This is a genomic window from Labilithrix sp., from assembly GCA_019637155.1.
Lineage (GTDB): Bacteria > Myxococcota_A > Polyangia > Polyangiales > Polyangiaceae > Labilithrix.
Genome location: JAHBWE010000019.1, coordinates 109,369 through 164,471, shown reverse-complemented (window position 1 = coordinate 164,471; position 55,103 = coordinate 109,369). Strand labels below are relative to the sequence as shown.

Sequence of the window (55,103 nt, the reverse complement as noted above, 5' to 3'; positions counted from 1 at the left end):
ACCTGCCCGTCGCCTTCAACGACTACGAGCCGAACCCGCGCGAGTACGTCCTCGCGTCGTGCACCACCACGATCGCGGTGCAGACGCGCATCTCGGACCTGTTCCGCAGCCCGTACGACCAGGTGAAGGAGCAGCTCACGCTCGCGATCGAGAAGATCAAAGAGCGGCAAGAGAGCGAGATGCTCTACAACAAGGACTACGGGCTCCTGAACAACGTCGATCCCGAGATGCGCATCGCGCCGCGGAAGGGGCCTCCGACGCCGGACGACCTCGACGAGCTCATCGCGACGGTCTGGAAAGAGCCCGCCTTCTTCGTCACCCACCCGCGCGCGATCGCGGCGTTCGGGCGCGAGTGCACGCGCCGGGGCGTCCCGCCGCCCACGATGTCGCTCTTCGGCTCGCCGTTCCTCACGTGGCGTGGGCTGCCGCTCATCCCGAGCGACAAGATCCGCATCCGTGACAACCGGACCGACGTCCTCCTCATGCGCGTCGGCGAGCGGAAGCGCGGCGTCGTCGGCCTCTTCCAGCCGGGCCTCCCCGGCGAGGTGAACCCGAGCCTCTCCGTCCGCATGATGGGGATCGATCAGGCGGGCACCGCGAAGTACCTCATCTCGCTCTACTGCTCCGTCGCCGTGCTCACGCACGACGCGCTCGGATGCCTGGAGGGCGTGGTGATCGACAACTACCATGAGTACGCCTGAGCCCAAGGGCGGTCCGCCCGTGGGACTTCCGCCCGTGGGCGAGGTCTCGCTGCTGACCGCGCACATGCCGCGGACGACGGAGACTCCCAATTATCCGGCCGCGATCATGACGTCGACGCCCGGGATCTCGCTCGCCGGAGCCGAGGTCCCCGGCGCGCCGACGACGCCCGAGCTCGATCCCATCTCGCTCACGCACGCGATCTCGCAGCTCGCGAATCACATGTACGCGGCGCCGCCTCCGCCCGCGGCGGGCGTCCCGCAACCGACGGACACGAGCGCGTACTCGTCCCCGCCGACCGCGGCGTTGACGCCGTCGCTGCCGAGCACGGCGGAGAAAAGCGCGTTCCCGGCGACGGACGCGGTCTTCCCGGCGACGGGCGCGCCGTTCGATGCGCCGCTGCGGTTCGATGCGCTCGAGGCGCCGATCGAGCCTGGGTATCGCGTTCCGCTCCATGACGCTCGGCCGGACGCGACGACGGCGCCGGCGTGGGGCTCGGAGCCTCGCTTCGCGCTCGACGCGTTCGAGATCGCGCCGGCGGCCGATCCGTCGGTCCGCACGCTCGGGCATCGGATCTTCGAGCCGAACGCGATCAAGAAGGAGTTTCCGATCCTGAGCGAGCCCGTGCGCGGCAAGCGCCTCGTGTGGCTCGACAACGCCGCCACGACGCAGAAGCCGCGCGCGGTCATCGATCGGCTCTCCTACTTCTACGAGCACGAGAACTCGAACATCCATCGCGCCGCGCACACGCTCGCGGCGAAGGCGACCGACGCCTACGAGGCGGCGCGCGACACCGTGCGCCGCTTCATCAACGCGCCGTCGCCGCGCGAGATCGTGTTCGTGCGCGGCACGACGGAGGGGATCAACCTCGTCGCGCAGAGCTGGGGACGGCGCAACGTGCGCGAGGGCGACGAGATCGTCATCACCTGGCTCGAGCATCACGCGAACATCGTCCCCTGGCAGCAGCTCTGCTCGGAGAAGGGCGCTCGCCTCAAGGTCGCGCCGGTCGACAGCCGCGGGCAGGTGATCCTCGAGGAGTACGAGAAGCTCCTCTCCCCGCGGACCAAGCTCGTCTCGTTCACGCAGGTGTCGAACGCGCTCGGCACGATCACGCCGGCGGCGGAGATGATCGACATGGCGCACCGCCACGGCGCGATCGTGCTGCTCGACGGCGCGCAGTCGGTCTCGCACATGCCAGTCGACGTGCAGAAGCTCGGCTGCGACTTCTTCGTGTTCTCCGGGCACAAGGTGTTCGCGCCGACCGGCATCGGCGCGGTGTTCGGGCGCGCGGAGCTGCTCGACGCGATGCCGCCGTGGCAAGGTGGCGGCAACATGATCCAGGACGTGACGTTCGAGCGCACGACCTATCAGCCCGCGCCCGCTCGCTTCGAGGCCGGCACCGGCAACATCGCCGACGCGGTCGGCCTCGGCGCCGCGCTCGACTGGCTCTCGCGCGTCGGCGTCCACAACGTCGAGCGCTACGAGCACGAGCTCCTCGAGTACGGCACGAGCGCGCTCGCGACCGTGCCGGGCCTCACCATGATCGGGACCGCGCGCGAGAAGGCGGGCGTGCTCTCGTTCGTGCTCGACGGGCAGAAGACGGAGGAGGTCGGCGGACTCCTCGATCAAGAGGGCATCGCCGTGCGCTCGGGGCATCACTGCGCGCAGCCCATCCTCCGGCGGTTCGGTCACGAAGCGACCGTGCGCGCCTCGCTCGCGCCGTACAACACGTGCGAGGACATCGACGCGCTCGTGCGCGCGCTGCACCGACTCCAGGCCGGCCGCTGACGCGGGCGAGCAGAGGAGCTTCTCGGCGCGGCGCGCTCGCGATATCAAGATCCGATGGTACGGACGGTCGCCCCGCGCGACGCGCAAGAGCTCATCGCGAAAGAGGAAATCGACGTCGTCGACGTGCGCGAGCCGCACGAGTGGGCGACCGGTCACCTCCCCGGCGCGCGCCTCGTGCCGCTCGGCCGGCTCCGCGAGGACCTCGCCGGCGCGCAGCTCGGGAAACGCGTGCTCTTCGTCTGCGAGCGCGGCGGCCGCAGCCGGCAGGCCGCCGAGCTCGCGCTGAAGAACGGGGCCGGCGAGGTGCTCAACCTCGACGGCGGAACCGCCGCGTGGCGGGAAGCGGGCCTCGCGATCGTCACGCCGGAGAAGCCAGGGAGCGCGGAGAAGCCAGGGAGCGCGGAGGCGGAGAAGGAGAAGACCGCGGTCGAAGAAGAAGCGACCCCGCTCGACGCGGTCGTCGGCGCGAACCTGAAGCGCCTCCGCACCGCGCGCGGCTGGAGCCTCGACGTCCTCGCCGGCCTCACCGGCGTCGGCCGGCAGACGCTCGGGCAGGTCGAGATCGGCCGCACCGTCCCGAGCCTCGGCGCGCTATGGAAGCTCGCGCGCGCGTTCGAGGTGCCGTTCTCGGCGCTCCTCGCGCAGCCGACCAACCTCGCGACGCGCATCTTCCGCCGCACGAGCGCGCGCCCGATCACCGACGCCGACGGGCGCTTCTCGTCCCGCGCGCTGTTCTCGCCCGACGACAAAGGCAGCTTCGAGTTCTACGAGCTGTTCCTCGCCGCCCGCGCGCGCGAGGACGCCGAGCCGCACGCGGCCGGCACGCGCGAGCACCTCCTCGTCACGCAGGGGCGCCTCGTCCTCGAGCTCGGCGCGGACACCTTCGACCTCGCGAAAGGCGACGCGATCGCGTTCACCGCCGACGTCCCACACGCCTACGTCAACCCGACGAGCGAGGAGTGCTGGATGAGCCTCGTCATGACGTACCCGCGGCCCTGACCACGGCCGCGCGGCGTCGCCTGGCTCGTCGATCAGGACGACGACCCCGACGGACAGTATTCGACCCGGCGCCGTCGGGCGACTCTCGATCTCCGCCTCATGGGTGCCTTCGATCGACGCAACGGCCACGTCATCGTGCGCGTGGTCTACGACGGGCCGTCCGGCTCGGGCAAGACCGCGAACCTCGCCGCGCTCGTCGAGACCTTCTCGGCGCAGCGGCGCGGAGAGCTCTCGTCGCCGCGACGGACCGAGACCGCCACCACCTACTTCGACTGGCTCACCTTCAACGGCGGCGTCGTCGGCGGGTATCCGCTGCGCGCCCAGCTCGTCACGACGCCGGGCCGCGGCGGTCTCTCGATCCGCCGCCTCCGGATCGCGCTCGAGGCCGACGTGATCGTGTTCGTCTGCGACAGCACGCGCGCCGGGGTCCGCGAGGCGAAGCCGGCGCTCGAGCTCCTCCTCGCGCGCCTCGCCGAACGCGCGGCCCCTCCCCCGATCATCGTCCAGGCGAACCAACAAGACCTCCCCGACGCGCTCACACCCGAGGCCGTCGCGGCGGCGCTCGCGATCCCGGCCGCGATCGAGGTCGTCCCCGCGAGCGTGACGAACGGGGCCGGCGTGCGCGAGACCGTCATGCGCGCGATCCGGAGCGCGGCGACGCTCGTCGAGCGGGACCTCGTGCAGATCGGCGCGGAGGCCATGCCGGCGGCCGAAGACGAGGCCACGCTCCTCGCGCGGCTCGACGGCTCGGCGCGCCTCGGCGCGGCGACGTGTCCGCCGCTGCCGGACGAGGACGCGCCGCGCGGCGACGTGTGGCCGGAGCCGGGCGGACGCCGCACGCTCCGCGCGCTCGCCCGCGCGATCGCGACGGGCGCCCTCGCGGTCGACGACACACACGGCGCCTTCACCCTGCGCGCCGGCGCGCTCTCGGCGCGCGCGATCCCGCACGCCGCCGCGGACGACGCGCGCGCCGCGCTTCACGCTCGCGCGCTCGAGCGCGTCCGCCTCGACGCGAAAAACGCGAAGAACGCGACCGCCACGACCGCCACGACCGCCGCGACCTTCGCGATCGCGGACACCTGGCTCTGGAGCATCGAGCCATGAGCCGCGACGAGAGCGCGCTCGCGCCAAACAGCAAAGGGCTCCTCGCCTGGCTCCGCCGCCTCGTCGCAGGCTCCGAGCTCGACGCGCTCCGCGCTCGTCTCGCCGACGCCGAGGCCGCGAGCGCGGCCGCCGCGGAGGCGCGCGCCGGTGAAGCGGACACGCGGGCGCGCCAGCTCCGCGCGCTGGAGGAGCGGCTCGCGGGCGTGGCCGCCGAGCGCGACGCGGCGCGGCGCGAGCTCGCGGCGCAGGCGCCCGCCCCGATCATCGACGAGGAGGCGCTCCTCGCGCCGCTCCGCCTCGAGCTCGAGCAACGCGTGCGCGAGCAGACGCGGCTCGAGCAGACGATCGCGCGCAAGGAGGCCGAGCGGCGCGACGCGGCCGCCCGCCTCGCGACCGCGCAGCAGGAGCACGGCGCGCACGAGAAGAAGCTCCGGTCGACGGAGTCCCTCCTCCGCGACACGCAGCGAGAGGTCCTCGAGCTGCGGAACGGGATAGCCCGCCTCGAGGCCCGGGTCCGCGAGCTCACGGAGTCGCGAGACGCGACGATCGACGCGCTGGAGCGCCGCCTCGTCGACGCGCTCGCGGCCTCACCGCTCGACGCCGCGTCGCTCGAGCGCGCGCTCCGCGACCGCGACGCGCTCGTCGAAGAGCTCACGCTCGCCCTCGAGTCGAAGCGGCGGGAGGCCTAGATCGCGCCGCGATCGAGCGCGCCGAAAGCGCCGGAGGAGAGCGCGCTCGTTGGTATCTTGGCGCTCGGCCCGCGCCCCGCGAAGCGGCGCGAGCATGGACGGCTGATCGCAAAGATGGGAGAGCCCAGCGCGAACGAGCAACTCATCGGCGTCGTCGATGCGGAGATGCGGCTCGTCAGCGCCGATCGCCGGCTCGCCCGGTGGCTCGACACGTCGCCGCCGCTCGAGGGCCGCCTCCTCCTCGATCTGCTCCCGCTCCCGGCGCGCCGGCTCGCCCTCCTCGCGGCGCATCGCCTGACGGGCCAGGTCACGCTCCCGCCCGCGATCGAAGGCCGGACCCTCGTCGCGCGCAGCGCCGCGGTCGGCGACGAGACGTGGCTCCTCCTCTTCGAGACCGCGGGGAAGCGCGGTCGCACCTCCCGCTCCATCCCCTACGTCGTGGGCCGCGTCGCGGAGCTCTCCCAGCTCGAGGACTACCTCGCCGACGGGAGCGACGACGTCCTCTACGTCCAGGGGCCGCTCGGCATCGGGAAGAGCGCCCTCCTCGCCGCCCTCGCCGCGCGCTGCGACGAGCTCGGCTGCCCGTGCGTCCGCATCGACGCGCGCCGCGTCCCGCCGACGCAAGAGGCGATCGCGCTCGAGATCACCGGCGGCCCGCCCGCGCGCTCGCCGCTCGAGCGGGTCGCGCGGGCGCGCGCGCTCGGGATGCGGGGGTGGGTCGTCATCATCGACAACTTCGATCACTGGCAGGACGCGCGCGACGACGGGGCCGAGAACCCGTGCTCGATCCTCCCCGCCGACTGCCGCGTGATCGTCGCGTCACGACGATCGCCCGATCCTCGCTCGTGGGGCGCGTCCCTCCGCAAGCCGCGCGTGATGGCGCTCGCCGTGCTCGGGGACGAGGAGATCGCCGAGCTCGCGACGAGCCTCGGGGTGCCGCCCGAGCACGTCGGCGATCTGGTCCGGCGCGCTTTCGGCCACCCGCTCTGCGTCGTCACCCTCGCCGGCACCATTCGCGGAGCAGCCGAGCTCGAGCTCGGGCTCGGCCTCGACGTCGCCGGCCGGCGCGAGCTCCTGGAGGCGGCCTCGATCCCCGCGCGGGTCACGGAGGAGATCCTCGCGCCGCTGCTCGATGACGACGTCGACCCCGCCGCCGCGTTCGACGTCCTCGCCACCGTCGCGGTCCCGGACGCGAGCGGCATCGGCTACCGCATGCCCCTCGTCGTGCGCGAGGCGCTCACGCGGCGCCTGCGCGCGCGGTCCCCCGTCCGCTACGCCGACCTGCAACGGCGGCTCGTCCATCACGTCGGGCTGCAGCTCGAGATGGAGACAGTGTCGATGCTCGTGCCGGTCCTCGACGACCTCCTCGACTCGCTCGACGACCGGCCGCTCGTCCGGCTCCTCGCCGGCTCGCGCGCGGACCGACTCCCTCTCGCCCGCATCGCGCGGCGGACCGAGCGCGCCGCGATCGACGTCGCGTCCGCCGCGTTCGGGGACGAGCGCGCGGCCGCGGCGCTCCTCCGGCGGTTGGATCGAGGCTACGCCGTCACGATCGTCGTCGAAGGGGCCGACGGGATCGAAGGGATCTGCCAGTACGTGACGATCACGCTCGCGAACGCGGCGCGGCTCGGCGAGATCCGCGACGACACCGAGCTCGCGTCCGCGCTCGAGCTGCTCCGGCAGCGCGCGACGCTCGCGGCCGACGAGCACGTGATCGCGGTCCTCTCGTGGATCGGCAAGGACGCGGCGGCGGGGGCCTGGGCCGCCACCTCGCAGTCGCTCTTCCGGCGCTTCTTCCCGATCGTGCTCGCGCGGCCGCACGCGGTCGGGGCGATCTTCACGCTCCCGAGCAACGAGCTCCCGATCGCGACGATGGACCTGCCCTTCTGCGACGCGCCGGAGATGGTGGGACCGCACTCTCAGATCTACAGCGACCTTCGAGGGATCTCGCCGCGCGCGGTGCTGACCGCCCTCCTCGAAGCGAGCGACGTCCGGGGGACCGTTCATCTGCCCACCGTCCCCATCTCCACGCCGCTCATATCGACCGCGACGGTGCGCGAGGCGCTCCTCCTCCTCGAGCGCCCCGAGCGGCTCGTCGACAGCCCGCTCCTCTCGCTCAGCGTCGTCGCGGCCGAGGCGAGCGCCGACGCGATCCCGGCCGACAAAGCGGTGGTGCTCGAGCGGCTGCTCCGGCAGATCGTCACCTCGCTCGGGAGCGGATACCGCGAGAAGAAGGAGCGGGAGGTGCTCGAGGCGGTGTACTTCGAGCGCGCGGGGAAACACGAGAAGATCGCCGCCGAAATGGCGATGCCGTACAGCACCTTTCGCCGCTGCCTCGCGCGCGGGCTCGAGCGCGTCGCAGAGCTCGTCCGCGATCGAGAGGAGCTCGCGCGGCGGAGCACGAGGACCCGAGCAGCTGGTGAGCAGCGCTGAGCAGCATTGAGCAGCGCTGAGCAGCGATGCGTCAGCGTTTTCCATGGAACGCACGACGACCGCGTGAATGATGTCTCGACGGGGAGAGACCGTAGGGGGAGAGGGAGCGAGCCGACGTGGTGAGCTGGCAAGCGGTCGCACTTCACTTCGCCAACCAAGGACAGGCATGCGCGCTGCTCGATCGCGACGGCTACGTTCGCATGTTCAGCACGTCCTTCGAGACCCTCCTCGGCTGGCAGCGCGAGGACATCGAAGGACGTCACTGGTCGGAGGCGATCGCACCCACGGCGCACGCCGTCGTCGCCCGCTCACGGATCGAACGGGCGCTCTCCGGGACGTTGCGCTCCTTCGATTGCGAGGCGAGCACGCCGCAGAACGCGCGCTTCGTCCTCAAGCTCCAGGCCGCGCTCGTCGGCCGAAACGACGAGCAAGGGCTCCTCCTCACCGTGTCGTCGGCGGAGCCGCTCGAAGCCCACACCCTCGCGTGCGAGGACGAGGTCGACTACGAGATCGCCTCCTCCGTCTCCGACTTCGGCCGGCTCATCAGCCTCACCACGCCGCGCGGCCCGCGGCTGAAGGTCCTGCCCGAGCGCTGCTACGCGGCGATCCACGGACACGGCACGCCGTGCAACGACTGCCCGGCGCTCCAGCACGAAGCGACGCGCTGGCCGCGCACGGCGGCGCGCTGGATCGGCGGACCGGAGAACATCTACGAGGTCGTCACCGCGGAGGCGCAGGACGACCGCATCCGCGTGCGGCTCCGCCGGATCTCGGAGCGGACACTCAACGCGATCCACGAGTCCAAGCTCCGCTCGCTCGCCGACGCGGCGCACCTCTCCGAGCGCGAGCGCGCGGTGCTGACCTACCTCCTGATGGGGCGCTCGCTCGCCGACATCGCGACGATCTTGGGGATCAGCATCCGGACGGTGAAGTTCCATCAAGCCAACGTCCTCGAGAAGCTCGGCGCGGACTCGCGCGCGGACCTCGTGCGCCTGATCACCTGACCGCGCGCCCGGCGCCGCGACTGTACTTCGAGCGAGTGGGCCCTGCCCCGCCGAGCGGTAGGCGCGCCGGCCTCGGTTTGCTGTCGTACGAGCTCGATGGACTGGAAAGCGCTCGCGGAGCTCCTCGCCGCTCGATGCGCGCCGGCGCTGGTGATCGATCGGACGCTCCAGGTGCGCCTCTTCGACGAGCGGCTCGCGGCGCTGCTCGAGCTCGAGCCGGGCGCGGAGCTCCTGGAGGGCTCGCGGATGGATCCGCTCTGGGAGCTCGCGCGGCGGGCCCTCGAGGGCATCCTCGGGCGCGACACGATCTGCACGATCGTCATGCCCGACGGCGTGGGCCGGGTCGAGCTCACGCTCCGCGGGGCGCTCATCGACTCCGGCGCGGTCCTCGTCGTCTGCGCCGCGGTCGAGCAGAAGCGCGCCGCGGAGGACTCGCCCGCGATCGAGTACGAGATCGAGATCGATCCCGCGACGTTCGGCCACCTCCGCCGCCTCACGATCGGCGCGGAGGTCCGTCACTACTTCCTGTCCGGCGGCCCGCGCTGCCACGAGGTGCTCCACCACTGCTCGGTTCCGTGCGCCGACTGCCCACTCCTCGCGCGGGAGCCGCGCGCGACGACGGTGCGCGAGCGCGCGCCCGAGCTGTACGAGGTCCTCGAGGCCGAGCGCCTGAGCGAGGACCACGTCCGCCTGAGCGTCCAGCGCGTGCGCGCGGAGGACGCGGCGACGGCGAACCGCGGGCTGCTCGAGGAGGCGGCCCTCGGCGCGCGGCTCTCCGCGCTCGATCGCGCGGTGCTGGCGGGCTTCGAGCAACCCGTCGCCGCGGCCGCGGCCACGCTCGGGACCTCGCCCGCGCACGTCCGCCGGCGCCGCGTGGCCGTGCTCCGGCGGCTCGGCAGGACCGGACGCGCCGCGCTGCTCCGCCTGCTCGTGTGACCCGCCTGCATCGGAAGACAGGGAGCGCGAACGATCGGACAGTATCGAACGCGCGCGATGGAACGGACACTCGGCGGTCCGATGCCGGAGCGTCCGCGCGAGCTCGCGAAGTTCAAGACCGAGCTCGCCTCGCTCACGGCGCGTGTGCTCGCGGTCGACATCCGCGCCTACGAGTCGATGCCGCCCGATCGCCTCGCCTCGGAGCTCGAGCCGATCGTGTCGGGGCTGCTCGCGTCCGCGAACGGGCTGATCGCCGAGGTGCGTGTCGCGTACGGCGCGGTCGCGTCGACGGAGGAGCGCGCCGAAGGCGACCCCCTCGCCGCGCCCTACGCCGGCTTCGAGCAGGCGATCGACGCCGCGATCGCGGCCCAGTCGTCGTCGTCGCTGCAGGCGGTCGGCGACATCGCGTTCCTCGCGCACCTCGAGCTGCGCCAGCGCGCCGAGCGCCTCGAGCGCGTGAAGGCCTGTCGCGACGCGATCGCGATCGTCGGCGAGTGCGACAGCGCGCTCCGCCGCGTGAGGAAGGCGCTCACGTCGATCGACCTCGCGTTCGCGCGCGCCGGCTACGGCGAGGCGGCGTTCGACTTCGCGTCCGAGCTCGAGGACTCGCTCCGCGTCCGCCGCGCGTGCGCGAGGCTCCGCGCGCGCGTCCTCGCCGCCGGCGAGCCGACGCCGGGGACGCTCCACGCCGCGCTCCGCGCCGCCGGCACCGCGATCGCGATGCTCGTCGGCTGGGACGTGTACCCGAGCCTCCGCGTCCGCGATCGACTCCAGCTCCGCGACGTGCAGCGGAGGATCCTCGACTGGCTCCGCCACGAGAAGGACCCCACCGCCGGGATGCGCCTCTGGCAGGACCTCGTCGCGTTCGTGCGCATGCTCGCGCAGGTGAACCGCCGCCAGGAGCTCCTCGAGCACGACGCGGTCATCGTCCACGCGGCCGCGGTGGAGCTCGAGTCGATCGCGGGCGCACCTCCCGCCGCCGTCCTCGCGCGCCTCGCGCCGCTCGAGGGGCTCGACGAGGAGCTCGACGCGCTCCTCGCGAGGCCCGAGCGCGCGGGCGCGGGCGCGTGGCACGGCGCGATCGCGCGGCTCGCGCGCGGCTATCGGCGAGGGGCGCGATGACGACCGATCCGCGCCCGTTCGAGACCCTGCGCGGGATCGCCCTCCGCGCCGGGACCGGCGAGTTCATCTGCGCCTCGCGGACGGCGGAGGTCCACGTCTACTTGCAGCGCGGCCGCCTCGCGTGGGCGACCGACTCGGAGCACCCGTTCGCGTTCACGCGCCACCTCCAGGAGACGGCGGAGATCGATCCCGACTCCTTCCGCGACATCCTCGAGTCGTGCCGCCGCGAGAAGCGGCCGCTCGGCGAGACGCTCGTGAGCTGGGGCGTCGCGAGCTGGGACGACGTGCGCGGCGCGCTCCGCCATCAGATCGAGCTCGCGCTCGACGTCCTCTGCCGCGGCGGCCCCGGCCAGACGGTGTTCCTCGACCGCACCGAGCAGTTCGCGCGCTACGAGTCGACGCTGACGTTCGACGTCGCCGAGCTCGACACGAGCGCCGACGACGCCGCGCCGCGCTCGGATCAGACGCCCGCTCCGGTCTCGCTCGCGCGCGACGACGAGGCGGCGCGGATCGTCGACGCCGTCGACGGCGTCGTCTGGGCGCAGCTCCTCGCGGGAGTGGAGGAGATCGACGTCGCGCCGAAGGGGGCGCGCGCGACGGTGGCGGGCGCGCTCGTCGAGGCGACGGTGCTGGACGGCGCCGAGCTCGTCGCGCTGCGCACGCCCGAAGGCACCCTCGCCGGCGCGGCGCTCCCGGCGCGGCGCTCGCTCTGGTGCCGGCTCGCGCCCGACGCGACGGTGGGCTCCGCGCTCGCGACGCTCTCGACCCTCGCGACGCACGAGCGCGCCCCCGAGCCCGCCGCGATCGAGCGGAGCGGCCGGCCCTGGACCGTCGGCGGCGACGCCTCGATCATCGACGCGCTCCGCGACTTCCTCGGCCACGCGCCGGAGACGCTCGCCGCGCTCGTGACCGACCTCGACGATCGAACGTGCTCGTGCGGCGCCGGCGGCGCGCTCGCGCCCGAGTACGTGCTCGACCTCGCCCACAAGCGATCGAGCGTCCTCGCCGTCGCGGCGCCGCTCGGCGACGACGCACCTCCGCGCGCGGACGACGTCGGGTTCCGCTTTCGCAGCATGGTCACGCGCGAGCGGACGGTGTGGTGCTTCGGCGCGGAGCTCCTGCCGCGGCGGCGGAGCGTCCTCTGGCTCGTCCTGAGCCGGCAGTGCTCGCAAGGGCTCGGCTGGGCCTACCTGACGTCGCTCGGCCGCCGCCTCATGCACACGGGAGGGCGCCTTCGTGCGTGAGCGCGCCGTCCTCCGCCTGCGCGGCTTCGGCCTCGCGTTCAACGGGACGCCCGTCCTCGCGCACGTCGACCTCGATCTGCCGGAGACCGGCCTCGTCGTCCTCGTCGGGCCGGCCGGCTCCGGGAAGTCGGCGCTCCTCCGCACCCTCGCCGGGGTGAACGACGCGCACCCGTCGCTCTCGACGTGGGGCGTCGCCGAGCTCGACGCGCGGGGCTCGCGGCGCGGGGTCGGCCTCGTGATGCAGCACTCGCGGTTCTTCATGAGCAGCGTGCGCGAGAACCTCGTCTCGGCGCTCCCGAACCGGGAGAAGCTCGAGCCCGCGGCGCAGACCGCGATCGCGCGCGATCTCCTCCGCGGGGTGGGCCTCCGCTCGCTCGTCGATCGGCTCGACGCCGACGTCGTCACGCTCCCGAAGCCGGAGCAGCGCCTCCTCGCGATCGTCCGCGCGACGGCGGGCGATCCGCTCGTGCTGCTCGCCGACGAGCCGACGAGCGGCCTCGACGACGAGGCCGCGATCGACGTCATCGCGCTCCTCCGCGCGCAGGCCGCGTTCCGCGCGGTGCTCTTCATCACGCACAACCAGCGGCACGCGCTCGCGGCGGGAGGGACGACCTGCCTCCTCGCCGGCGGCACGATCGTCGAGAGCGCGCCGACGGCGCAGTTCTTCCGCGCGCCCGCGACGGAGCTGGGGCGTCGCTTCGTCGCGACCGGGAGCTGCCCGGCGCCGAGCCCCGGCGCGCGCAGCGACGACCTCGACGAGGGCTCGCCGCAGCCGACGCCGCTCCCCGCCGGCGCGCTCGGAGCGCGGGCCGCCGGGCCGCGCGGGTTCTTCTGGATCGTCCCGGGGCGCCTCGGCGGCCTCCCCCGCCCCGGCATCGTCGCGGAGCTGGAGCACGACCTCGCGGGGCTCGCGGAGCTCGGCGTCGGCGTGCTCGTGACGCTCGAGGAGAGCGTCACCGTCGCGCCGGAGCGGCTCGCGGCGATCGGCGTCGCGCCGATCCACTTCCCGATCCCCGACATGGGCGCGCCGGACGTCGTGCCGGCGATCGCGCTGTGCGCGCGCGTCGCGGCGGAGATGGCGCGCGGCCGCGTCGTCGCGCTCCACTGCCGGGCCGGCCTCGGCCGCACCGGGACCCTCCTCGCGTCGCAGCTCGTGTGGAGCGGCGAGTCCGCCGTCCGCGCGATCGAACGCGTGCGCCAGATCAACCCGCGCTGCATCCAGTCCGACGCCCAGATCGCCTTTCTGCGCGCGTTCGAGGCCGCGGTGCGCCCAGCGAGCTCCCCGCCAACATCCAAGTCCACCGAACTCATCGAACCAAGGAGATCACCGAATGTCGCTTGATACCGCTCTCTCGAAGGCCCAGCAGAACGTCCCCGAGTGCGTCGCGGCCGGTTATGTCGATATGAGCACCGGGATGCTCCTCGGCGTGAAGACCGTCGACTCCCACCCGCAGGAGGTCCTCGACCTCGTCGCCGCCGCGACCGCCGACCTGTTCCAGGGCCAGAGCGTCACCGCGATCGAAAAGCTCTTTCGCCGCTCGCGCGGACAGGCGGAAGACGGCAATCACTACTTCAAAGAGATTATCGTGTTCAGCGAAAACCTGCTTCACGTCTTCCTGCGCTCGAAGAAGAAACGCGATCAGTCGGCCGTATTCGTCTGTCGCGGCTCCGCGAACATCGGAATGGTGATCGCCAAGACCCGCGCCGCGCTCCCCGAGATCGAAGGCGCGGCCTGAGGAGGGGATCATGACCAGCACGCAAGACATCTGCCGTTCGACGCTGGAGAAGGTGGACGACTGCCTCGCGGTCGGCGTCGTGGACCTGAACACGGGCATGCTCATGGGCGTGCACCACACCGTGCCGTATTTCACGCAGGCGTACCTCGACGCCGTCGCCGCGGCGGCGGTCGAGATGTTCCGCGGGAAGACGGTCCGCCGGATCGAGGAGCTGTTGAGCAGCCAGCGCGGCGAGCAGCTCAAGGACTCGTTCGAGGAGGTCTTCATCTCCTCGCCGAAGACCTTCCACTTCATGACCGTGATCAAGGACAAGGGCGCCGTCGTCGTCATGATCACGCGGAAATCGACGAACCAGGGCATGGGGTGGGCGGCGCTGCGGAGCAGCCTCGCGGCGGTCAAGCAGACGCTGCCCTGACCGTGGCGGACTGGTTCCCGCGCCCGCGCTCTCCCGCCGACGTCGAGCTCCTCGGTGCCCCCGGCGAGCTCGACGCCGAGGCCGTCTTCCTCCTCCTCACCGCCCGCGACGCGCGCGAGTGGCAGCACAAGGTAGGCGTGGCCGGCCGCGTCGATGGATCGGCGAAGCCGACGACGAGGCTGCTCGCGTCGCACGGGCTCGTGCTGAAGACGAACCTCGCGCTCCTCGCGCCGTCGTCCGCCGAGCTTCGGGAGCGCCTCTTCGCGTGCCGGCAGCGCGGGGCGCGCGCGGGGGTGTGGCATCCGAGCAAGCGCTGGGCGCTCTTGCGCACGGCGGAGGGCTGGCTGCCGCTCAGCGTCTGTCGCGAGCTCCGGACGCTGCGAACGCTCGACGCGATCGACGAGCGGCTGTGGAGCTGGAACGAGATGATCGCGCTCGCCCTCGAAGCGGAGCGGCGCTCCGGGCTCGGGCTCGATCTGAACCCCGCCAACTTCGCGCTCGAGGACGGGCGCGAGCGGCTCTACTACCTCGACGACGAGCTCTATTCGCAGCTCTCGCCGCGGCACGTCGCGTTCGCGATCGCGGCGCGGATCCCGGAGGAGCCGTCGATCGAGGCGGGCACCTGGCGCACGTGGGGCAGCATCCTGCGCGCGACGCTCGACGAGCACGACGTCACGAGCGACGAGCACGCCCGCATCGTCGAGGAGGTGCTCGGCTACCCCCTCGCCGAGGCCTTCGATCCGATGCGCGACGCGCTCGTGGCCGGGCTCGCGGCCGATCGCACCACCGTCCGGCTCGGGCGGCGCGCGTTCGGGCGGAGCGCGCGCGTCGCCGTCATCGCGGACGTCCACGCCAACCTGCCCGCGCTCGAGGCGGTGCTCCTGGCGGCGCGGGAGCGCGACGCGTCGACGTTCCTCTTCCTCGGCGACGCGATCGGCTACGGCCCGCACCCCGCCGCGTGCATCGCGCGCCTCGCGGAGCTGCCGGGCGTGTTCGTCCGCGGCAACCACGACCACGCGATCGTGACGGGGCGGCTCGATCGCGGGATGAACCGGCTCGCGCGCGCGTGCGCGGCGTGGACGCGGGGAGAGCTCGGCGGCGGCGAGCTCGCGTGGCTCGAGTCGCTGCCGCTCGAGCACCGCGACGAGGACTGGATGGCGGTGCACGGCGCGCCGCGCGATCCGAGCCGCCTCCTCGCCTACGTCTACGACCTGACCTACGAGGAGAACCTCGAGCACATCCGGCGGGAGGGGATCTCGCTCTGCTTCCACGGCCACACGCACGTCGCGGCCGCGCACGTCGATCTGCCGTCCGGCCGGAAGAAGCTCGCTGGCGCGGGCGAGCTCGCGCTTTTGCCGCGACGCGCGTGCCTCGTCAACCCCGGGTCCGTCGGCCAGCCGCGCGACGGCGACACGCGCGCCGCGTTCGCGATCTGGGACCGGGCCTCGGGGCGGATCTCGTTCGAGCGCGTCGCGTACGACCTCGAACGGACGCTCGCCGACATCGCGCGCGCGGGGCTCCCCGACGAGCTCCGGACGCGCCTGGAGAGAGGAGCCTAGCGTGCCGCACATCGATCGACACAGCGGCGAGATCGTCATTCGCATCGTCTACGACGGGATGCCGGAGGCCGGGAAGACGACGAACATCCACCAGCTCTTCGCGGCGGTGCCGCTCCAGCGGCGCGGCGATCTCGCGAGCCCGGACACGACCGGGCGGCGCACGGAGTTCTTCGACTGGCTCGACTTCGCGGGCGGCTTCGTCGACGGACGGCGCGTGCGCTGCCAGCTCGTGAGCGTGCCGGGGCAGCCGCAGCTCCTCCACCGGCGCAAGTACCTGCTCGCGACGGCGGACGTCGTCGTGTTCGTCGCGGACTCGCGGCCGGAGACGGTCGCCGAGAATCGTGAGAGCGTGACGACGCTCCTCGGCATGCTCCGCGACTTCCATCCGACCCTCTCCGCGCCGATCGTCATCCAGGCGAACAAGCAGGACCTCCCCGGCGCGATGCGCTCGCGCGTGCTCTCGGCGGAGCTCGACGTGCCGCTCGCGACGCCGGTCGTGCCCGCCGTCGCGCACGCGGGGCGCGGCGTGATGGACACCTTCGTGCTCGCGGCGCGGCTCGCGAGCGATCGGGTGCGCGCGCTCGTGGTCGGGGGAACGTCGCTCGAGGCGATAGCGGACGATCAGGTCTCCGCGCGCTCGCTCCACGGCGCCCTCCTCATGCTCGAGGAGCGAGCGGCTCCACGGCGCACGGTCACGCACTCGGAGGTGCGCTCGCTCGTGCGGAGCCGCGCGAACGACGTCGCGGCCGCGCGCGCGTGTGCGCTCCCGCGCCCGGAGTCGCTGCTCGCCGGTCATGTCTGGCCGCCGGTGAAGGGCCGCGCGGCGGTGGCGGCGGCGATGACGGGCGACGTCGAGATCCCGGAGCACGCCGCCGACTGGGCGCCGGAGGGCGCGGTGGAGATCGGGCTCGAGGGCTGGACGCTCCACTCGTGCGCGGGGTGGCTCCATCCGGACGAGGCCGGCGCGCGCTCGGCGCTCCTCGTCGCGGCGCGCGCGCTCCTCGCGGAGATCGACCTCGTGCCGGAGGGACGCGCGCTGCTCGTCGCGCCCGACGGCGACGCGTTCCGGCTGTGGATGCTCACGCCTCCGCTCGAGCCGCTCGCGTCACGGCTCCTCGCGTCGCTGGTCGATCGCGACGTCGCCGGCGCGGCGGGGGTGCTCGCGGACCTCGCGCGCGCGCGGGCGGCGATCGCGGACGTCCGCGGCGAGGCGGTGGTGCCGGCGGGCGCGTCGGGCGTCGCGATGCAGAGCGGTCGCGCGGTCGTGCTCGCGCTCGGCGCTGGGGGCGCGCGGCTCGACGAGCACGCCGTCACGCTCGCGGAGCAGGCGACGGCGGAGGACCCCGAAGCGCGAGCGGCCTTCGTCGCCGCGCGCGCTTCGCAAGGAGGGCGGCGATGACACGGAGGGAGATCGCGGTGGCGTCGTGGGGCGTGCTGGGCGTGCTCCTCGTCCTCGGCGAGTCGGTCGCGAGGCTCACGCGCGTCGCGGTGGCGCGGATCGCGGAGGGGCTGGCGCCGCACGAGTGGGCGGCGCTCGCGGCCGCGATGGTCGTGATGGGCTACGTCGAGGGGTACCGGACGTTCGCGCGCTCGTTCGGGCCCAGCGTCGTCGCGCGCGCGTTCGCGCTCGGGCGCGCGCCGGCGCCGCTCCACGTCCTCTGCGCGCCGCTCTACGCGATGTCGCTCGTGGGGGACACGCGCGCGCGCGTCGCGCGGAGCTGGGCCGTCGTCGCGGGCGTCGTCGCGGCGGTCCTCGTCGTACGCCGCCTGCCGCCGACGTGGCGCAGCATCGTCGACGCCTCGGTCGCGCTCTCGCTGACGTGGGGCATCGTCGTCATCGTCGTGCTCTGGGCGCGCCGCCTCTTTCGATGAACCCTTCGCGCGCCGGCTGGCTCTCACCGGCTGTGAGGGCACAGCCATGAAAATCGAGACGTTCTACGATCCGGTCACCTCCACGCTCACCTACGTCGTGTTCGATCCCCAGAGCCGCGACGCGGTCGTCATCGATCCGGTGCTCGACTACGACGTGCTCGCGTCGTCGACCGCGACGAGGTCCCTCGGCGAGGTCGAGGCCTTCCTGAAGAAGGAGCGGCTGCGGCTGCACTACGTGCTCGAGACGCACGCGCACGCCGACCATCTCAGCGGCAGCCAGCACCTGAAGCGTCGCTTCGACGCGAAGGTCGGCATCGGCGCGCGCATCCGCGACGTCCAGCAGGTCTTCAAGGACGTCTTCGACCTGCCGCCGTCGTTCGCGACCGACGGGAGCCAGTTCGATCGCCTCTTCGAGGACGGCGAGAGGATCGCGGCGGGGACGCTGACGGTCGAGGTCATCGCGACGCCGGGACATACGCCGGCGTGCGTCACGTACGGGATCGGCGACGCGGTCTTCACCGGCGACGCGCTGTTCATCGAGGACTACGGCACCGGCCGCTGCGACTTCCCACGCGGGAGCGCCGACGCGCTCTACACGTCGGTCCACGAGCGGCTCTACGCGTTGCCCGACGCGACGCGCGTGTTCGTCGGCCACGACTACCAGCCGAACGGCCGCGCGCTCCGGTACGAGACGACGATCGGCCGCTCGAAGGAGGCCAACGTGCAGCTCCGCGCGAGCACCACGCGCGACGACTTCGTGCGTCGGCGGAACGGTCGCGACGCGACACTCGCGGCGCCGCGGCTCCTCTACCCGAGCGTCCAGGTCAACATCGACGCGGGGCGCTTGCCCGCGCCGCACGCGAACGGCCGCCGCTACCTCATGATCCCGATCGACGGAGGCCACGATGACGACGCTGCATGAATCGGCCGCGCCGAACGCCGCCGGCTACCGCGACGTCACGCCGTCGCAGGTCTTCGCGAGGGCGCGCCACGTCCACGTCGTCGACGTGCGCGAGCCCCACGAGCTCGCCGGCGAGCTCGGTCGCATCGCGGACGCGGAGCACGTCCCACTCGCGACCGTCCTCGCCGCCGCGCCGGCGTGGCCGAAGGACGCCGAGCTGGTCCTCGTCTGCCGCTCAGGCGCCCGCTCCAGCCAAGCCGCCACCGCGCTCACGCAGCGCGGCTTCCGCCGCATCATGAACATGACCGGCGGAATGCTCGCCTGGAACGACGCAGGACTACCGATCGAGCGAGGATGAGCATCGGCGGCGGCGGACCGCTCCCGCGATGCCGCCCGCGCGCGCTCGTCTGCCCGTCTGCCCTTTGCCCGCGCTGGCGCGCCTTGACCGCGCTTCGGTCAAATGGCACTTTATTGAAAATGACTTTCAATATCATTCGACGGAGCCAATTCCGCGTGGCGGGACGAGGCAGCCCCGAGCGACCGCGCGAACGCGGACGCGACGCGATGCCAGACACCCGTGCGGAAGCTTCGTCGCGGTGGCAGGCGGCGATGTTGCGGTCGCGGCGGGGTGGGTGGGGGTGACCGTGGACGTCGCCGCGGTGCCCGTGATGCCTCCTCTCTCTCGGCGGCTTCGTCGCGAGACCAAGGTGATGCATCGGCTCGTCGAGAGCACGAGGCTCGCGCGCGCGTTCTTTCGAGGGACGCTCACGACGCAGGCGTACGCAGAAGGGCTCGCTCGGCTCTACCCCGTCTACGTGACGATGGAAGGCGCGCTCGAACGCGCGCTCCGCGACTCGCGCCTCCAGGCCTTTCACCTGCCGGCCGCGTATCGGTCGCGCGCCATGCTCGCCGACCTTCGGTTCTTCGGGGTGTCGCCGGAGCCGATCCGCGACGGCGCCAGCGCGCGGTACGTCGAGCGCGTCCGCTGCGTCGTCGACGAGACGCCCTCGCTCCTCGTCGCGCACGCGTACGTCCGCTTCATGGCCGACGTGTCGGGCGGCATCATCGCCGGCAAGGTCGCGCGGCGCGTCCTCGGGCTGCGATCGCAAGAGGGCCTCGCCTTCTTCGCCTTCCCCGACATCCCCGACCCTGCCGCCTTCCGCGAGGGCTTCCGCCGCCGCCTCGACGGGTTCCCTCGCGACGAAGAAGAGAGCCGCGCGATCGTCGCGGAGGCGAACGTCGCCTTCGAGCTGAACCGCGCGCTCGCAGACGAGCTCTGGACGGAGGTCTTCGATCGATGAACGACGCGACGAACGAACGAACCGTACGACTCGACGGCGTCCCCGAGACGATGCTCTGGACGCTCCACAACCGCGCCCACGAGGCGAAGCGGCGCGACGCCCGCCTCAAGGACCCCGAAGCGGTCCGCATCTACGACGCGATCGCGTACGACTACGAGCGCAGCTTCGGCCGGCCGGACGGATCGCATCCGATGCGCTCGCTCGTCTTCGACGACGCCCTCCGCCCGTGGCTCGCCGCGCACCCCGGCGGGACCGTCGTCGAGCTCGCGTGCGGGCTCGAGACGCAGTTCCAGCGCTGCGACGACGGAGAGGTCCGCTGGCTCTGTGTCGATCTCCCGGACGCGATCGACGTCCGCGAGCGGTTCCTCCGCGCGACGGAGCGATGCCGGCACGTGCGCCGGAGCGCGCTCGATCACGGCTGGATGGACGAGGTCGACGCCACGCGCGGCGTCTTCGTGACGGCGCAAGGCCTCTTCATGTACTTCCAGGAAGACGACGTCCGCCACCTCGTCCGCGCGATGTTCGAGCGCTTCCCCGGCATCGAGCTCATGTTCGACGCGATCCCGCGCTGGTTCTCGCGCAAGACGCTCGCCGGCTTCCACAAGACGAAGCACTACCGCGCGCCGCCGATGCCCTGGGGCGCCGACCGCGACGAGATCGAGCCGCTCCTCCGCCGCTGGAGCGATCGCGTCGCGAGCGTCGAGACGATCCCGTACGGCGCGATGCGCGGCGTCTCCGGGCTGTGCCTCCAGCTGTTCGGCCGCGTCCCGATCCTCCGGAACATGCCGCCGACGATCGTGCACGTCCGCACGCGCGGCGACGAGAAGAACGGGAAGGAGGACGCGCGATGACGGCGCTGGTCGCGACGAGCCTCGTCGATCGGCGGCGCATCTGGCAGATCGACGCCGGCATGCACTGCTCCGTGCTGGGCACGTGCCTGACGCTGAACGACCTCCACGCGATCGCGCGGCGCGCCCGCTACAAGATCGACCCCGAGACGGTGCCGTACAAGCTCCACTCCTGGTTCGTCGACATGATGCTCTACCCGAACGAGGTGTCGAAGCTCGTCGACAAGGAGCTCGAGAAGCGACACCAGGTCCCCGCCCGCATCCTGCGCCGCGCGCGCACGGAGGAGGAGCTCGAGGCGCGGTGGAAAGAGGTCTGCGCGCGCGGTCAGATCGCCGGCGCGTACTGGGGCGCGATGAGCCATCCGCTCTGCTCGAAGGAGCTCCAGTGGCGGCTCTTCGGCGAGATCCACATGCTCTCGCACCTCGTCGGCGCGTCGCGATCGTCCGACGTGGCGCGCGTCCACGACCTCGAGGTCACGTCCGCCACCCTCGACGGCAAGCTCGCGCAGCTGAAGCACGATCACCGGAGCCTCCTCAAGGACCGCAGGCGGCTCGAAGAGGAGATGGCCGCGCAGCGGAGCGAACGCGACGAGATGGAGCGGCGCCTCCGGCTCGCCCACGACCGCATCGCCGCGCTCGAGTCCACCTCGCTCGTGAGCGATCTCGCGGGACGCGTCGAGGCGATCGAGCGTGACCTCGCCGCCGCCCTCGCGCGCGCGACGGCCGCGGAGTCCGCGCTCGCGGAGGCGCGGACCACCGCCGAGCAGGCGTCGGAGCACGTCTCCGAGCTCGTCGCCGAGACCGAGGCGCTGGAGCACGAGCTCGAGCTCGCCACGCGGCCGCTCTGCCCCCTCGTCGACGGCCGCGCCGAGCTGACCGCGGGCCTCGACGGAAAGCGGATCCTCTGCGTCGGCGGACGGACCAACCTCGTGCAGCACTACCGCGCGCTCGTCGAGCGGCGCGGCGGCGAGCTCATTCATCACGACGGAGGGATCGAGGAGTCGCTCGACGCGGTGACGCGCGCGCTCGCGACGGTGGACGCGGTCGTCTGCCCGCTCGACTGCGTGAGCCACGCCGCGTACCTGAAGGTGAAGCGCGCGTGCAAGCACATGTCGAAGCGCTTCCTCCCGCTGCGGACGTCGGGGCTCTCGTCGTTCGCGCGCGGCGTCCAGTCGATCGCGGGCGCGTCGTGACCGCGCCGAAGCCGTTCGACGACGCCGAACGCTACATGGAGGAGATCCGGCTCCTCATCCCCGGCTACTACGCGCTCCACGCGATGGTGCCGGCGGTGCTGGGCGCGGCGGTCGCGCCGATCGAGCGCGTGCTCGCGGTCGGCTGCGGTCCCGCGCTCGAGGCCGTCGCGATCGCGCGCGCGTTCCCTGGCTGCGTCGTCGACGCGATCGATCCGTCTCCCGCGATGGCGGAGGCGGCGCGGAGGACCGTCGCCGCGGCCGCGATGGAGGAGGCCATCGTCGTCCACGCCGCGACGCTCGCGGAGCTCCGGATCGATCGCCCCTACGACGCGGCGATCGTCCTCCTCGTCGGCCACCTGATCCCCGACGACGGCGCGCGCGCGTCCTTCCTGCGCGACCTCGGCCGCGCGGTGCGTCCGCGCGGCGTCGTCGTGCTCGCGGAGCTCGAGGACGTGGGGCCGGCGCGCGCGCTCCTGACCGAGGCGCATCTGCGCTGCTCGCACGCGGCCGGCGTCCTCGACGAGCGCCTCGAGACGATGCGCGAGCGGCTCACGTCGGGGTTCCACGCGATCACGCGCGAGCGGCTCGTCACGTTGCTCGACGACGCGGGGCTCTCCGTGAAGGCCGAGCTCTTCCGCGCGTTCGGGATCGTCGGGCTCGTCCTCGAGCGAGGAGCGTGACGTCAGTCCTCGCCGAGCGTGACGGTGTCGAAGGCGACGCGTGACGGATCGCCGGCGCGGAGCCGCGCGCCGACGTACCAGCGCGGCGCGAGCTCCGCGCGCGCGTCGCCGAACGAGAGCGGCTCGCTCGTGAACACGGTGTCGCTGCCGGAGCGGAAGCGGATGTGGCCCTCGCCCGCGCCGTCGACGTAGACGTCGAAGCGCACGCTCGTGAACTCGCCGCGGCGCGGCCCGAGCTCCGTCGCCACCAGGCGCGGCGCGCCGCCGGCGATCCGCTCCTCGACGTACCACTTCCCGTCGGGCTCGACGCCGAGCTCGAGGTGGTAGTCGCCGTCATCGAGGCCGGCGAGGTCGAGCCGGCCGTGGCCCTCCGCGACGGCGACGAGGAAGAAGAGGTTGAACTTGTTCCCGCGCGCGGAGGAGAACGTGAGGCGGGCATCGGTCGCCTCCGCCGTCTGCGCGATCGTGACGACGTTCGGGGCGGAGGGCGCGCCGTCGCGAGGCCCCCGCGTGACGATCGCCGCGCTCCCTTCGATCGACTCGAAGCGCCCGGGGAGCTCGCCTTCGTCGAAGTCCTCACAGAAGGAGAGGCGCGGACGCGTCCGGCAGAACGGGTCGGTCCGCCCGTCGCCGGCGTCGGGCGCGGACGCGTCCGGCGAGGTGCCGGTGGTGCCGTCGGACCCGCAACCGAGGAGCATGGCAAGGACCGCCGCGAGGGAACCAGCTGTTTTCACGAGGCTTTCCTAGCACGCGAAGTTAATGTTGATAATCATTTTCATTAATGGCAGAGAGCCCCGCATGAAGAGGCCCGCGGTCTTCCTCGCATCCGGCGTCGAGATGACCGGCCGGACGACGTGAGGGCGCGCGACGTCGTCCTCGCCGCCGCCGTCCTCGGCGGGCCGGTCGCGATCGCCTGCCGGCGGGGCGACTCGGCCGAGGTGCGCTTCGAGCCCGGCACGCTCGTCTCCGACGCGGGCACGTTCACGCGCGCGGAGCTCCTCGCCGGCGAAGGCGCGTGCGCGCTCGACACGTATCGGCGCACGAAGGCGAAGGCCGACGTGCTCGCCGACGCGCTGCGCGCGTGGGACGCCGCGCCGAGCGACGCGACGAAGGCGGCCGCGCGCGCCGCGTTCGCGGAGACGATGACCGAATTCCAGCGCGCCGAGGCGATGCAGTTCGGCCCCTTCGCGCGCGCGATCGGCCCCGGCGGCGAAGGGATCCGCGATCAGGTCTACATGTTCCCCGATCCCGATCGCTGCCTCATGGACGACACGCTCGCGAACGAGAAGTACCTCGAGCCCGAGCTCCGCTCGGTGAAGACCCGCGCCGGCGCGCGCGGCCTCGCCACGATCGAGTACCTCCTCTTCTACGAAGGCGCCGCCAACGCGTGCCCGGCGACGGCCGCGATCAACACCGAGGGCACGTGGGCCGGCCTCGCCCCCGCCGAGCTCACGAAGCGGCGCGCCGCCTACGCGCGCGTCGTCGGCGAAGACGTCGCGGCGCGGCTCGGCGATCTCGTGCAGCGCTGGGAGCCGAGCGGCGGCAACTTCCTCGCCGAGCTCGAGACGGCGGGGAGCGGCAGCCGCGTGTTCGCCTCGCAGCAGGGCGCGATCAACGCGCTGACGGACGCGCTCTTTTACCTCGACAAGGAGCTCAAGGACGACAAGGTCGGCCGCGCGCTCGGCGAGCCGGAGCTCGTCGAAGCGCCGCACTCGCGCCTCGGGCACGCGTACGTCGCCGCCAACCTCGCCGGGTTCCGCGCGATATTCTTCGGATGTGGCGTAGACGGCGGAGGTCTCGGCTTCGACGATCTCCTCGAAGGTGTGGGCGCGGGCCGCGTCGCCGCGTCGGCCGCCGCCGCGTTCGCCGAGGTCGAGGCGACATTCGCCAAGATCCCCGCCGGCACGTTCGAGGACGCGCTCGCCGCCCGCAGCGCGGAGGCGCAAGCGTTCCACGCCGCGCTGAAGAAGCTCGCCGACATCCTCAAGACCGAGGTCGTCACCGTCCTCAACCTCGAGCTCCCCTCCCGCGTCGAAGGGGACAACGATTGACCCCGCTCGAGGAGCTCCTCGGCCCGCACCATCGCGTGTGGCTGCCGTTCATCGGGATGTCGCTCCTCCTCGCGGCGTTCGCGTGGTGGCGCGGGCTCTCGCGCACGCCGCTCCTCCGCTTCCTCTTCCCGCGCCGCCTCTTCCTCCATCGCTCGTCGCGCCTCGACGTGGTGTGGCTCGCGGTCCGCGGCGTGTGCCAGCCGCTCCTGCTCTGGCCGCTCCGCCTCTCCGTCCTCGGCGTCGCGCTCGTCATCTGCGGCGCGGTCCGCGACCGCGTCGGGGCGAGCCCGCTGTCGTGGAGCGGCGATCGCACGCCGGTGTTCGTCGCGTTCACGCTCGCGCTCTTCCTCGCCGACGACCTCACGCGCTACCTCGTCCACCGCGCGATGCACGTCGTCCCCGCGCTGTGGGAGCTCCACAAGGTGCATCACTCCGCCGAGGTGCTCACCCCGCTCACGCTCTATCGCGTGCACCCGCTCGAGAGCTCGCTCAACCAGCTCCGCGGCGGCCTCGCGGCCGGCCTCGTCACCGGCGTCTTCATGTGGCTCCTCCCCGGCACGCTGCGCTCGTTCGAGGTCCTCGGCGTCGACGTCCTCGGCTTCGTCTGGACCGCCGCCGGCGCGAACCTCCGCCACTCGCACGTCTGGCTCCGCTTCCCCGCCGCGATCGAGCGCTGGCTGATCAGCCCGGCGCAGCATCAGTTGCATCATGCACGCAGCGGCGCGCGCGGCAACTACGGCTCCGCCCTCGCGGTGTGGGACCGCCTCTTCGGGACGCTCCTCCTCTCGGAGGGCCGGCGCGCGCCTCGCGTCGGGCTCCCGCGCTCGCAGCGGAACCACGCGATGAACGCGGGGTCGGCGCTCGTGGCGCCCGTCCTCGCCGCGCTGGGGGTCAAGTGAACGGGAGTGGAGCGAGCCGCCCGCCGACCCGACGGCTCGCCGCGCTCGCGGCCGCGGGCGGCGCGCTCGCGACGTCGCAGGCGCTGATCGTCCGCGAGCTCGTGAGCGGCCTCTTCGGCGAGGAGATCGTGATCCTCCTCGTCAACGCGACGCTCTTCGCCGCGATCTCGCTCGGCTACTGGTGGGCGCCGCGCCTGACGCGCACGGCGGTGGGACCGAAGCTCTTCGTCGCCGGATGCCTGCTCCACCTGTCGCTGCCCGTGCTGCCGCGCTGGGGCTTCGCGCTCCTCGACACGACCTCGGCGGTCGTGCGCCTCCCCTTCGCGGTCGGCCTCGCCGCGTGCCTCCTCGCGCCGCTCGCCACGCTCCTGCCGCGCGCGGTGGCGGAGCAAGAGGACCGCGTCGCGGGCATGCGCTGGAGCTACAGCGCCGAGCTCGCCGGCTTCCTCGGCGGGCTCCTCGTCGTGCACGTGTCGTTCGGGCACCCCGTCGTCGTGCTGATGACGCTGCACTGGATCCTCCTCGGCGGCGTGCTCGCCCTCTCGATGGGACGCCGTCCCGCGCTCGCGTTCGCGGTGCCGGCGGCGCTGCTCCTGCCGTCGCTGCCCGCGCGCGCGCAAGCCGCGAGCACCGCCGTCTACCGCAACGTGCACGGGATGAAACACGCCGACGTCGTCTTCTCGATCGACTCGCCGTACCAGCGCGTGGAGGTCGTCGACGACGGGCCCGGGCGCCGCTCGCTCTACCTCGACGGCCTCGAGAACCTCAACGCGAGCGACCTCGCGCTCCTCAACGAGTACCTCGCCGTGATCCCGGCGCGACTGATGCGACCGCGCCGCGTGCTCCTCGTCGGCAACGGCACGCTCTCGCTCGTCGCGCCGCTCCTCGTGCTCGCGGAGGAGGTCGTCACGGTGGAGCTCGATCCGGTCGTCGTCGAGACCGGCCGTCGCTTCTTCAGCCCCGACGCGGGGCGGGGGCGCGCGGGCTGGTCGCTCGTCGAGACGGACGGCAAGGCGTACCTCGCGCGGTCCGGCGAGACGTTCGACCTCATCGTGTTCGACGTCCCGAGCCCGCTCGGCTTCCAGGAGGCCTTCCTCCACACGCGCGAGATCTACGAGCTCGCCCGCGCGCGCCTCGCGCCGCGCGGCGTCGTGGCCGTTCAGCTCAGCGGCAACCGGCTCGGAGAGCGCGGCCGCTCGCCGTCGCGCGTCGCCGCCTCGCTCGCGGCGGTGTTCGAGGAGGTCGCCGTCGTCGAGAGCGCGATCGCGGATCGAGCCTTCGCGTACGCGTCGCCTTCGCTGCCGTTCGACGTCGAGCGCGTGCGCGACGTCATGCCTCCGGCCGAGACGAAGCTCGTCGTTCATTCGCCGACCGCCGTTCGGCGCCGGATCGGAGACACGCGCCCGCTCGAGGTGGACTCGCTCGATCTCGTGCTGCGGCGCGGCCTCGAGCGCTTCTTCGCGCGCCAGTCGGCGGCGGGAAAGAGGCCGCGCGATGAGTGATCTCGCGAGCACGATGACGGGCGTGTACTTCGCGTCCCTCCAGGTCGGGACGCTGCTCGCGGTCCAGAGCGTGGGGTCCGCGGCGTGGCCGACCTACGCCGGGCTCACCGCGGCCTGGCTCGCGGGGACGCTCGTGGGCCTCTGGCTCCCGCTCCCCCGGCGCGCGGCGATCGCGGCCGGGCTCCTCGCCTTCGAGGCGATGATCGCGCTCACGCGGCTGTGGCCGTGGAGCCGGGCGCTCGTCCCCGTCGCCGCGCTCTCGATCGCGATCGGCGGGCTCTGGGCGGGTGGGTTCTTCACGAGCGCCGCCCGACGCGGTAAGGACCGCTCCGTCTTCTTCGACGAGAACAACGGCTTCTTGCTCGGACTCGTCGTCACGACCGTCGCGTTCGCGTTCGCCGGACGCGGCGGCCTCGCCGCCCTGACCCTCGTCACCGGCGGCGCGCTGTTTGGACTCGAAAGGACCACCTCATGAACGTACGGCTCTCCCTCGCCATCGCGACCTTCGCCTTCGCATCGACGGCGATCATCGCCTGCACGATCGACGATCGACCCGGCGTCGTCGTCATCGCACGTGACGCCGGGCCGACGGAGCCGGCGGCGCCGGGCCCGACCGCGAGCGGGGCGAAGTCCACCGACGCCGGGTCCACGAAGGACGCCGCCACGATCTCGGCGACGTGTCCGGGCCTGACGGTGGAGGGCGGCGCGAAGTACGCGGGCTGCTGCTTGCCGACGGGTCGCTGCGGAGTCTTCGCGTCGGCGCTCAACTCCTGCGTCGATCAGGTCCAGCTCGGCGAGACCTCCTCGACCGCCACGTGCACGTACACGGGCAGCGGGGACGACGATGAAGACGACGACAAGGATAAAGACAAGGACAAGGATAAAGACAAGGACAAGGACAAGGACAAAGACAAAGACAAAGACAAGGACTCCGACAGCGAGGACGAGGAGAACGATTGAGCTGGACGCGGCCGGCGTCGCTCGCCGTTGCGCTCGCGCTCGCAGCGCTGGCCGCGTGTTACACCGGGCCGCGCGGTCGGTCCGAGGACTTCGCGCCCGCGGAGGAGCCGCCGCGCGCGGGCGGCGAGCAGGTCGTACCGAGCGGGCTCCCTTGCGAGATCGCGACGCTGCTCGCGCAGCGCTGCACGCGGTGTCACGGCGACGTGCGCGAGGACGCGAAGACCCGCCTCCTCTCGCGCGACGACTTGCTTGCGGACTACAACGGACGCACGGCCGGCGCCGAGTCGGCGCTCCGGATGCGCGACGCGCTCGAGCCGATGCCGCCGGAGGGCCTCCTCGAGGTCGCGGAGATCGAGGTCTTCGAGCGATGGGTCGCGAGCGGGATGCCGGCCGGCGAGTGCGCGGAGCTCGCGACCCCCGCCGCCTTCGAGCTGACGTGCACGAGCGGCACGTGGTGGACGCGGGGCGACGACGGCAGCAAGCTGATGTCGCCGGGCCACGCGTGCATCGCGTGCCACGCGGGCAAGCCGCTCAAGCCGGTCGGCGGCGCCGAGGACGACGACGGCCCGCTCTTCTCGTTCGCGGGCACGGTGTACCCGGCGCCGCACGACGCCGACGACTGCAACGGCGTCTCCGATCCCGAGACGCGCGTGCTCCTCACCGGCGCCGACGGCAAGACGCTGACCTTGCCGGTCAACGCGGCGGGGAACTTCATGACGGAGCAGCGGCTCGCGTTCCCGGTCACCGCCGCCGTCGTCAACGCGCGAGGCCTCCTCGAGATGAAGGATCCGATCGCGACCGCCGCCGACGGCGACTGCAACGCGTGCCACACCGCGGAGTCGGCGTCGCCGGGCCGGGTCTTCAGCCGGTAGCCGCGCGGCTTCGGCTACTTTATCTATTTCACCTACTTCAGCGCGAACGCCTTTTCGACGAGGTAGTCGCCGGGCGCTCCGCTGTTGCCCTCTTCGAAGCCCTGCGCCTCGAGGAACGAGGACGTCTCGGCGAGCATCTCGGGGTTGCCGCAGAGCATGATCCGATCGGAGCGAGGGTCGAGCGGGGGCAGCCCGAGGTCCTCGAACGCGCGGCCGGTCGCGAGGAGATCGGTGATGCGTCCCTCCGTGCGGAAGGGCTCGCGGGTCACCGAGGGGTAGTAGGTGAGGCGCGGCTGCACGAGCTCACCGAGCGCGTCGTGGGAGGGGAGCTCGTGCTCGATGAAGCGCGCGTACGCGAGGTCTTCGACCTGACGGCAGGTGTGGGTGAGGATCACGCGCTCGAAGCGCTCGTACGTCTCGGGGTCCTTGATGACGCTGAGGAACGGCGCGAGCCCGGTTCCGGTCGCGAGGAGCCAGAGCCTCGCGCCGGGCCGGAGGTTCCCGATCGTGAGGGTCCCGGTCGGGCGCTTCCCGACGAGCACGGCGTCGCCGACGGCGACGTGTTGGAGGCGCGACGTGAGCGGGCCGTCTTCGACCTTGATCGAGAAGAACTCGAGCGTCTCCTCGTAGTTCGCGCTCGCCATCGAGTAGGCGCGCACGAGGGGGGCGCCGTCGACCTCGAGCCCGAGCATGACGAACTGCCCATTCGCGAACCGGAACCCGCTGCTGCGCGTGCACCGGATCGTGAAGAGCCGATTGGTCCAATGGTGGACTTCGACGACGCGCTCTATCGTGTATTTCGTGTACTTCGATGACGGCAGTGCTGCCGAGCTGGATGCGGCGTTCATCGTAGGCTCCGTGCTCGTTCCTCGTCCGTTATCCATTCGTGCTCATCCCGTGTTCGTCCCGAGCTCATTCCGCTCATGAAGCGCGCGCACGCAGAGCCACGCATCCATGGCGTGGGCGACGACGGGGGCGAGCGCCTCTGCGGACGACCCCGGCGAGTGCTCGACGATCTCGGCGAGCGCGTGCTTCAGGTTCTGAACCGCCCGCGCCCGCAACGCGAGCGGCAGCGCCCCATCCCGCGCCGCCGCGACGAGCCTCTCGAACGCCCGCTCGAGCCACGCGCGCGAAGCCGCGCCGTCTCCAGCCCGACGTTCCAGCTCGGCGAGGTTGTGACACGCAATCGTATAGAGCGCAGGCGCAAGAAAGCTGGCAACGGCGTCCCCCGCCCTCGCGAGCCTCCAGAGCCGCTCCGCCTCCGCGACCGCAAGCCCATACAACTCACGCGCCTCCCGCTCGTCCCCACGACGAAAGGCATCATTTCCCGCCGCCGAGAGCGCCTTCCACTCCCCCTCCACCTCACCCCCCATCACACGCCTTCCCTCCACCCCCTCACCACCGCCCGAGCGCAACACACGCTTCCCCTCGGCCTCACCGCCGACCGAGCGCGGCGCACGCTTCCCCTCGGCCTCACCGCCGACCGAGCGCGGTATACGCTTCCCCTCGGCCTCACCGCCGAGCGAGCGCGGTACACGTTTCCCCTCGGCCTCACCGCCGAGCGAGCGCGGCACGTGCTTCCCCTCAACGTCCTCACCGCCGAGCGAGCGTGCCTTCCTCTTCTCGTCCGACGAGTCGCCGGCGACGAGGCTCGGCACACGCTTCCCCTCGGCCTCACCGATGCCGGAGCGCGCCTTCCTCTTCTCGTCCGTGAAGCCCCCATGACGCTCGTGCATGGTGGGAATCTAGGCGATCTCCACCTTATTGAAAATGATTTTCATTTTCATAACTGAGCCGTAGCGAGCGCGCCCAGACGCTGCCCGACCCCGCCTGCTGTTCAAACATCACGAAGCCCATGCAGCGATGAGCGGCGCACGCCGCGCGGTCTTCCTCATCGGGCCTTGGCTTTCAGGCCGCAAACACATCGAGCGCGAGGTTCAGCTCGTCGTTCGTCGTTCGTCGCGAGAGCGAGAACGTCATCGAGTCGTTGATGCTCACGACCACTTCGAGTTGCTGCAGCAAGCCGTTCCGGCCTACTCACGTAGGCAATGGGGCAATCGAAGCTCGCTCCCGCGCAGATCCTCGACGTGCTGGACGCGCAGTGGGCCGTGGACTGGCCCGACTTCCGCAACGTCACGGCGACCGAGTACCACGCCATGCGCCTCGTGGTCGTACGCGCCGACGACGACTGGAGCCTCGTCTTCGACCAGCTTCAGGGCTCATGGATCGACGACGGCGACGGGATGTCGGCGGGCGTGCGCTCGAAGATCTACGGTCCGTCGATCCCTGACCACGCCATCGATGTTCCGGCCAAACGTGACGTCGGCCTCGAAGTAACACCGCACGAACCCAACGATCTCCGGCTCGACGGCGTCGAGCTCACCGGCCCTGCCGGAACGCTCCGCTATCACCCGTCGCTCGTCGGCCAACTCGCTCTGCGGCCCGGCAAGGTGGCGAACCTCGATCACGCCGCCGAGCGCCCCGCCGACGTCCTCCTGCTTCGCGCCTACCTCGCGACGTTCCCCGGCTCGCTGTTCGGACCGCTCGGCGAGAGACGCTGCGCACCATCGACGCGACCGAGGCCGACGTCCTCCTCGTCACCGACGCCTTCGAGCACGTCCTCTCCCGCTCGGAGCCCGGTGAAGATCCAGACCGTAGCTACGTGAAGAAGCCGAGCGAGTCGTCCGTCTTTCGCACGCTCGCTCGAGCCATCGCAGCGGGCGATCCCGCCCTGTTTCAGCGCGGCACGTCGAACCTCGACTGGCGCCTCTGGGCCACGTTCGACGACATCAACGCGCCGCGCTCGTAGCCCCACGCGCACGAAGGCCGCGTCCAATTCGTCCACGACTTCTTCGCCGAGCCGACGCATCACTCGGGATCGCCGCGGCGCGCGAATCGGACGAGCTCATCACGGAGTGACGCGTCATCGCTCGTGTGACGGTCGACGTGAGGTGGTGATGGTGGGATCACTGGCACGCGGCGACGCACTCGTCCTTCTTGGCGGCGCAGTCGGCCTCGGTGCGGCCCGCGACGTGAACGAAGTCGTCACACTCCTTCGCCTTCGGGTTGGAAGAGCTCTTCGCTGCGCAAGCGTCATGAAACGCTTCACACGACTCCGGCGTCGAGCCGTGGGCGTCGTGATCATGATCGTCGTGGTCGTGGTCGTCGTCGGAGCAAGCCGTCACTGCCCCGCTGGCGGCGAGGACGACGACAAACGCTGCGATCGACAGGAGAGAACTTTTCACGTTGGTGTGCTCCGCCGGACCGAGCGTCCATCGCCGGCGCGGCAGGCTCGGAATAGGCCACTCTCGAATCATAAGCAAGTTGATTGCATATACTAACGCACCGCGCTTGCATTTGGATGACCGGTGACCGGTCGTGGCCAGCGTCGTCGAGGACGCTCATCGAGACGCGCGTGGGCGGAGCGAGCGACGGGCGAGATCGCGGACGAACGCCGCGAGCAGCGCCTCCGCGCGTGCATCGTGGACCTCGTAGCGGACGACGTTGCCGCGGCGGACACGACGCACGAGCCGTACGATTCGCAGGACTCGCAGCTGCTGCGTCACGAGCGACTTGTGACGGCCGACGACCTCCGCGAGCTCCGCGGTCGTCATCGGGCGGTCGCGGAGCTGCATGAGCAACTGCAACCGCTCTGGATCGCCCACCGCCCCGAAGATCGTCGCCGCTGCGTCATACACTCGATCGGCGCGGAGCCCGCGCCAAACACGCCGCGCGTGAGCCTCCGGCTCGCAGGACTCCGACTCCGGCTCCGGCTCCGGCGCGGGCCGGTGTCGTTTCGTCATGGCGGCCCGACGCGATATCCGCCACGGCAACCAAACGCAATCGCATTGCATATCATTCATCAGACGCACAGTTCATCAACCGTGTTGCACCAACGAAGATCGCTTGCGTTTGACCATCCCACGCACCGCTTGGCGCGTTCCAATAGTTGCAATTGAATTGCAAACAATCGCACTAGCTCATACGGTCGCTGCATGTCCCTCTCCGAGAGCGCTCGGCTCGTGAAGACATCGAAAGTCGTGTCGTCGACCTCGGTCGACGTCTTGCGAGAGATCGCGGCGGCAGACACCGTCGCCGCCGTCTGGCAGCGGAGCGTCGACGAGCACGTCGCGCGTCAGGTCGCCGCTCGCCTTCCGAGGCACACCGTCGAGAGGGGACTGCTCCTCTGGGCGCACGATCATCACGCTCGCTCGCTGGCTCCGCTCGTCGCCGAGCTCGAACCGAGCGACGGGCGCGACGCGATCCTCGCGGACGCGAGGTTGCTCCTGAACCGCTGGTTCGAGATCGCGCTCGTGCCCCACGCCTACGTCTCGCTCGCGGTCGTCGCCGACAGCTCATGCCATCGGCTTCACGTCGATCGAGTCGGCCGGAGACTGTTGACGACGTATGTCGGCGCCGGCACGGAGTGGCTCGATCCCGACGCCGCGGAAGCGTGGCGTCGGGACCGCTGCTGCTGGAAGCCGAGCTCGATCGAGCGACTCGCGACCGGCTCCGTGATCATCATGAAGGGCTGCAACGAGAGCGACGACGACGGCCTCGTCCACCGTTCGCCACCGCTCGAGCCCGACGCAAGCCCACGCTTGCTCCTTCGAATCTGCGACGGCGAATACCACCTCGCCCGCGCCGGGCTAACGGCACGCGGGCGAGCGTGAGCGGGCGGCTGCGCCTGAGCGGCGTGCGTGAGCGTGAGCGGGGGCGACAAAACGGCGCGTGTGCGTGAGCCTGAGCGGCGTGCGTGAGCGGGCGCGACGTGAGCGTGAGCGGGCGCGACAAAGCGGCGCGTGAGCGTGAGCGGCGTGCGTGAGCGTGAGCGGGCGCGACTGAGCGTGAGCGGGCGCGACTGAGCGTGAGCGGGCGCGACTGAGCGTGAGCGGGCGCGACTGAGCGGTGCGTGAGCGTGAGCGGCGAGCGTGAGCGTGAGCGGGCGCGACTGAGCGGCGCGTGAGCGGGCGGTGAGCGGTGAGCGTGAGCGGCGGATCAGGTGCAGTCGTCGCAGATGCCCTTTAGTTGGATGGAGACTTTTTTTGCGGCGACTGATTTGGGGGGACGGCGGCCGGATAGCTTGACCGTGACGTCGGGGAGGCACGAGACCTGGCCGCAGTCGACGCAGACGAAATGCGGGTGTTGCTCGGCGTGCTCGCTCGCTCCGTCTCGTAGGAGCTCGAATCGCCATATGTGGTCGCCGAGATCGGTGCGCGAGAGGATCTTCGCGTCCGCGAGGTCCATGAGGATTCGGTAGATCGACGCGCGATCGAAGCCGCGGTCGTCGAGCGCCTCGAAGATGTCTGCGTGACTCTTGCGACCGCCATGCTCGTAGAAGTGCTCCAGCACAGCGATCCGCGAGACCGTGCTGCGTAGCCCCGCGCCACGGAGCAGAGCCTGGAGCTCGGGCACCGTCGGAACAGTGCGCACCTCGTCCTTCTTCGCGGCCGCGGCCTTCTTCGGTTTCGATTTCACGGACTCTCGCTTGCTCAATTGTAGGTTCCGTGAAGTGTACCGCTCCTGTATCCAAGTTGCACCTTTCCGAGATTCGCCGTGGCGACCGACATCGTGCGGAAGGCGCCAACACGAGGTGAACGCGAGCCGACGCTCTCCGTCTCGACGCAAACGCAGGGACGTTGCGGACGACGACAGGACGCCGCGGCCACGAAGCCACCTCGACAGAATAAGCAGACGACGACGCCGCGGCGACGCGACAAGCCGCTCCGACAGGACACACGGACGACGACGCCGCGACGTCGCGCATGGACGACGACGCCGCGGCGACATGGCGTGGTGGCGACGAAGCCACCTCGACAGGAACGCGCGGACGACGATGCCGTGACGGCGAGGACGACGACTCCGCTGCGACATGGCAGCTCGGCGACGACACCATGGCGGCGCGCGAGGACGACGACTCCGCTGCGACATGGCAGCTCGGCGACGACACCATGACGGCGCGCGCGGACGACGACTCCGCTGCGACATGGCAGCTCGGCGACGACACCATGGCGGCGCGCGAGGACGACGACAGGACGACGTGGCGTGGCGACAAAGCCACCTCGACGGGGACGCGGCGGACGACGACGTGGCGACGAAGCCACCTCGACGGGGACGCGCGGACGACGACATGGTGACGTGGCGACGAAGCCTCGACAGGAACGCGCGGACGACACCGCCATGGCGGCGCGCAGACGACGACAGGACGGCGTGGTGGCGAAGTCGCTTCGGCCGGAATGCTGGGACGACGACGCGACGTCGCGGTGACGAAGTCGCTTCGATGGGGCGGCGCGGGCGCGCTAGTCGGGTGTGGAGCGCGGGGTGGGGGCGCGGGATACGACGGTTTCGATACGGCAGACCGTCGTTAGCGAGGTCTCTGGGTGGCGGAGTGCGTGCTGGACCTCCGCCGCGACGGCGGCGACGACGGCGGAGAGCTCCTCGACGCGGGCGGCCAAGGCGTCGCGTTCGTGCAAGATGTCGATGCTCGTTCTGGCGCGGCGCGTGGAGCGCGGCGGGTGCTCGTTCATGAACGTCCTCCCCAACGGGCTCACTATGACCGATCGGCCGCGAACGACCATGTGATCCTCCTTCGCTAAGGAGCGAAGGAGCGAAGGAGCCAAGACGCCAAGACGCCAGGGACGGAGGACCGCAGCACCTGCGACGTCAGCGGCGGCGGTGCGAACGTACGTGATCGGCGAGGATGCGGCGCGCGTCGGCGAACGCGGCATCGATGCACGCGTGCATGTCGCGGAGGCCCTTGTCATCCTCGTGATCGCGGTTCACGACGAGGTCGCGGCCGGGGACGGCGAGGTCGATGCGAACATGTGGATGGCTGCCGTGCCGGAAGCCGTTCGGCAGCGACAGCGTCACGTGACAGCTCGTGATGCGAGCCGAGAGACGCTCCAGGCGCTCGGCGCGCGAGCGGACGTGATCCTCGATGAACGTGCTCGGAGCCATGTCACGGAAGGTGATCCGAAGAGGGGTCTGCATGTGCTCTCGAAGGAGCAAGCGCGATGCCGGCGCAGAGCCTGCGCGTCAGCGCACCGTGACGACCGGCACCGGCGACTCGCGCACCACCGCCTCCGCGACACTACCGAACAGCGCGCGCGCGGCGCCGCGACGGCCGTGCGTGCCCATCACCACGAGGTCGGTGCCGATCTCGCCGGCGACCTCGAGGATCACGTCGCGCGGATCGCCCTCGGCGGTGCGCTTCGCGAGCGACGCGCGCACCTCGTACGGCTCGCAGAACACGTCGAGCGCGCGCACCGTCGCGGCGGCGAGCTGCGCAGCGTCGTCACCGGAGGAACCGGAGGAACCAGAGGAACCAGAGGAACCAGAGGAACCAGAGGAGGAGCCGGAGCGGACGGAGCGGGGGTCGTAGACCGCGAGGACCGCGAGCGTCGCGCCGAGCTGCGTGGCGAGGTCGGCGGCGAACGCGAGCGCGCGACCGCTCGGATCGGAGAAGTCGACCGGGACGAGGATCGTGCGAACGGCGCTCATGGCAGGCGCCATCCGAGATCGATCGCAGGGAAGACACCGTCGTTGTGCCCCGAGGCGCCGCGCGCGACGCCGGCGAGCGGCGGGAGCGGCGCGTGGGTCGCGAGCGCGACCAGGCGGCCGTCGCGCGTCGCGACCACGAGCTCCTGCAAGCCGTTGCGTTCGATGTCGGCGATGAGCGCCGGCGCCTCGATCGGTGCGTCGAGCCGGTAGAGGAACGAGATGCCGCCGGCGGCGTCGAACGCGACGACGTCACCTTGCATCGTCCCCACCACCGCCTCGGTCATCGTCGCCCCCTGCGCGAGCGTGCCGAGGACCGGCGACGCGACGACCGAGCCCTGACGCGAGCGATACGCGCGCTCGTTCGCGCGGAGCACGACGACGGCGTCCTCCTTCCCCCAGCGCGACGTCGGGACGAGCATGCTGCCGCCCGGGATCGGCGTCGGCGTCGCGAGGAGCCCGGTCGAGTCGCCGTCGTCCTCCTCCATCAGCGCCGACCACAGCTCCTTGCCGTTCCGGCCGTCGAAGATCGCGATGTCGCCGTCCGCCCAGCCCGCGACGACCTCGAGGTGGCCGTCGGCGTCGACGTCCGCCACCAGCGGCGGCGCGCGGAGCGACGACGCGCGCGACGTCTGCCACGCCGTCTCTCCCGTCGCGGCGCGGAGCGCGTAGAGACGCCCGCCATCGGTGCCGGCGACGATCTCCGGCTTGCCGTCGTGATCGAGATCGGCGGCGGCGAGGCCTCCTCCGATCTCGCGACGCCCGTCGGTCGCGGAGCCGAGCACGCGGCTCCAGCGCACCTTGCCCGTCCTCCCGTCGAGGAGCGTGACCTTCCCCGTCGCGTCGCCGACCGCCACCTCGAGCGTCCCGTCGCCGTCGGCGTCGACGAGCGTGGGCGGCGTCATCACCGCCGCTCCGATCGCCGTCCGGAACACGATCGCGCCGCCCTTCGTCGTCGCCGCGACCTCGCCCGAGCCCGAAGCCGAGCCCGAGCCCGAGCCCGCGCCCGAAGGACCCGCAGACGACGAGTAGACACGATCGCCCTCCATCGCGATCCCGACCACGTCGCCGGCGGCGGCGGGGAGCAACGCGCGGCGCGCGCCCGAGCGGCCGTCGATGACGTGCACGCCGGCGGGGCCGCTCGGTCCGCGCTTCGTCCCGATCCACACCGCGCCGTCGCGGACGAGCATCGTGGTCCGGTGATCGGTGCGCCCGATCGACGAAGACCAGAGCTGACGAACCGCGCGGTCGCGCATCTTGAAGCGCGCCTCGGGCGTGAAGCTCTGCGGGCCGGTCGGGACGAAGGTGCTCGTCTCGCCGGAGCGCAGCCGGACGTCGGAGGAGGTCGAGGACGCGGCCGCCGGCACGAGCGGCGACGCGCCCTGACCGGCCGGGGAACAGCTCGCGGCGAGCACGAGGACGACGAGCGGAGTGAGGTGGCGCATGCCCGCCGTCGCAGCAAGCGTCGTTCCGCGCAGCGCCTGCGCCGGCGCGCAGGAGTTGCCGCGTCAGGCCGCGCGCGCGCCGCGGATCTCGGCGAGGAAAGTGTCGAGGCCGACCTCGAACGCCTGATCGAAGCTCCAGCGATCGACCGCGCCCGCGAGCGCGTCGAGGCGCGGATACGTCGCCGGCGCCGCCGCGGTGACGGCGAACGCGGCGCGGAGCTGCGCGAGCGGGACCGCGCCGGTGCCGCCTCCGAGCATCATGCGCTCGACGAGGACGAAGCCGAGCACGAAGCACATGAGCGAGGTCACGGCGTGGAGCTTTCGCTTCGGCGACACGCGCTCGCGGGCCATCGCGGCGGCGAGGCGCTCGAAGAGCGAGAGCGCCGAGCGCGGCGCGATCGGACGCGTGAGCAGCGGCAGCCAGCTCGGGTGCCGGGCGAGGAGGCGGCGCGCTTCGTGCGCCATCGCGCGGACCGCGGTCTCCCACGCCGCTCCGGTGGCCGCGACCGGGAGCAGCCGCTGGATGACACGGTCGAGCATGAGATCGAAGAGCTCGGCCTTGTTCGCGACGTGGCGATAGATCGACATCGGCGCGACCTCGAGCTCGCGCGCGACCTTTCGCATCGAGACGGCCTCGAGCCCTTCTCGATCGGCGAGGGCGAGGGCGGCGTCGACGACGGCGAGGCGATTCAAACGGTTCATGCCCTCCTGCCGGAGCGAGAACCACGCCACGCGCAGGAGTTGCGCGGCGAACGCAGCGCGTGCACGGGCGAAAGAGTACGGTCGCGGCGATGTGTACGCGCGCGCGCGCCTCCCTTGACTCCTCGGCCGGGCTCTCGGAACTGCGCGCGCCGTGTCGAGATCCAACCGGAAACGTGTCCTCGTCGTCGAGCGCCACGAGGCGTCACGGCGGGGGCTCGTCGCGCTGCTGGAAGCGGAGGACGTCGTCGTCCGCTCGTGCGCCGACGCGCGCCAGGCGCTCGTCCTCGCGCGCACCGAGCCGTTCGACGCGCTCGTCCTCGACCTCGAGGTCCCCGCCGATCGCGTCGCCGACCTCCGCGCGATCGTGGCCGCCCGACCCGACGCGCGCCTCGTCTGGACGAGCTGCGACCATCCGACCTTCGACCTCGGCGCCGGCACGCTCGTGGTCAAGCCCATCGCGATCGACACGCTGCTGCAGCATCTCGGCGTCGTCCCACGATAGTCGCACGACGACTTGACCACCATCAACAATGATGGTTCATTGATGAAGCGTGGAAAGCGCCGACAAGGGGGGCCTCGCATGCGCATCTTGCTGGTCGATGATGACTTCACGCTACGCCGGACGCTGAAACGTCGCTTGTCGGCGCTCGCCGCGGACATGACGGTGCACGAGGCGGGCGGCGTCGAGGAGGCGCGGGGCCTGCTGGCGCTGCACGGGTACGACGCCGTGGTGTCCGACGAGCACATGCCCGACGGGCTCGGACACCTCCTCCTCGCGACGATGGCGAAGGAGCAACCGTCGTGCCGGCGCGCGCTCATGTCGGGCAACCCGCCGCCGGACGCGCCGTCGGCGTGGGAGACCTTCTTCGAGAAACCCAACGGCCTCGACGCCCTCGTCGCGTGGGTGCAGGCCCTTACCCCGAGCGAGCACTGATGGCCTCGACGCGTACGCCCAAGAAGAACGCCAGCGTCTCGCTCGGCGAAGAAGTGACCGCCTCCGTGCGCGGGGAGGTGCGCCGCGCCGTCAGCGCGGCCACGCAGCGCGCGACGCTCCTGCGAAGCATCGCGTCGCAGGTCTCCGCCCTGACGACGGAGATCCTGGTCGACTCGACGCCGGAGCAGCACCGGCAGCGCGCGCACGAGCTCCGCGGCGTCGTCCTCCACGGGCTCACCGTCCTCGCCGAGCTCCAGCACATCAACGGCCGCCTCGAGACGCTCGCGACGCTCCAGGAGACGATCACCGCGGCGACGACGGAGTGAGCTCGTCAGCGCTCATCGCGAAGCGAGCACGTGGGCCGCTCGAGCTCGGGCGCTCCCGTCGAGCGATCGAAGCAGCCGTAGAGCATCGTGGCGAGGACGCCGTAGGAGCGGCCGGGCTCGGCGACCGAGATCGCGCCGGCGGCGTCGACCTCGCACGGGTTGTGGTAGGTGCAGGCTTCGCCCGATCCGTCGTAGTGCGTGTTGGCGAGGCCGACGAAGCGCCCCTCCGACGTCACGATCGGCGAGCCCGAGACGCCGGTGTAGATGCGGCACGGCGTGGTGAACCGGACGCCGGCGGTCGTGCGATAGGGCCCCTCGCGGAGCGCGACGTGTCCATCGAGCTCGCACCGGAACGTGCGGTTGTAATAGCCGGCGACGATCGCGATCGGCGCGGCGTCGCTCGCCAGCGTCTCGTCGAGCGTCAGCGGCATGATCCCGTGCGCGTCGAGGAGCGCGTCGTAGGTCGTCGCGAGCTCGTAGACGGCGACGTCGGTGCCCGTCATCGTCGCGACGAGGAGCTTCGTCGCGTCGACGTCGACCGGCCCGCCGGGGCCGCGCAGGATGATCCGCGTGCCGGCGTCCTCGACGTCGGAGAGGACCGTCCCCGGCGCGGGGTATTCGCCGACGCAGTGCCCGTTCGTGATCACGAGCGCTGGCCGCGAGCCGCTCATTCGATCGAACCGGAAGAGCGCTCCGGAGCACCCCTTCACCGCGGCGAAGCCGAACGCGCGCTCGGAGATCGCCTCCGACGACGCGGCGGGTTCCGGCGCGGCGCATCCGACGATCGAACCAAGGAGCATGAGGACGGCGCGCCGCATCGCGAGGACGTAGCGCGCGAAATCTCAAACGCAACGCCTCGAATTTTCCAGTCCGACCGGCGAGCCGATCACCCCCCCGACGCGAGGCGCGCGAGCTGGCGTTGGACGGTGCGGAGACTGATGCCGAGGCGCTCGGCGGTGCGTGAGCGGTTGCCGCGCTCGGCTTCGAGGACGGCGCGCAAGACCTGCTGGATCGTGTCGTCGAGCGGCTGATCGAGCGAGACCTCGATCGTGCGCTTGCCGGGGAGGCGCGGGCTCACCGCGACGCTGCGCTGCAGCGAGCCGGGGAGGTCGACGACGCGGACGAGCTTCCCCGGGCGAAGGAGGCAGAGGCGCTCCATCGCGTTCCGGAGCTGGCGCACGTTGCCAGGCCAGGGGTAGCGGAGCAGCGCCGCCATCATGTTGCGTCCGAGCCGCGGCGGCTTCACGCCGTGGAAGCCGGAGAGCTCCGCGACGAACTGATGGGCCAGCGGCGCGATGTCGGCGGGGCGCGCGCGGAGCGGCGGGACCTCGAGCGTGATCCCCTCGATGCGATAGAAGAGATCGGCGCGGAAGCGGCCGGCCTCCACCTCCAGCTCGAGCGGGCGGAGCGTGGCGCAGATCAGACGCGTGTCGACGCTCACCTTCGTGCTCCCGCCGACGCGCATGAAGCGGCGATGCTCGAGGAAGCGGAGGAGCTTGGCCTGCATCGCGAGCGGGAGCTCCCCGAGCTCGTCGAGGAAGAGGGTGCCGCCGGAGGAGGCCTCCACCTTCCCGCGCACCCGCTCCGTCGCGCCGGTGAACGCGCCGCGCTCGTGCCCGAAGAGCTCGCTCTCGAAGAGCGACTCCGGGATCGCCGCGCAGTTGATCGGGACGAACGGACCCGCGCGACGGTGCGACAGCTCGTGGATCCGCCGCGCGAGGACCTCCTTCCCCGTCCCGCTCTCGCCGATGAGCGTGACGATCACCTCCTTCGGTGCGACCGCCTGCACCGTGCGGTCCAGCTCGCGCATGAGCGCGGAGGCCATCACGGGCTCGAGGACGATGTCGGAACGACGCTTCATGCGACCAGCGTAGCGAAACGACCGCCGTCTACGTCATGTTGTCGTGATCCGTCCGCGCGATACTACGTCAAATTGGCGCCACCCGCGCCACGTCGCCCTCGCCCAGGAGCGAATGCGCGCACAAACCCGCGCGGTATCGACCTTGCTCGGCGGGTCCGCGATGCGCCCGCGCGACGGCGTGACGATCGTCTCGACGAACCGAGCGACCCTCGACGACCTGCAGGTCTACCTGCGCGGCGCCGGCGTCGAGGCGCGTTGCATGCGCGACCTCCGCGAGTGCGTCGCGTCGACGCCGGCGAGCACGCAGGCGTTCGTCCTCTTCCCGGACGACTTCCGCTGGGAGAAGGTCGTCGCCACGCTCGCCGAGCTCGCCGAGCGCCGCCCGACCGCGCTGCCCGTCCTCGTCACCGCGCACCCGCAGCGCTTCAAGACGCTGACGCCGCCGCCGAGCGTCCTCATCGTCGCGCGGCCGGCGTGGGGATGGACCATCCTCGACGCGATCCGCGCCCACTACGACCAGCATCGGGCCGAGAGATAGGAGCTCGTTCGCAAGACATGCCACGCGTCGAGAGCAGCGAGATCGCGAAGGCGCTCGCGGATGCAGCGCACTTCCTGCCGAGCCAAGCGCCGCTCGACGTCTTCGTCCATCACAACACGCTGCACGCGTTCCAGCACCTCTCGTTCCACGACGCGCTCGCCGCCGCGGGCGCGAAGCTCGGCGGCGCCGGCTACCTCTCCGAGGCCGCCTACCGCGCGGCGCACGCGAGCGGGCGCATCACCGCGGCCGCGCTCGTCGCCGCGATCGAGGAGCACGCGGTGCCGCGGCTCCCGGAGGTGCGCGGCGGGCTCCCCGACGCCGGATCGATCGCCCGCACCGTGCTCGTCCACGGCATCGCGCCGGAGACCCCCGCCGGGCTCGCGTGGCGGATCGCGGAGGAGGGCGCCACGCGCGCCGTCGCGCGCGGAGTCTCCGAGGTCGCGCGCGGACGCATCGAGCGCGAAGGGCTCGCCGCGCTCTGGACCGCGTGCCGCGCGGCCATACGAGGCGGCGTCGAGGAGCCGGCTCCGCGCGCGTGGTTCCCGCGCGACGCGCTGATGGAGGTCGGCGGCGACGATCCGAACGACCTCGTGCATCCGCTCCTCGTGCTCCTCGCCGGCGCGTTCCTCGATCGGGGCCAGGCGCAGTGGTCGATGCCCGATCGCGAGCAAGGCCTGTTCGTCGCGTTCTGTCGCGTCCTCTCCGCGGGCCACGCGGTGCGCGCGTCGTGGCTGCGGCCGCTCGGCAAGATGCTCCGCGCGTGGCTCGCGGCGGCGGCGACGGCGGAGGACGCGATCGCGGACGTCATCGCGAAGCTCGGGATCGCGCCGGACGAGGTGCCGGCGTTCATCGAGCGCGCGCTCCTCGAGCTCCCGGGCTGGGCGGGGATGTTCCATCGCGTCGAAGCGGCGGAGGGACGCCACGGCGTCACGGTGCGGCTCGTCGACTTCTTCGCCGTCCGGATGACGCTCGACCTCCTCGCGCTCCTCGAGATCGGACGCCGGCTCGGACATCGCGGGCCCGCCGCGGAGCTCCGCGCGTTCGCGGCGACGCTCCCCTCGCTCCGCGACGCGCCGGCGAGCGGCGATCACGATCGCGCGTGGCCGCTGTTCCTCCTCGCGCAGCACCTCGGGATCGGCGCCGGCGACGTCGGGGCGCACGCGCCGGCGCTCCTCGAGCTGCTCGCCGCGCTCGATCGACCGCTCCGCCTCCGCGTGTGGCACGAGGCGTACGAGGCTTGTTACCGCGACGACCTCCTCGACGCCCTCGCCGCGCAGCGCCCGCACGCGATCGACGCGATCGCGCCGCGCTTCCAGATCGTCACCTGCATCGACGATCGGAACGAAGGGATCCGCCGCCACTTCGAGGAGGCTTCGCTCGCGCACGAGACGTTCGGATCGCCGGGCTTCTTCAACCTCGCGATGGCCTACCAGGGGATCGACGATCCCTCGACCTTCCCGCTCTGCCCTGTCGTCGTGACGCCGCACCACGAGGTGCACGAGGAGCCGGTCGCGTCGCAGATCGACCTCGCCGCGCTACGGGAGCGGCGGCGCCGTCACCTCGACTCGATGACCACGGGGCTCGAGCGCGCCTCGCACTCGATCGTCTGGGGTCCGTTCGTCACCGCGCTCATCGGCTTCGTGACCGCGCTCCCGCTCCTCGTCACCGTGTTCGCGCCGTTCGTCGCGGGCCGGGTGCGGAGGCGCCTCGAGTCGTGGGTGCTCCCGCTCCCGAAGACGCGCCTGGCGCTGCCGCGCGCGGAGACCGACGTGGCGGAGGGGCACGCGAGCGGGTTCACGATCGCGGAGAAGGCCGAGCGCGTCGGCGCCGTCCTCGAGGAGATCGGGCTCACGCGCCGCTTCGCGCGGATCGTCGTGGTCCTCGGCCACGACTCGTCGAGCGCGAACAACCCGCACATCGCGGCGTACTCGTGCGGCGCGTGCGGAGGACGCAGCGGCGGCCCAAACGCGCGCCTCTTCGCGCGGATGGCGAACCGGAAGGAGGTGCGCGAGCTCTTGCGCGCGCGCGGGATCGACATCCCGTCCACGACCGTCTTCATCGGCGGCGTGAACGACACCTGCGCCGATCGGGTCGTGCTCCACGACGTCGACGAGGTCCCCGCCGAGCTCATGCCGGAGCTCTCCGCGCTTCAAGCCGCGCTCGACGACGCCTCGAAGCGCCACGCGCACGAGCGCTGCCGCCGCTTCGCGTCCGCGCCGCGGAGGGCGACCGCGGAGGAGGCTTGGCGCCACGTCGAGGCGCGCGGCTACGATCCGAGCCAGGCTCGGCCCGAGCTCGGTCACGCGACCAACGCCGCGTGTGTGGTGGGTCGCCGGACGCTGACGCGCGGCCTCTTCCTCGATCGCCGCGTCCTCCTCTCCTCCTACGATCCGACCGGCGACGTGCGCGGCGCCGTCCTCGAGCGCGTCCTCCTCGCGGTCGGCCCCGTCGGCGCGGGGATCAACCTCGAGTACTTCTTCTCCACCACCGACAACGAGATCTACGGCGCCGGCACGAAGCTGCCGCACAACGTGACCGGTCTCATCGGCGTCATGAACGGCGCGTCGAGCGATCTGCGGACGGGGCTCCCGCGCCAGATGATCGAGATCCACGAGCCGATCCGGCTCCAGCTCCTCGTCGAGGCTTCGCTCGACGCGATCGCGGCCGTGCTCGCGCGAAGATCCGAGCTTCGCGCGCTCGTCGACAACGAGTGGGTGCGGCTCGCGGCGATCGATCCGGCGAGCGGCGCGATCTGGCTCCGGCGGCACGGCACGTTCGTCCCCTGGTCCGGCGCGCGCACCGAGATCCCGGTCGTCGCGCGTTCGCGGGACTGGTACCGCGGGAAGTCCGAGCACCTCCGCCCCGCGCGGGTGCTCGCGCGCGAGTCGAACGGGGTCGACGTGCGCGTCACGATCGGTGACTTCCATGACGCTTGACGTGGTCGTCCCGCTCGCGGTCGCGGCGCCGGCGGTGGCCGCGTTCGTCCTCGGCGCCGCGAGCGCGCTCAGGTCGCGGCCGATCTCCGAGCGCACCGTCGTCCTCACCGCGATGCTCGGCCTCTCCTTCTCGTTCGCCGCCGTGCTCGGCGCGATCGTGAGCTTCGTCGCGGGCGGGCTCGCGCCGCTCGATGTCCGCTTCGGGACCTGGTACCGCGCGGGCGACTACGGCTTCCCGCTCGCCTTCCTCTTCGACGGCACGTCGGCGGCGGTGTCCGCCGTCGCCGCGGTCCTGCTCCTCGCGACCGCGCGCTTCTCCGCGAGCTACCTCCATCGCGAGCCCGGCTTCCTCCGCTTCTACCTCCTCGTCCTCGTGTTCGCGGCGGGGATGCAGCTCCTCCTCGTCGCCGGCAGCCTCGATCTCCTCTTCGCGGGCTGGGAGCTCGTCGGGATCGCCTCCGTGCTCCTCGTCGCGTTCTTCCACGAGCGCGCCGGCCCCGTCCGCGCGGCGATCCGCGTCCTCGTCACCTACCGGCTCTGCGACGTCGGCTTCGTGCTCGCGGCCGTGCTCGTGCATCGCTCCGTCCACAACACGCTCTTCAGCGGCATCGCGCAGGTGCCGAGCACGAAGTGGATCCCGCTCTGCCTCCTCGTCGCGGCGATGGGGAAGTCGGCGCAGCTCCCCGTCGGCGGCTGGCTCCCGCGCGCGATGGAGGGGCCGACCGCGTCGAGCGCGATCTTCTACGGCGGGCTCTCCGTGCACGCCGGCGTCGTCCTCCTCGTCCGCGCGGCGCCGCTCTACGCGCACGAGCCGATCGCGGCCGGCGCGATCGTCCTCGTCGGCCTCGCGACCGCGATCGTCGCGACGCTCAGCGGTCAGGTCAGCCCCGACGCGAAGACGTCGCTCGCCTACGCGACGATCGCGCAGGTCGGGCTCATGTTCGTCGAGTGCGGGCTCGGCTTCCACCGCACCGCGATCGTTCACCTCTGCGCCCACGCCGTCCTGCGCTACTTCCAGTTCCTCCGCACGCCCGCGGTCATCCAGCGATCGCTCGAGCGCCGCGCCGCGCTCGGGAACAGGGCCGCCGCCGAGAGCGTGAAGCGCTGGGACATCCTGGGCGCGCCGGTGCGTCGCTTCGTCTATCGGCTCGCGCTCGAGCGCTTCGAGGTCGAGCAGACGGCGGAGCGGCTCGTCGCGCGTCCCATCCTCGCGATCTCGGCGCGGCTCGATCGCATCGAGCGCAAGCTCCTCGGGGCGCACGACGACTGATGGGCTCGATCCTCCTCGGCGCGATGTGGCTCGTCCCGATCGTCGTCGGCGTGCTCATCGGCATGCTCTCGCCGTCACGCGCCACCGCGCGCGCGGTCGCGATCGCGGTCGCGGCGTGCCTCGTCCCCGCCGCGTTCGTCGTGTTCATCTCGAGCGCGCCCGACATCCTCACCGCGTCGTCGATGCGCGCGTTCGCTGTTGGAGCGCTCGCGGTCGACGGGCTCTCCGCCGTGCTCGTCCCCCTCGTCGCCTGCCTCGCGCTCGGGCTGCTCGTCGCGTTGCCGCGGACCGATCTCGACGCGAGTTCGACGCGGAGCCTCCTCGTCGTCCTCGGCTCCACCTTCGGCGTGCTCGTCTCGGCGAACGTGCTCCTCCTCGGCGCGTTCTGGACGCTCTCGCTCCTCCCCCTCGCGACGGAGGCGCAGCGGGAGCACGACCCTGCGCTCGCGCGCGCGACGCGCTGGGCGGCGGTGCTCTGCATCGCGCCGATGCTGGGAGCGCTCGCGCTGATCGTGACGACCGCGACGACGGGCCGTTTCGCGGCGCCGTTCGACGTCGGCGCGATCGCGGAGGCCGGGGTCGCGCGACCGCGCGCGCGCGTCATCGCGCCGTTGATCCTGCTCGCGTGCACGGCGCGGATGGGGATCTTCCCTTTCCACTCGTGGGTGCCGGTCGCGCTCGGCCGCGGCCGCCTCGCGGTGATGATCCCCTCCGTCGTCTCTCCGCTCGGCTCGTTCGCGCTCGTGCGCCTCGGGGTCGGGCTCTTCCCGGTCGAGATCCACCGCTGGTGCGACGTGCTCGCCACGCTCGCGACGATCTCCGCGCTGTACGGCGCGTTCCTCGGCGTCGGCCAGACGCACGCGCGGCGACAGCTCGGCTTCCTCTGGACCTCGACCGCCGGCTTCGTCCTCGCCGGCGTCGCGACGCTCGACGCCGGCGGCCTGAGCGGCGCGCTCATCCACGACCTCGCGCTGACGGTGGCGATGACGGGGCTCGCGCTCCTCGTGCGCGCGGTCGAGGCGCGGACCGGCACCGCCGACTTCCGGCGGCTGGGAGGGCTCGTCGTCCACGCGCCGCGCATGGCGACGGGGTATTTCCTGCTCGGCCTCGCCGCGATCGGCTTCCCCGCGACGGTCGCCTTCGTCTCGGAGGACCTCGTCATTCAGGGGCTCGCCCGCACGCGCCCCGCCGTCGCCGTCCTCCTCCTCATCTCCATCGCCGTGAACGGGTTGACGCTGGTTCGATCGTTCAAACGGATCTTCCTCGGACCTCCTTCCCCCCTCCGCGGCGAGAACCGGCGCATCCCCGATCTCCTGCTCCGCGAGCGCTGGGTCGGCATCGCGCTCGTCGTCGCGCTGCTCGCGGGCGGGCTCGTGCCGGCGCCGCTCATCGCGATCCGGCGGCAGCTCGAGGACGAGCCCGCGCTCGCTCAATCGGTGAACGGCAGCTCGCGCTCCGACTTCGGCTCGAGGTCCGCGAGGACGGCGTCGCAACGTACGAGCGATCCGTCCGCGAGCTCGCGCCACGCGCCGTCCGTCAGCGGCTCGGAGGCGACGATCACCACCCGCGCGCCGGCGAGCTCCTCGAGCAAGTGAAGAGGAGGACCGTGCCGGTGCGCGTAGAGGCGCTCTCCGTCCGAGAGGAGGAAGCTCGTCGCGCCGACGCGGTTCTCGACGAGCTCCGCGACGGCGTCGGCGAGGACCGCGCCCGTGTCGCGTGAGCCCGCCGCGTCGAGGCGGGTCAAGAGCGCCGAGAACAAGAGCTCGCTCCGCGAGTTGTCGGTGCGCTCGCGCAGGCGGGCGGCGGAGACCGTTCGGAGGAGGAAGTCGACGTCGTCGATCGCGCCGTCGTGGGCGAACACCCAGCCGCCGCGGCGAAGGGGATGGGTCGTCGCCGAGGCGCTGGCCGCGTCGGAGCGCGCGCGGAGGTGCGCCACCATCACCGTGCCGCGCAGGCGCGGCGTCATCGCGGCGAAGGTCTCCTCCGGCGTCGTGCCGAAGGGACGTCGCTCGACGCTCCACTCGCGGGTCGATCGGTCGTAGAGCGCGGCGCCCCATCCTTCGGGGGTCGCGCTCGCGAGACCACCGAGGCTGTGCGGCGTCGAGATGAGCCAGCGAGCAAATGGCGTGACGTCAGCGGCAGCGATCCCGAGCAAACGACCCATGTCGGGGATCGGCTACGCACTTACGATGCCAGAGGGCGGGGCCCGCGATCTTCGCGCGAAACGGCTCCCGCGCGGCGGGGAACGACGCCAAATTGTCGTACGTCGCGGAGCGCGATCCGACGCGTGTGCTGCATGCAGAGCGACGAGAGACGCGACGATGGACCTCGAATCGACGTGCGCGCGCGACGTGAGGACGACAATTTGACGTGGACGCACACGAGCGGTAGATGGCCGCTCGGGCGACCCGTCCGCGCGGCCGCGGGCACGCGCCTTGCGTTGCGCGCGGCCGATGCGAGCGACCGAACAGGAGCTGGAACCGCAGACGGAGGATGCGCTGGCGTTCCCGCCCTTCACACAAACGCGACGGGCGCGCGCGGCGTTCGTCGCCAACCTCTTGCGGGGCGGATGTCCCGTGCTCGACGAGACGTTCGACGCGATCTACCCGGACGTGATCCGGCGCGCGTCCGCCGTTCATTGGACGCCGGTGCGTGTCTGCGCGCGGATCGTGAAGCTCCTCGCCCTCTCGCCCTCCGATCGGCTCGTGGACGTCGGCGCGGGAGCGGGCAAGCTCTGCATCGTCGCGTCGGCGATGAGCGGCGCGCACGTCCGCGGGATCGAGCGCGTGCCCGCCCTCGCGAACGTCGCGCGCGAAGCCGCGCGGCGCCTCGGCGTCGACGTCGAGATCGTGGACGGAGGGTTCGACGTCCGCGCCGGCGAAGACGCCGACGTCGTCTACATGTTCAACCCGTTCTTCGAGTCGATCCCCCTCCCCGGCGCGCCCAACGCCGCGATGCAGGCCGCGATCGACATCGCGGCGGCGGAGGAGCTCCTCGGCGCCCTCCGCAAGGGCGCGCGCGTCGTCACGTTCTGCGGGTTCGGCGGCGACATCCCGACCGACTACCACCGCCTCGCGCGGGAGCGCTGGGACGGAGGGGCGCTCGAGGTCTGGGAGAAGCGCTGAGAGGCGCAAGGTCTTCGCCGAGGCGCAAAGCGTGCGCCGGTACGTGCGTTGCTCCTCGAGGGGCATGGAGCGCGTCCTCCTCCTCGCGATCGCGCTGGCGGCCTGCAAGGGAGGCAGCGAGCCGACGACCGCGCCCGCGCCTGCGCCGGCGCGCACCGTCAGCACGACGGCGATGTTCCGGCACGAGGTGCTCGGGCTCGCCGTTCACGACGCGCTCGTCCGCGGCGACGTCGAGGGCGCGCGGCGCAACGCACGCGACCTCGCCGCGCGCGCGACGATCGACGGCGGCTCGGCCGAGGTCGTGGAGGGGACGAGCGCGATGCGCGCCGCGGCGGAGCAGGTCGCCGCCGCGGGCGACACACGCGGCGCCGCGGCGGCGATGGGCGCGCTCGCGCAGACGTGCGCGGACTGCCACGCGCGCCTCGCCGGTCCGGTCCGGCTCGAGGCCGGCTGGCCGCCGCGGCGCGAGCCCGACCGCCGCGCGCAGATGCTGCGTCATGCGTGGGCGATGAACGCGCTGTGGGACGGGCTCATCGGGAACTCGGAGCCGCCGTGGCGCGAGGGCGCGGCCGTGCTCGCCGATCCGGCGATCGCGGCGAAGGAGCTCGTCCCGAAGAAGACGACCACGCCCGAGATCGACGCGCTGCGCGGATCGGTCGAGCACCTCGGCGCGCGCGCCGCGGCCGCGAGCGACACCGGGGTCCGCGCGACGATCTACGGCGAGCTCCTCGCGACGTGCGCGGACTGCCACGCGAGGGCGCGATGATGGCGATGATGATGCTCACCGGTCCCGATTTCCGCGAACGGCACGTCCTCGACGACGGCACCGAGGTCACGCTCCGCCACATCCGCCCCGACGACGCGGACGAGCTCCGGCGCGGCTTCCACCGCCTCTCGCGCGCCTCGCGCTACCGCCGCTTCCAGGGCGTCTTGAACGATCTCTCCGGATCGATGGTGCACTACCTCACCCACGTCGACGGTCGCGATCACGTCGCGATCGTCGCGACGCGCGCGGCCGACGACGGACGCGAGATCGGGCTCGGCGTCGCGCGCTTCGTGCGCTCGACCGAGGACCCCACCGTCGCCGAGGTCGCGCTCACCGTCGTCGACGAGGTGCAGCGGCGCGGGCTCGGGCGCATCCTCGCCGTCGCGATCGCGCGGGCCGCGCGCGAGCGGGGGATCCATCGCCTCCAGGGTCCGATCCTGAGGGACAACGTCCCGATCCGCCTCCTCCTCGACGAGGTCGGAGCCGAGGTCCATCACGGCCCCGACGGCACCGTCTTCGAGGTGAGCCTCGATCCGGCGCCGGAGACGAACGGCGCCCGCGCGCGCATCGAGCGGATCGCGCGCAAGGTGATGCGCGCCTTCGCTCACGGCGCGCCGGCGAGCGCTATTCGCAGCTCTCCATGAGCTCGCGCGCGCGGGTCTGGACCTTCGCGCGAAGAGCGGCGAGGTCGTTCGGATCGTGCGGGGTGATGTCGATGCGCGCCCCGCCCTCGAGGTCTTGCTCGCCCGCGTACGCGGCCGGCATCTGCATCGGCTTGAGGCCGTGGTAGCCGCCCTCGCCGTGTTTGCCTTCGTGCCCTTGTCCGAGGCGGCGGCCGGTCCCGTGCATCGCCGACGCGTCACGCGCGCGCGACTGGAGCTCAGCCACCTTCTCGCTCGGCGCGGTGAACGTGAGCCGCGCCCCCGTCTCCGTCTCCTCGTACGCGACGCGCGCCCCATGCACCCCGAGCGGACACGGCGACGACGTCTCCGTCTTCATCGCCGCCGCCGTCGGGCTCTGCGCCGCCGGCTGCGCGGTCGTGCAGGCAGCAACAAACAGTAGAAGGGCCCCGGAAGCGGCCGCGAAGCGCCCCGGCGTCTTCGCCGGGCCGTGTCCGGGGTGGGGGTGTCGGGGGCGAAGCCCCTGACGTTGAGTAGCGAGCTTCATCATGGCCAGCATGGATGAAGGATTCGTGCCGCTACATGGTCGAGCGGCGCGCGAGGGCGGCGAAGGCGAGGACGTGGCCGTCGGGATCGAGGCTGTAGGCGGCGCGGTGGCCCCAGTCGCGATCGAGGAGCGGGCTCAGCTCCCGCGCGCCCGCCGCGAGCGCGCGCTCGTGGTACGCCGCCGGATCCGCGACGACGAGATAGAGCTCCGCGCGCGGCGGCCGGTCCCCCGCGGTGGGATCGGGCAGCTCGCTGAGGAGCCGCCGGATCCCCGCCTCCGGCATCAAGCCGAGCACCGCGTCCGGTCCGAGCTGGAACTCGATCATGCCCGGCACGTCGACGGTCGGCTCCGCGTCGAGCACACGCCGGTAGAACGCGCCGCTCGAGCGCTGGTCACGCACGTAGAGGACGAAATGCGCTCTCATCAGGCATTCCTACCCGAGCCGCGCCGCCGTTGCACGCCGGCGCAGGCCTTGCGTTACTCCGGGATCTCCACCAGCTCGTCGATGTTGGGCTGGAGCGTGATCTCGGTGCGGCGGTTCTTCTTCCGTCCGTCCGGCGTCGCGTTCGTCGCGATGGGATCGGTCTCGCTGTAGCCCGCGGCCGAGAGCACCGACTCCGAGACGCCCTGCCCGACGAGGTAGTGGACGACGCGCAGCGCGCGCCCCGACGAGAGCTCCCAGTTCGAGGCGAAGCGCGCGTTGTTGATCGGCACGTTGTCGGTGTGACCGGAGACCTGGAACTGCCGCCCCGGCATCGTCGCGAGCACGGTCGCGATCGCGGCGAGGGCCTCCTTCCCCGCCGGCTTCAGCTCGGTGCGACCGCTGTCGAAGAGGACGTCGTCCGGGAGCTGGAGGACCATGCGGCCCTGACGGATGACGAGCTCGAGGTCGCCGTCGTCGATCTGCTTCTTCAGCTTCAGCGTGAGGTCCTTGTAGATCTGCGCCCGCCACTCCGCGGCGCGCTGCGCGGCCTCGAGCTGAACGAGGCGGCGCTGGAGCTCACCGATGCGGACGCGGTGCTCGCCCTTCAGCGACTTGTCGAGCTGGATCAGCTGCGCGATCTCGACCTTCAGCTTGGCGATGTCGTCCTTCCGCTGCTCGAGCTCGGCGCTGCTCTGCTGGATGATGCCGTTGCGCTCGCCGAGGAGCAGCTCCTTCTTGGCGAGCTCGGCGCGCGTGATCTCCGTCTGCGCGACGGCCTGATCGTACTTGTTCTTCGAGACACAGCCTCCGAGCAGGACACTCGCGGAAACTGTGAGGAGGAGGATGGTCTTCATGGCCGCAGGTTCAGCAAGGACGACGCCAGCGCAAGCGGTGCGCCGCGACGCAAACCAACGCGCGGCGTCCGACTTGCAGCCGGACGAAGCATGAAACCGCTCTCCCGCCGCCGGGCCGTCCTCGCCGCCCTCGCCGCGATCGGCTCGGGTTGCCTCTACCTCGGCAACACCGCCCCGACGCAGAGCCGGACCCAGGTGCGGTCCGCGACGCTCGCGAGCGCCACGCCGCCGCTCGGCGCGTTCGTGATCCGCGTCGCCGCGTCGGACCTCGATCTCGACGCCGAGCAGGCGCGCGTCATCGGCGAGCTCGTGCACGACGCCGACGAGTCCATCCGCCCGCTCGACGACGCGCGCGTGACGTTCCTCGAGGTGCTCGTCCGCGCGGTGACGGAGCACCGCTACGACGAGGCGACCGTCGCCGGCGCGGCGGCGGCGGTCCTCGTCGCGGCGCGCACGACCTCGATGCGCCTCCTCCACGCGCTCGTGAAGCTGCACGGCGTGCTCGAGCCCGAGCAGCGACGGCTCCTCGTCGCCCGCGTCGGCGCGCGCTGGGACGGTTGGGCCGCGGCCTGGCACGGCGGCGCGCCGCAAGATCATCCGTGGCTCGCGACGTTCCTGCGCCCCGCGTTCCCCGAAGACACGCGCATGATCGAAGACGCGGTCCGGATCGCGTCGCGCTGGGCGGACGAGACGAGCGCCGAGGTCCGCGACGCCTGCGCGAGGCCGACGCTCGACGACGACGACCGTCGCAAGCTCCTCGAGCGCTTGCGCCGCGCGCAAGGCGTGCACGCGGAGCGAGTGGCACGCTTCGTTCATCGATGACGAGGCATGAGCGGTCGACATGCAAAGAGGAAGGGGCGGGCGAACGGGGTCCCCGACGAGGGATTCGAGCTGATCGGAGCCACCCTCGCGGCGGGGGCCGCGAGCGGCGCGGTGCTCGGCGTGATCGCGGGGCCGCCCGGCGTGCTCCTCGGCGGAGGCATCGGCGCGGGCATCGGCCTCCTCGCGGGCGCGACGCTCGACGAAGCGACCCACGCCGCCGAGCGGCACGATCGCGAGCTCGACGAGACGATCGGCGTCACCGCCGGCGACCTCGGCGCGCGCGACGTCCTCGCGTCGAACACGATCGTCGACCGCTCCGGCAAGACCGCCGCCGCGGCCGCGCTCCTCCGCGCCGAGCACGCGCGGCTCGAGGTCATCTACGAGCGCCTCCTCGAGGCGTACCGCGCCGGCGACTGGAACGACGTCCGCGCGGAGTGGGAGGTCTTCGAGCCCGCCCTGCGCGCGCACATGGACCTCGAAGAAAAGAGCGTCTTCCCCGCCTTCCGCGAGGTGGACCCCGACGAGGCGGACTTCCTCCTCGCCGAGCACGACGCGCTCCGCGAGCGGCTCGAGGTGCTCGGCGTCAACGTCGAGCTCCACGCCGTCACGCCGATCGACGCGGCCGAGCTGGTGGAGCGTCTTCGTGCGCACCGCGCGCGCGAGGATCGCCTCCTCTACCCCTGGGTCGACGCGAGCTTCACCGAGCCGATCACCCGCGGAGACCTCGAGCGATGAGAGCGGCGCTCCTCGCCGTCGTCGCGCTCGCCGCCCTCCCCGCGTGCCGGACGCCGCCGCGCGTGGACGACGTGCCGGCCGCCGACGCGACGATCCGCGCGGCGGACTTCACACCACCGCCGGAGCGGCGCCCGGGCGGATGCGAGACGCTCGTCGACGTCGAGGCGCCCGACACGCTCCGGCTCGACGGCGACGTCGCGCTCTACGCGAACGAGCAGATCGGCGTCGCGGTCGTCGACGTCTCCGATCCCGACGCGCCGAAGGTCCTCGGCGTCTCGGAGATCAAGGGCACGCCCGTCGGCGTCTTCGCGCTCGGCGGCGCGGCGGTGGTCGTGTACGCGCCATGGGATCGCGACGCCGTCACGGTCGTGCGCGCGGTCTCGATCGCGCCCGCGACGCCGGGGCGGACGATCGGAGAGCGCGAGCTCGCGGGCGCGCCCCGCGACGCGCGTCGCGTCGGCGACTTCGTCGTCGTGACGCGCGAGACGCCGGCGGGTCGCACCGCGGTCGCCGCGTTCACGCTCGACGCGAACGGCCTCGCGCCGCGCGACGAGCTCGAGCTGCGCGGCAAGAGCGCCGTCGCGGGCGCGGCGCCCACCGGCGTCGCGATCGCGCGCACGAGCGAAGCCGGCGCCGATCGCACCGCGGTCACGTGGCTCGGGCTCGACGCGGGCACCGGCGTCTTCACGCTGCAGGGCACCGCGACGATCGACGGCGTGATCCCGCGCTGGCGCGGCGTCCCGCGCGTGATCGACGTGAGCGAGGACGGACAGGTGCGGCTCGTGACGTGCCCGACCGCGGCGTGCCCCGTCGACGGGCCAGCGGCGTACGCGTCGGTCGACTTCTCGCAGCCCGATCGTCCGCGCGCGATGGCGTGGTCGCTCGTCGCGCGCG

General features: G+C 72.1%; 61 protein-coding genes (2 of these 61 only partly in view). 45 read left to right on the top strand and 16 right to left on the bottom strand.

What is annotated here, in order from left to right; all coding sequences use genetic code 11:
• The 22 genes from KF837_35175 to KF837_35070 form a co-directional block, all read left to right on the top strand.
• A protein-coding gene (locus KF837_35175; protein ID MBX3232623.1) for a hypothetical protein crosses the window boundary here: on the top strand, positions 1-701 show its 3' portion. The gene continues 199 nt to the left of window position 1, outside the view; only the last 701 of its 900 coding nucleotides appear in the window; its start codon lies beyond the left edge, outside the window; the stop codon is at positions 699-701.
• Between the two features lie 220 nt (positions 702-921).
• Positions 922-2,487, top strand: a complete 1,566-nt coding sequence (locus tag KF837_35170; GenBank protein MBX3232622.1) for a cysteine desulfurase — start codon at positions 922-924, stop codon at positions 2,485-2,487.
• Positions 2,488-2,541: 54 nt separating this feature from the next.
• Positions 2,542-3,486, top strand: a complete 945-nt coding sequence (locus KF837_35165) for a helix-turn-helix domain-containing protein (GenBank protein ID MBX3232621.1) — start codon at positions 2,542-2,544, stop codon at positions 3,484-3,486.
• A 99-nt stretch (positions 3,487-3,585) separates the two neighbouring features.
• A complete protein-coding gene (locus KF837_35160) occupies positions 3,586-4,590 on the top strand; it encodes a hypothetical protein (GenBank protein ID MBX3232620.1) in 1,005 nt (334 codons plus the stop codon).
• Positions 4,587-5,279: a hypothetical protein gene (locus KF837_35155; GenBank protein ID MBX3232619.1), complete on the top strand. Its 693-nt coding sequence runs from the start codon at positions 4,587-4,589 to the stop codon at positions 5,277-5,279. The genes KF837_35160 and KF837_35155 overlap by 4 nt, the downstream gene beginning before the upstream one ends.
• A 114-nt stretch (positions 5,280-5,393) precedes the next feature.
• Complete coding sequence (locus KF837_35150) at positions 5,394-7,712, top strand: hypothetical protein (protein MBX3232618.1); 2,319 nt, start codon at positions 5,394-5,396, stop codon at positions 7,710-7,712.
• Positions 7,713-7,831: 119 nt separating this feature from the next.
• On the top strand, positions 7,832-8,716 hold the full coding sequence (locus KF837_35145; protein MBX3232617.1) for a PAS domain S-box protein: 885 nt from the start codon (positions 7,832-7,834) through the stop codon (positions 8,714-8,716).
• 96 nt (positions 8,717-8,812) lie between these two features.
• Positions 8,813-9,652, top strand: a complete 840-nt coding sequence (locus KF837_35140; protein MBX3232616.1) for a hypothetical protein — start codon at positions 8,813-8,815, stop codon at positions 9,650-9,652.
• A gap of 57 nt (positions 9,653-9,709) precedes the next feature.
• Positions 9,710-10,774, top strand: a complete 1,065-nt coding sequence (locus tag KF837_35135) for a hypothetical protein (protein MBX3232615.1) — start codon at positions 9,710-9,712, stop codon at positions 10,772-10,774.
• Positions 10,771-12,018, top strand: coding sequence for a hypothetical protein (locus tag KF837_35130; GenBank protein ID MBX3232614.1), 1,248 nt, complete (start codon positions 10,771-10,773; stop codon positions 12,016-12,018). The genes KF837_35135 and KF837_35130 overlap by 4 nt, the downstream gene beginning before the upstream one ends.
• Complete coding sequence (locus KF837_35125) at positions 12,011-13,360, top strand: ATP-binding cassette domain-containing protein (GenBank protein MBX3232613.1); 1,350 nt, start codon at positions 12,011-12,013, stop codon at positions 13,358-13,360. Before KF837_35130 ends, KF837_35125 begins: the two co-directional genes overlap by 8 nt.
• Positions 13,350-13,754: a hypothetical protein gene (locus KF837_35120; protein MBX3232612.1), complete on the top strand. Its 405-nt coding sequence runs from the start codon at positions 13,350-13,352 to the stop codon at positions 13,752-13,754. The genes KF837_35125 and KF837_35120 overlap by 11 nt, the downstream gene beginning before the upstream one ends.
• Before the next feature lie 10 nt (positions 13,755-13,764).
• A complete protein-coding gene (locus KF837_35115; protein ID MBX3232611.1) occupies positions 13,765-14,169 on the top strand; it encodes a hypothetical protein in 405 nt (134 codons plus the stop codon).
• A 2-nt stretch (positions 14,170-14,171) separates the two neighbouring features.
• Positions 14,172-15,728 (top strand): metallophosphoesterase family protein, encoded by a 1,557-nt coding sequence (locus KF837_35110; GenBank protein MBX3232610.1) that lies wholly within the window; start codon positions 14,172-14,174, stop codon positions 15,726-15,728.
• A gap of 1 nt (position 15,729) precedes the next feature.
• Entirely contained in the window at positions 15,730-17,127 is a 1,398-nt protein-coding gene (locus KF837_35105; GenBank protein ID MBX3232609.1) for a hypothetical protein, read from the top strand.
• Positions 17,124-17,600 (top strand): hypothetical protein, encoded by a 477-nt coding sequence (locus tag KF837_35100; protein MBX3232608.1) that lies wholly within the window; start codon positions 17,124-17,126, stop codon positions 17,598-17,600. Before KF837_35105 ends, KF837_35100 begins: the two co-directional genes overlap by 4 nt.
• 46 nt (positions 17,601-17,646) lie before the next feature.
• Positions 17,647-18,522 carry an MBL fold metallo-hydrolase gene (locus tag KF837_35095; GenBank protein ID MBX3232607.1) on the top strand — a complete coding sequence of 292 codons (876 nt, stop codon included), beginning with the start codon at positions 17,647-17,649 and terminating at the stop codon, positions 18,520-18,522.
• The gene (locus KF837_35090; protein ID MBX3232606.1) at positions 18,506-18,859 is read left to right on the top strand and encodes a rhodanese-like domain-containing protein; all 354 of its coding nucleotides are present in this window, start codon (positions 18,506-18,508) and stop codon (positions 18,857-18,859) included. The genes KF837_35095 and KF837_35090 overlap by 17 nt, the downstream gene beginning before the upstream one ends.
• Positions 18,860-19,097: 238 nt before the next feature.
• Positions 19,098-19,802 (top strand): biliverdin-producing heme oxygenase, encoded by a 705-nt coding sequence (locus tag KF837_35085; protein MBX3232605.1) that lies wholly within the window; start codon positions 19,098-19,100, stop codon positions 19,800-19,802.
• Positions 19,799-20,653, top strand: coding sequence for a class I SAM-dependent methyltransferase (locus KF837_35080; GenBank protein MBX3232604.1), 855 nt, complete (start codon positions 19,799-19,801; stop codon positions 20,651-20,653). The genes KF837_35085 and KF837_35080 overlap by 4 nt, the downstream gene beginning before the upstream one ends.
• Positions 20,650-21,843, top strand: a complete 1,194-nt coding sequence (locus KF837_35075; protein ID MBX3232603.1) for a DUF2325 domain-containing protein — start codon at positions 20,650-20,652, stop codon at positions 21,841-21,843. The genes KF837_35080 and KF837_35075 overlap by 4 nt, the downstream gene beginning before the upstream one ends.
• Entirely contained in the window at positions 21,840-22,523 is a 684-nt protein-coding gene (locus KF837_35070) for a class I SAM-dependent methyltransferase (protein MBX3232602.1), read from the top strand. Before KF837_35075 ends, KF837_35070 begins: the two co-directional genes overlap by 4 nt.
• 2 nt (positions 22,524-22,525) lie before the next feature.
• Here KF837_35070 and KF837_35065 read toward each other — a convergent pair whose 3' ends face one another.
• Positions 22,526-23,257: a hypothetical protein gene (locus KF837_35065; protein MBX3232601.1), complete on the bottom strand. Its 732-nt coding sequence runs from the start codon at positions 23,255-23,257 to the stop codon at positions 22,526-22,528.
• A 120-nt stretch (positions 23,258-23,377) separates the two neighbouring features.
• Between KF837_35065 and KF837_35060 the strand changes: the two genes are divergently transcribed.
• From KF837_35060 to KF837_35035, 6 genes are read left to right on the top strand one after another with little or no spacing between them, the layout of a single operon-like run.
• Positions 23,378-24,574: a hypothetical protein gene (locus tag KF837_35060; GenBank protein MBX3232600.1), complete on the top strand. Its 1,197-nt coding sequence runs from the start codon at positions 23,378-23,380 to the stop codon at positions 24,572-24,574.
• Positions 24,571-25,473, top strand: coding sequence for a sterol desaturase family protein (locus tag KF837_35055; protein ID MBX3232599.1), 903 nt, complete (start codon positions 24,571-24,573; stop codon positions 25,471-25,473). Before KF837_35060 ends, KF837_35055 begins: the two co-directional genes overlap by 4 nt.
• Positions 25,470-26,975 (top strand): hypothetical protein, encoded by a 1,506-nt coding sequence (locus KF837_35050; GenBank protein MBX3232598.1) that lies wholly within the window; start codon positions 25,470-25,472, stop codon positions 26,973-26,975. Before KF837_35055 ends, KF837_35050 begins: the two co-directional genes overlap by 4 nt.
• Positions 26,968-27,450, top strand: coding sequence for a hypothetical protein (locus tag KF837_35045; GenBank protein MBX3232597.1), 483 nt, complete (start codon positions 26,968-26,970; stop codon positions 27,448-27,450). Before KF837_35050 ends, KF837_35045 begins: the two co-directional genes overlap by 8 nt.
• The gene (locus KF837_35040) at positions 27,447-27,935 is read left to right on the top strand and encodes a hypothetical protein (GenBank protein MBX3232596.1); all 489 of its coding nucleotides are present in this window, start codon (positions 27,447-27,449) and stop codon (positions 27,933-27,935) included. Before KF837_35045 ends, KF837_35040 begins: the two co-directional genes overlap by 4 nt.
• On the top strand, positions 27,932-28,807 hold the full coding sequence (locus KF837_35035; GenBank protein ID MBX3232595.1) for a hypothetical protein: 876 nt from the start codon (positions 27,932-27,934) through the stop codon (positions 28,805-28,807). The genes KF837_35040 and KF837_35035 overlap by 4 nt, the downstream gene beginning before the upstream one ends.
• Before the next feature lie 32 nt (positions 28,808-28,839).
• Here the strand turns inward: KF837_35035 and KF837_35030 are convergent, their stop codons facing one another.
• Together KF837_35030 and KF837_35025 are read right to left on the bottom strand one after the other, a co-directional pair.
• A complete protein-coding gene (locus KF837_35030; GenBank protein MBX3232594.1) occupies positions 28,840-29,655 on the bottom strand; it encodes a ferredoxin--NADP reductase in 816 nt (271 codons plus the stop codon).
• A 42-nt stretch (positions 29,656-29,697) separates the two neighbouring features.
• Entirely contained in the window at positions 29,698-30,543 is an 846-nt protein-coding gene (locus KF837_35025; protein MBX3232593.1) for a hypothetical protein, read from the bottom strand.
• A 312-nt stretch (positions 30,544-30,855) separates the two neighbouring features.
• On the opposite strand from KF837_35025, the gene KF837_35020 reads away from it, so the two are divergent.
• A complete protein-coding gene (locus KF837_35020; protein ID MBX3232592.1) occupies positions 30,856-31,473 on the top strand; it encodes a hypothetical protein in 618 nt (205 codons plus the stop codon).
• Positions 31,470-31,616 carry a hypothetical protein gene (locus KF837_35015; protein ID MBX3232591.1) on the top strand — a complete coding sequence of 49 codons (147 nt, stop codon included), beginning with the start codon at positions 31,470-31,472 and terminating at the stop codon, positions 31,614-31,616. The genes KF837_35020 and KF837_35015 overlap by 4 nt, the downstream gene beginning before the upstream one ends.
• A 157-nt stretch (positions 31,617-31,773) precedes the next feature.
• Here KF837_35015 and KF837_35010 read toward each other — a convergent pair whose 3' ends face one another.
• Positions 31,774-32,052: a hypothetical protein gene (locus KF837_35010; GenBank protein MBX3232590.1), complete on the bottom strand. Its 279-nt coding sequence runs from the start codon at positions 32,050-32,052 to the stop codon at positions 31,774-31,776.
• Positions 32,053-32,208: 156 nt separating this feature from the next.
• Positions 32,209-32,610, bottom strand: a complete 402-nt coding sequence (locus tag KF837_35005; protein ID MBX3232589.1) for a metalloregulator ArsR/SmtB family transcription factor — start codon at positions 32,608-32,610, stop codon at positions 32,209-32,211.
• A gap of 219 nt (positions 32,611-32,829) precedes the next feature.
• On the opposite strand from KF837_35005, the gene KF837_35000 reads away from it, so the two are divergent.
• Positions 32,830-33,480, top strand: a complete 651-nt coding sequence (locus KF837_35000; GenBank protein ID MBX3232588.1) for a DUF1826 domain-containing protein — start codon at positions 32,830-32,832, stop codon at positions 33,478-33,480.
• Positions 33,481-33,805: 325 nt separating this feature from the next.
• On the opposite strand, the gene KF837_34995 is transcribed toward KF837_35000, so the two are convergent.
• Positions 33,806-34,597, bottom strand: coding sequence for a transcriptional repressor (locus KF837_34995; GenBank protein MBX3232587.1), 792 nt, complete (start codon positions 34,595-34,597; stop codon positions 33,806-33,808).
• Positions 34,598-34,701: 104 nt separating this feature from the next.
• On the opposite strand from KF837_34995, the gene KF837_34990 reads away from it, so the two are divergent.
• Positions 34,702-34,944 (top strand): hypothetical protein, encoded by a 243-nt coding sequence (locus KF837_34990; GenBank protein ID MBX3232586.1) that lies wholly within the window; start codon positions 34,702-34,704, stop codon positions 34,942-34,944.
• A gap of 162 nt (positions 34,945-35,106) precedes the next feature.
• On the opposite strand, the gene KF837_34985 is transcribed toward KF837_34990, so the two are convergent.
• The 5 genes from KF837_34985 to KF837_34965 form a co-directional block, all read right to left on the bottom strand.
• Positions 35,107-35,385 carry a hypothetical protein gene (locus KF837_34985; GenBank protein MBX3232585.1) on the bottom strand — a complete coding sequence of 93 codons (279 nt, stop codon included), beginning with the start codon at positions 35,383-35,385 and terminating at the stop codon, positions 35,107-35,109.
• An 85-nt stretch (positions 35,386-35,470) separates the two neighbouring features.
• Positions 35,471-35,797: a ribosome-associated translation inhibitor RaiA gene (locus KF837_34980; protein MBX3232584.1), complete on the bottom strand. Its 327-nt coding sequence runs from the start codon at positions 35,795-35,797 to the stop codon at positions 35,471-35,473.
• 45 nt (positions 35,798-35,842) lie between these two features.
• On the bottom strand, positions 35,843-36,307 hold the full coding sequence (locus KF837_34975) for a universal stress protein (GenBank protein MBX3232583.1): 465 nt from the start codon (positions 36,305-36,307) through the stop codon (positions 35,843-35,845).
• On the bottom strand, positions 36,304-37,749 hold the full coding sequence (locus tag KF837_34970) for a PQQ-binding-like beta-propeller repeat protein (GenBank protein ID MBX3232582.1): 1,446 nt from the start codon (positions 37,747-37,749) through the stop codon (positions 36,304-36,306). The genes KF837_34975 and KF837_34970 overlap by 4 nt, the downstream gene beginning before the upstream one ends.
• Before the next feature lie 63 nt (positions 37,750-37,812).
• The gene (locus KF837_34965) at positions 37,813-38,451 is read right to left on the bottom strand and encodes a TetR/AcrR family transcriptional regulator C-terminal domain-containing protein (GenBank protein MBX3232581.1); all 639 of its coding nucleotides are present in this window, start codon (positions 38,449-38,451) and stop codon (positions 37,813-37,815) included.
• A gap of 151 nt (positions 38,452-38,602) precedes the next feature.
• Here KF837_34965 and KF837_34960 point away from each other — a divergent pair, with 151 nt between their 5' ends.
• The 3 genes from KF837_34960 (at position 38,603) to KF837_34950 (ending at position 39,711) form a co-directional block, all read left to right on the top strand.
• Complete coding sequence (locus tag KF837_34960) at positions 38,603-38,953, top strand: response regulator (protein ID MBX3232580.1); 351 nt, start codon at positions 38,603-38,605, stop codon at positions 38,951-38,953.
• A 78-nt stretch (positions 38,954-39,031) separates the two neighbouring features.
• A complete protein-coding gene (locus KF837_34955; GenBank protein MBX3232579.1) occupies positions 39,032-39,385 on the top strand; it encodes a response regulator in 354 nt (117 codons plus the stop codon).
• Complete coding sequence (locus tag KF837_34950; protein ID MBX3232578.1) at positions 39,385-39,711, top strand: hypothetical protein; 327 nt, start codon at positions 39,385-39,387, stop codon at positions 39,709-39,711. The genes KF837_34955 and KF837_34950 overlap by 1 nt, the downstream gene beginning before the upstream one ends.
• 5 nt (positions 39,712-39,716) lie before the next feature.
• Here KF837_34950 and KF837_34945 read toward each other — a convergent pair whose 3' ends face one another.
• The gene (locus KF837_34945; GenBank protein ID MBX3232577.1) at positions 39,717-40,529 is read right to left on the bottom strand and encodes a trypsin-like peptidase domain-containing protein; all 813 of its coding nucleotides are present in this window, start codon (positions 40,527-40,529) and stop codon (positions 39,717-39,719) included.
• Between the two features lie 68 nt (positions 40,530-40,597).
• On the bottom strand, positions 40,598-41,572 hold the full coding sequence (locus tag KF837_34940; protein ID MBX3232576.1) for a sigma-54-dependent Fis family transcriptional regulator: 975 nt from the start codon (positions 41,570-41,572) through the stop codon (positions 40,598-40,600).
• Between the two features lie 160 nt (positions 41,573-41,732).
• Here KF837_34940 and KF837_34935 point away from each other — a divergent pair, with 160 nt between their 5' ends.
• From KF837_34935 to KF837_34905, 7 genes are all read left to right on the top strand, one after another.
• Entirely contained in the window at positions 41,733-42,110 is a 378-nt protein-coding gene (locus KF837_34935) for a hypothetical protein (protein MBX3232575.1), read from the top strand.
• A 17-nt stretch (positions 42,111-42,127) separates the two neighbouring features.
• Entirely contained in the window at positions 42,128-45,046 is a 2,919-nt protein-coding gene (locus tag KF837_34930) for a DUF2309 domain-containing protein (protein MBX3232574.1), read from the top strand.
• Complete coding sequence (locus tag KF837_34925; protein ID MBX3232573.1) at positions 45,036-46,316, top strand: proton-conducting membrane transporter; 1,281 nt, start codon at positions 45,036-45,038, stop codon at positions 46,314-46,316. Before KF837_34930 ends, KF837_34925 begins: the two co-directional genes overlap by 11 nt.
• Complete coding sequence (locus KF837_34920) at positions 46,316-47,911, top strand: hypothetical protein (GenBank protein MBX3232572.1); 1,596 nt, start codon at positions 46,316-46,318, stop codon at positions 47,909-47,911. Before KF837_34925 ends, KF837_34920 begins: the two co-directional genes overlap by 1 nt.
• 981 nt (positions 47,912-48,892) lie before the next feature.
• Positions 48,893-49,441 carry a hypothetical protein gene (locus KF837_34915; GenBank protein ID MBX3232571.1) on the top strand — a complete coding sequence of 183 codons (549 nt, stop codon included), beginning with the start codon at positions 48,893-48,895 and terminating at the stop codon, positions 49,439-49,441.
• Between the two features lie 64 nt (positions 49,442-49,505).
• A complete protein-coding gene (locus tag KF837_34910; protein ID MBX3232570.1) occupies positions 49,506-50,207 on the top strand; it encodes a hypothetical protein in 702 nt (233 codons plus the stop codon).
• On the top strand, positions 50,177-50,851 hold the full coding sequence (locus tag KF837_34905; GenBank protein MBX3232569.1) for a GNAT family N-acetyltransferase: 675 nt from the start codon (positions 50,177-50,179) through the stop codon (positions 50,849-50,851). Before KF837_34910 ends, KF837_34905 begins: the two co-directional genes overlap by 31 nt.
• Here KF837_34905 and KF837_34900 read toward each other — a convergent pair.
• The 3 genes from KF837_34900 to KF837_34890 all read right to left on the bottom strand — a co-directional run bounded on the left by KF837_34900 (position 50,832) and on the right by KF837_34890 (position 52,652).
• Positions 50,832-51,206 (bottom strand): hypothetical protein, encoded by a 375-nt coding sequence (locus KF837_34900; protein MBX3232568.1) that lies wholly within the window; start codon positions 51,204-51,206, stop codon positions 50,832-50,834. The two genes, KF837_34905 and KF837_34900, sit on opposite strands and share 20 nt — an antisense overlap.
• A 199-nt stretch (positions 51,207-51,405) precedes the next feature.
• Positions 51,406-51,798 carry a VOC family protein gene (locus KF837_34895; GenBank protein ID MBX3232567.1) on the bottom strand — a complete coding sequence of 131 codons (393 nt, stop codon included), beginning with the start codon at positions 51,796-51,798 and terminating at the stop codon, positions 51,406-51,408.
• A 53-nt stretch (positions 51,799-51,851) separates the two neighbouring features.
• Positions 51,852-52,652: an OmpA family protein gene (locus KF837_34890; protein MBX3232566.1), complete on the bottom strand. Its 801-nt coding sequence runs from the start codon at positions 52,650-52,652 to the stop codon at positions 51,852-51,854.
• A gap of 90 nt (positions 52,653-52,742) precedes the next feature.
• Between KF837_34890 and KF837_34885 the strand changes: the two genes are divergently transcribed.
• The 3 genes in view from KF837_34885 to KF837_34875 are tightly spaced (at most 6 nt apart) and all read left to right on the top strand, a layout consistent with a single transcriptional unit that may run on beyond the window.
• The gene (locus tag KF837_34885; GenBank protein MBX3232565.1) at positions 52,743-53,474 is read left to right on the top strand and encodes a hypothetical protein; all 732 of its coding nucleotides are present in this window, start codon (positions 52,743-52,745) and stop codon (positions 53,472-53,474) included.
• Positions 53,475-53,480: 6 nt separating this feature from the next.
• Positions 53,481-54,209 carry a hemerythrin domain-containing protein gene (locus tag KF837_34880; protein ID MBX3232564.1) on the top strand — a complete coding sequence of 243 codons (729 nt, stop codon included), beginning with the start codon at positions 53,481-53,483 and terminating at the stop codon, positions 54,207-54,209.
• Positions 54,206-55,103, top strand: partial view of a hypothetical protein gene (locus tag KF837_34875; GenBank protein ID MBX3232563.1) — the 5' portion only. 590 nt of this gene lie beyond the right edge of the window; the window shows 898 of its 1,488 coding nt (coding positions 1-898); its start codon is at positions 54,206-54,208; the stop codon falls past the right edge of the window. Before KF837_34880 ends, KF837_34875 begins: the two co-directional genes overlap by 4 nt.

Bases quoted from the DNA above. Each gene is read 5' to 3' on its own strand.
- KF837_35170 (MBX3232622.1), top strand. From the start codon at position 922: ATGTACGCGGCGCCGCCTCCGCCCGCGGCGGGCGTCCCGCAACCGACG.
- KF837_35165 (MBX3232621.1), top strand. From the start codon at position 2,542: ATGGTACGGACGGTCGCCCCGCGCGACGCGCAAGAGCTCATCGCGAAA.
- KF837_35160 (MBX3232620.1), top strand. From the start codon at position 3,586: ATGGGTGCCTTCGATCGACGCAACGGCCACGTCATCGTGCGCGTGGTC.
- KF837_35155 (MBX3232619.1), top strand. From the start codon at position 4,587: ATGAGCCGCGACGAGAGCGCGCTCGCGCCAAACAGCAAAGGGCTCCTC.
- KF837_35150 (MBX3232618.1), top strand. From the start codon at position 5,394: ATGGGAGAGCCCAGCGCGAACGAGCAACTCATCGGCGTCGTCGATGCG.
- KF837_35140 (MBX3232616.1), top strand. From the start codon at position 8,813: ATGGACTGGAAAGCGCTCGCGGAGCTCCTCGCCGCTCGATGCGCGCCG.
- KF837_35135 (MBX3232615.1), top strand. From the start codon at position 9,710: ATGGAACGGACACTCGGCGGTCCGATGCCGGAGCGTCCGCGCGAGCTC.
- KF837_35130 (MBX3232614.1), top strand. From the start codon at position 10,771: ATGACGACCGATCCGCGCCCGTTCGAGACCCTGCGCGGGATCGCCCTC.
- KF837_35120 (MBX3232612.1), top strand. From the start codon at position 13,350: ATGTCGCTTGATACCGCTCTCTCGAAGGCCCAGCAGAACGTCCCCGAG.
- KF837_35115 (MBX3232611.1), top strand. From the start codon at position 13,765: ATGACCAGCACGCAAGACATCTGCCGTTCGACGCTGGAGAAGGTGGAC.
- KF837_35100 (MBX3232608.1), top strand. From the start codon at position 17,124: ATGACACGGAGGGAGATCGCGGTGGCGTCGTGGGGCGTGCTGGGCGTG.
- KF837_35095 (MBX3232607.1), top strand. From the start codon at position 17,647: ATGAAAATCGAGACGTTCTACGATCCGGTCACCTCCACGCTCACCTAC.
- KF837_35090 (MBX3232606.1), top strand. From the start codon at position 18,506: ATGACGACGCTGCATGAATCGGCCGCGCCGAACGCCGCCGGCTACCGC.
- KF837_35080 (MBX3232604.1), top strand. From the start codon at position 19,799: ATGAACGACGCGACGAACGAACGAACCGTACGACTCGACGGCGTCCCC.
- KF837_35075 (MBX3232603.1), top strand. From the start codon at position 20,650: ATGACGGCGCTGGTCGCGACGAGCCTCGTCGATCGGCGGCGCATCTGG.
- KF837_35045 (MBX3232597.1), top strand. From the start codon at position 26,968: ATGAGTGATCTCGCGAGCACGATGACGGGCGTGTACTTCGCGTCCCTC.
- KF837_35040 (MBX3232596.1), top strand. From the start codon at position 27,447: ATGAACGTACGGCTCTCCCTCGCCATCGCGACCTTCGCCTTCGCATCG.
- KF837_35030 (MBX3232594.1), bottom strand. From the start codon at position 29,655: ATGAACGCCGCATCCAGCTCGGCAGCACTGCCGTCATCGAAGTACACG.
- KF837_35025 (MBX3232593.1), bottom strand. From the start codon at position 30,543: ATGCACGAGCGTCATGGGGGCTTCACGGACGAGAAGAGGAAGGCGCGC.
- KF837_35020 (MBX3232592.1), top strand. From the start codon at position 30,856: ATGGGGCAATCGAAGCTCGCTCCCGCGCAGATCCTCGACGTGCTGGAC.
- KF837_35005 (MBX3232589.1), bottom strand. From the start codon at position 32,610: ATGACGAAACGACACCGGCCCGCGCCGGAGCCGGAGCCGGAGTCGGAG.
- KF837_34995 (MBX3232587.1), bottom strand. From the start codon at position 34,597: ATGTCGCCGCGGCGTCGTCGTCCATGCGCGACGTCGCGGCGTCGTCGT.
- KF837_34990 (MBX3232586.1), top strand. From the start codon at position 34,702: ATGGCGGCGCGCGAGGACGACGACTCCGCTGCGACATGGCAGCTCGGC.
- KF837_34985 (MBX3232585.1), bottom strand. From the start codon at position 35,385: ATGGTCGTTCGCGGCCGATCGGTCATAGTGAGCCCGTTGGGGAGGACG.
- KF837_34980 (MBX3232584.1), bottom strand. From the start codon at position 35,797: ATGCAGACCCCTCTTCGGATCACCTTCCGTGACATGGCTCCGAGCACG.
- KF837_34975 (MBX3232583.1), bottom strand. From the start codon at position 36,307: ATGAGCGCCGTTCGCACGATCCTCGTCCCGGTCGACTTCTCCGATCCG.
- KF837_34970 (MBX3232582.1), bottom strand. From the start codon at position 37,749: ATGCGCCACCTCACTCCGCTCGTCGTCCTCGTGCTCGCCGCGAGCTGT.
- KF837_34965 (MBX3232581.1), bottom strand. From the start codon at position 38,451: ATGAACCGTTTGAATCGCCTCGCCGTCGTCGACGCCGCCCTCGCCCTC.
- KF837_34955 (MBX3232579.1), top strand. From the start codon at position 39,032: ATGCGCATCTTGCTGGTCGATGATGACTTCACGCTACGCCGGACGCTG.
- KF837_34950 (MBX3232578.1), top strand. From the start codon at position 39,385: ATGGCCTCGACGCGTACGCCCAAGAAGAACGCCAGCGTCTCGCTCGGC.
- KF837_34945 (MBX3232577.1), bottom strand. From the start codon at position 40,529: ATGCGGCGCGCCGTCCTCATGCTCCTTGGTTCGATCGTCGGATGCGCC.
- KF837_34940 (MBX3232576.1), bottom strand. From the start codon at position 41,572: ATGAAGCGTCGTTCCGACATCGTCCTCGAGCCCGTGATGGCCTCCGCG.
- KF837_34935 (MBX3232575.1), top strand. From the start codon at position 41,733: ATGCGCCCGCGCGACGGCGTGACGATCGTCTCGACGAACCGAGCGACC.
- KF837_34930 (MBX3232574.1), top strand. From the start codon at position 42,128: ATGCCACGCGTCGAGAGCAGCGAGATCGCGAAGGCGCTCGCGGATGCA.
- KF837_34925 (MBX3232573.1), top strand. From the start codon at position 45,036: ATGACGCTTGACGTGGTCGTCCCGCTCGCGGTCGCGGCGCCGGCGGTG.
- KF837_34920 (MBX3232572.1), top strand. From the start codon at position 46,316: ATGGGCTCGATCCTCCTCGGCGCGATGTGGCTCGTCCCGATCGTCGTC.
- KF837_34910 (MBX3232570.1), top strand. From the start codon at position 49,506: ATGGAGCGCGTCCTCCTCCTCGCGATCGCGCTGGCGGCCTGCAAGGGA.
- KF837_34900 (MBX3232568.1), bottom strand. From the start codon at position 51,206: ATGAAGACGGAGACGTCGTCGCCGTGTCCGCTCGGGGTGCATGGGGCG.
- KF837_34895 (MBX3232567.1), bottom strand. From the start codon at position 51,798: ATGAGAGCGCATTTCGTCCTCTACGTGCGTGACCAGCGCTCGAGCGGC.
- KF837_34890 (MBX3232566.1), bottom strand. From the start codon at position 52,652: ATGAAGACCATCCTCCTCCTCACAGTTTCCGCGAGTGTCCTGCTCGGA.
- KF837_34885 (MBX3232565.1), top strand. From the start codon at position 52,743: ATGAAACCGCTCTCCCGCCGCCGGGCCGTCCTCGCCGCCCTCGCCGCG.
- KF837_34880 (MBX3232564.1), top strand. From the start codon at position 53,481: ATGAGCGGTCGACATGCAAAGAGGAAGGGGCGGGCGAACGGGGTCCCC.